Below are 55,820 nucleotides of genomic sequence, written 5' to 3'. Positions count from 1 at the left end.
CTTCAAGCAATTGCTTCAAAGCGTGGTCCAGGAATTGGTGATGCAAGTAAAATTTGCAGAAGCACGAACTCCAAAGCGTGTCTATTTACACGATCAACAGCTACGTTGCTGACACCCTGTACATTTACAGGGTTTTTTTAATAGGAGGAGCAAAATATGAGTATGGCAACCTATATAGGCTTCAATTTTCCAGTTGAAATACAGGATGACTATACAGAAAATGAAGTTGACATAAATTATTTTTTCTCGGTAAAAGAGAATCGCCAAATTGTACAGGCAAAGCATTTTACAACACCCTATGTATATGAAATCGAAACAAAGGGAGAGCCTATTTGGCAAATGCATAACGAAAATAAAGTGTATTCCCCCCATAACTATGAAAAAGCCAAAAGAACTTTTCACCATGTATGTGACTTTCTAAAAAAATTCCTTCCCAAAGGAGATTATTGCGAAATCTACATTTGCTGGATAGGAGAAGAAGGAGAGGAACATGAGAAAAAACTGGCACTTCTGTTAGACCAACTGTCAGTAGATGAGGTAGAAATAGTTGAGAAATGTTTGATGATGTTGAGCAACTAATACCTTCATAAAGTAAAAGATTGAAGCAATAAGCCTCAATCTTTTTTCTGTTTGCTAGGAAGCTGATAGCCCTCTAAGTCTGGAATAAATTCTTGTGGGTCAATTGATACATTCACTTCAAGCTTTTCTGGATGAACATAGCTTGTCAGCTCACCATTTTGGTCATATGTTTCACTTTTAACGAGAATGCCAGTATCTTTATCCACCCAAAAACGAAACGCTTCTGTCGTGCCTTTTAAATTTTCACTATTTGTCACCGTTTCATCCATTTTCCCAGCTAATACGATTGTATTATGACCTAACAACGCTTCATTTTGTTTTTCAATCTCCCAATGCTCCATATTTCTTAAATAACTAGCAGCTTTCTCATAAGCGAATAACGACATACTTGAACTTCCAAATGAAGGTCTTTCCCTCAATTTATTATATGAAATAGGCGGATATTTCAAGTCAATACTAAAAGCTTGCTCAGGAGTAACTACGTCTCGTTTTGATTTCTGTTTCGTTTCACTAACTGTATAAACTTTTTGTCCATAAAGTGTTGTATATTTTAACCAGCTCTTTCTGTTGTTATAAAAGTACTCCTGTGTATCGTTCTTGATGCCCGTCGTGTTATCATCTAGAGCGATTATTTTTTCATAGCCTCCAACTTCTTTTTTGGTACTTACTTTATAAGTAACACCCAATGTTCTAGTGGAACCGTCTTGAGAAATTTTATGTTCTTCAAATTTTCCAGCTGCTGAGTGAAAATAATCAATCGAATTTAATAATTTACTCACGACATCCTCTTTCGTCATATCCCCGTAAAATTCTTCTTGGATGGGGGGATGATAAAGAGTAGTTTCCATTATAGGTTCTTGTGAACGGTCTCCCTTATCAACTGGTTGTACTGTCAGCTCCGTGACCATAAAATAGCTAGCCCCTATAAGAAAAAAACCAATGACAGCTATAGGTAACAATTGATTGAAAATGGATTGAAATTGAGGCTGTTTCTTGTGACCTTTTCGAAGCCTTTGCCTTACTTTTTCTTTATGTTTCTCATTAAAATGAATGTCCTTGAATGCCGTGTCATCCAATGCCTTGCCTATATTTTTAAACATATCATTCATTTATCTTGCACCCTTCCATTGATTTTTTGAGCATAAGTCGAGCCCTATGAAGTCGAGACTTAATGGTTTGTAAACGCAAATCTAACAAATCAGCTATTTGGTTATAGGACAGCTCTTCATAATAATAGAAAATAATGAGTTCTCGGTATCTTATTGGTAGAGCAAGGATTTTTTCAGAAAGTAATTGTTTATCCTCCTGTCTGACTAATTCCAACTCAGGGGATTGACTAGTACTCTTAATTTTTGAGAAAAATTCTGTCAGAACAATATTTCTATAAGACCAGCTTTTTAATTTATCTTTACATAGATTGACAGTAATTCGATATAACCATGTTTTATAGGAAGATTCATTCCTGAAATTATCTAAATGCTCATAGCACTTTATAAACACTTCTTGCGCAATATCTTCCGAAAGCTGCTTGTGCTTCATATACGTAAAGGCAAGACGTGCTATGTCATCTCCATATGCCTTCATCAACCATTCAAGCCTCTCCTCCTTACTACATTCACTGCTAACTTCTATTGATGTTCTCACATGTTCAAGCATCCTCCACACCCTTTCAATTATTAGACGGAGTTGGTGCCATTTGGTTGTAATCAATTTACTATAATAACGAGTGATTTGTAATAGCAGTAAAAGAGAGTATGAGAGATTTTTGTGTTATTATTCAATAGTAAAATGCTAATAAATGGTGAAAAAGGGGAGTAGTATGCATACACAATTCGAATTTACGGTTTTTCCTCAATTGGAAACAGAACGTTTTATTTTACGAAAAGGGATAATGGATGATGGCCAAGATATTTTGAGACTTTATTCTAATGAAAATGTAGTGAAGTACCTGCCATTACCATTGTTTGCTTCCGTTGAAGATGCTATTGATGAAATCAATTGGTATGAGAAAATTTTTAAAGAACAAAAAGGCTTAAGATGGGTAATCGAGGAAATTCAGACCAACAAGGTGATTGGCACATGTGGCTATTTGAATTATGAAAAAGAGCATAATCGTATAGAAATTGGCTATGATTTAAACCCTGAGTATTGGGGGAAGGGTGTGATGCAAGAGGCTTTAAGTTCGATCATCCACTTTGCCTTTACATCCATGGGAATCAATAAAATCGAAGCAAAAATAGAGCCAGAAAACACAGCATCTATCAAACTATTGGAAAAATTGAACTTTTCTCAAGAGGGCCTTTTGAGACAACATGAATTTGAAAAGGGGAAGTATGTGGATCTCGCTATCTTTTCCCTATTGAAAAGTGAATTTTAGAAGGTTAGGAAAGTCGCACTCATCATGAGAGGTGGCTTTTTTTTTGCTATTACTGCGAGATACATAGAGAATCAGCCATGTTAAACGTAATTATTAAATGGAAAATATTATATAAATTAACTAGTGTAAGGTATTATTATAATAAATGGCTAACCTTCTAAAGAGGAGTGAGAGAGATGAAGCTCGTAAATGTTGTATTGACAGGACTATTGATAAGTGGATTGTTAATAGGTTGTACCGAGGAAGAAAAAACGAAAGGAGAACAGGCAAAAACAGAAGAAACAACAATCAAACAAGTAGCAGCAGTAAACCCTCGAAAAACTGGAATGATGTATCAACCCCTGAAGGCTTCAATAACTATGAGATTGAACCAACGTTGGAAGCATGGATTGCCTATCATGCCCAAGATATTAACAAAACAACAGACGTAGACGAATACTATCTAAGGGCAGATCGTCTCACGAAGGAAATGCTATATTTTAGGGTTCAAGGGGAAGACCTTCAGCTGTATGGGCTCACACACCAATTAGACGGGAGCAAGGTGGACGAACTCGAAAAACTTCTTTATACAGAGGCCAGAAAGGAGTAAAAGCTCAAAGTGAAATATTTATTAGCTATATTGAAGGGGGAATATTTTTGAATAATAAACAACTAATTCCTACAAATGAAATTAAAGAAGAGTTTGAGGCTATTTTATTAGAACATGCTAGTATTGCGCATTGTGAGATTAATTTAAAAAACGGCACGATTAAAAATATACAACGATTAGACACCCGCTATGACGAATTTGCTTTGGATATTTTGAATAATGAATTTTGTTTTAGTCTAAAAGAAAAAAATAACATAAACTTTCATAGAATTAATCTTGAAACATTTAATCAAATACATGCTATCACATTAAATTTAAATAATTATTTTTCTTCTGAAGAAATTAAGGATGAAAGCTATTATTCCAAGTTAATTTATCTTAATCCTCAATATTTCTTGTATTTTATTACGAAAAGAGAAATTAACTATGGACATCCCTTTTATCAATGTATTTTTTTAGTAAACACTTCAACAGGAGAGATAAAACGATTAAATCCATTACTTCCAAACGGAGATAATTTACTTAGATTAGATACTTCCAAAAACATCTATCTAAGCAATAATAATCACTTTTTACTGTTAAAAACCGGGAGAATCAGCCCCTATGAAAAACAATCAATGTATAAAAATGTAGATATTGAAAATCCTTATCATGACCACCTTGAATCTATTTACTTAATGGAGGTTACATTTTTAATTGATCAACAACATTTTAATAATGCAACATTGATATCTTTATTAAACTATTCAAGTGCTTCTGAAAAATTGCAATATGAGAACAATATTCTATCATACGTAGTATCTGATTTTACTAACAATACTAAAGAATTAGTAAAACATGATTTGTTAATAGGAGATATTTCAAAGTTTCAAGATGACCAATTAATACGAGATTATTTAAATTATGATTTTGAAATATTACCAAACTACTATCATTATATTTCAAAATTATCTAAACAAGATAAAGCTGATACGTTTAATCTAATTGACGATGAATTTTCGTTTAATGTAAAGCTTGATAAAATAAGCTGAGAGAATTTTAACTAGTTATAAGCATCTGTAATGGATTACATAGGAGGCAGAATAAACCACTCTCCGATGAAGTGACTGCATAGGATAGATACAATTATTTTCATTAGGAAGCTGTTTGGCATGGATTCGATTCTATCGAGATTCATGTCTTTTAATTTTGCTTCCATCCATGCTAAAAATATTACTCATAAACAAAAAAAGATTGAAGCCCATTAGCCTCAATCTTTTTATGGTCGCTTTCATTATTTTACGTTCGGATAAATCATTGTTGCTGGGTCTACATATTCATCGAACTGTTCTTCTGTAAGTAAGCCACTTGCGATGGCTGCTGCCTTTAAGGTCGTGCCTTCTTTGTGGGCCTGTTTTGCGATTTTTGCTGCGTTTTCATAGCCAATATATGGGTTTAATGCTGTTACAAGCATTAATGAATTTTGTAAATTATGATCGAGTACCTCTTTGTTTGGCTCAATGCCTACTGCACAATGGTCGTTAAATGATTTCATTGTATCTGCTAATAGGCGAGTTGATTGCAAGAAGTTGTAAATGATGACTGGTTTAAAGACGTTTAATTCAAAGTTACCTTGAGAAGCGGCGAAGGCAATCGTTGCGTCATTTCCAACTACTTGCGTGACAACCATTGTCATTGCTTCACTTTGGGTAGGGTTTACTTTACCTGGCATAATGGAAGAGCCTGGTTCGTTTTCTGGGATCGTAATTTCCCCAATACCTGAACGAGGGCCACTTGCTAGCCAGCGAACGTCATTGGCAATTTTCATTAAATCAGCTGCTAAAGCCTTTAATGCACCGTGTGCTACAACTGCTTCATCATGACTCGTTAGGGCATGGAATTTATTTGCAGCTGATGTAAATTGTTTGCCTGTTAGCTCACTAATTTCCTCAGCCACACGATCACCAAATTCAGGGTGAGCATTGATTCCTGTACCGACTGCTGTACCACCAATTGCAAGCTCCTTCATATAGTCAATATTTTGGATAATCATATGCTCTGATTTTGAGAGCATGGCTGCCCAACCGCTAATTTCTTGACCTAATGTGAGAGGTGTCGCGTCCTGTAAATGCGTACGACCAATTTTAATAATGTCCTTAAATTGAGCTGCTTTATCTTCCAAGGTTGCTTTTAGTAAACGTAGTCTTGGTAATAAATAATCTTCCACTTTTAAAACAGCCGCAATATGCAATGCTGTTGGGAATGTATCATTTGAGCTTTGTGATTTATTGACATCATCATTTGGATGAATACGGTCAGCTTTACCAGCATCCTCTAATAGTTGATTCGCACGGTGAGCAATGACTTCATTCACATTCATATTGGATTGTGTACCACTACCAGTTTGCCAAACCACAAGAGGAAATTGATCGTCCCATTGACCATTTAAAATTTCATCTGCAGCCTGCACGATGGCATTTGCTTTAATATCAGAAAGTTTGCCTAGTTTATTATTCGCAATCGCCGCACTTTTCTTTAGGATTGTCATAGCTTGCACAAGCTCAATTGGCATTTGTTCTGTACCAATTTGGAAATTTTCTTTACTGCGCTGTGTTTGCGCGCCCCAAATTTTATTAGCAGGTACTTTAATTTCACCCATAGTGTCTTTTTCAATACGATAATCCATGTCAAAACAGCTCCTTTAGTATGTAAAGTTCTCCTCATGTACAGATAAAAACGGATACTCTTAGTCTGATGTAAGAATATCCGTTTGATACATGCTTATTCAAAAAAGAGGGGGATTCTGAATGAAGCAATTTGGAGAAAGAAATAATCTATTGATAATGATAATTGTTATCAATTAAAAAGTCAACGGTTTTGCTTGAAGAAATTTAAAGTGAATGATTCGCAATTATTACCTATTTTATTCCCGAAAATTAAGGGAATAAACCATGTTTAAGTTGATTATCTCTTTTTCTTTCCAAGGTCTTTAAGAGGCTGCTTTTTAGGGATTTTTTCGAATAATATCTTCACATGAAAATTGTTGTCATCAACTTGAAGTACCTCCAACACCTTTGCCTTGCGCCCTTTAATGCGAATATCTTCTTCCACAGTAGGTAGCTTGACAAGCAATTGACTTAAAACGGACGTCTTGTTTTCGTAGTAATGCGTCACAAACATCGCGATTCTCCTTCTGACTTTTGATTGTTACTCAATTTATGAGCGTGGGATAATAGTTAGAACTTTGGAGATGGTGATCAAAGAATGAAGAACTACGAATAGATGCTTAAGATAATTAAAAATTGAAAGGGGTCTGTACAGTTTTTTAAAAATAAAGTATTTTGGTTCACTACATAGAAAATAGATAAAACTATGTGATAAGAGCTAATAAAATAATTGGGTGTAAAACATGTTTGACACCTTATTTGTCTTACATTAATATTATGGTGTAAAAGATCTTTTACAAGCCAGGAGCGGAGTGGTGTTAGAAATGGAAAATAAAATAAGAGTATATCGTGAAAAAAATAGCCTCTCACAAGGTAAATTAGCGGAGTTATGCAATGTGACAAGGCAGACCATTAATGCCATTGAAAATAATAAATATGATCCAAGTTTGGAATTGGCTTTTACTTTGTCCTATATTTTAAGTGCTCCTATAGAAGAATTATTTATTTTTACATATGGAAGGAATGAGAAAAAGTGACGATTACAAAAAAGGTAAGTTTAATCGGTTCTTTAGTTATTATTGTTTCTATTGGTAGTTATGGTGTATATGAATGGATAACGAAAGAAATGATTGATGCAGCGACAATTTTCTTTGTATTCTTAGGAATAGGTCTTTTATTTCAGTCCATTACTTGGGGAGAAATGAACGGAGTAAATGAAGGAAAAAAAGATGAGTTAGAAAAACATATCACACTTATTAGTTCAAAAATTAGTTACTATCTTTTACTGTTATTTATGGTTATTGTTTTAGTGATCTCAGAAAGAGTAACCGCTTTAAATGATATTAAGAATATTCCACTTGTTATTGTCATAGGACTTGCTTGGATTACTATGCCAATTACTGAGTTTGTGGTTTCTAAAAAATATAGTTAAATAAATTGATCTTTGTAAAGAAGGCTGATTTATTTTGATGAAATTTAATTTTAGATCAACTTACCTCGATAGATAGATTAAGAGGTGAGTTGATTTTTTTGTTGGATATTTATGTTAAAATAACTATGGAATTTTATGACAGTTTATTGTTATTAGACTACCATGACAAAAAAATTTAGAAAAAGGGGCGAGAAAGAAGAATGACGAATAATATCATCGAACAAGCGAAACGAGGGCTGGAGGTTTTTGCTATTGGAGGTTATCATACTAGCGGAAATTTTAGTAAGTATCGGGAGGAATACTATAAATATTTTGGAGATCCAGATGATGAAACGAGAAAATACGCTATAGCTGCATTTACTTGTATGCTGGGTACTTGGGAAACGGGTTCTCTTCAGATATTTCAGCCCATACAAGAGTGGGAGGAAAATAAAAAATGGAGCTCCAATCCATTAGACCAGAAGCGATTTTATCGTTTTAAAGATTATCTTTATGCACTGTTAGCACATCATGAGCAGATAGAGAAAGAATTCCCCTATATGTATGAAGATATTGTTTTATTTTTAATAAAAATAGAATTAAATCAAGGGATCAGATATGAGGAATGGTTTCCAGAGCATAACCCGAATTTGTTTCAGCGATTAAGAGAAGAAATTTTAATACCTAAACAACATTTGGTAGATAAAAGAAGTCATCGGAAATTCTTATTAAAAGAAATAGGTATTGAAGCTTTTTTCGAATCGGATCAATTTAGGTAATGAAAGTAATCCAAAAGTGGATGGAATCGCTCAGAAAGGGCTCCAAGGTGATCATCGGATGAGAGGCTACGTGCTTATTAGAGACAATCATTTAGCAAACCACTGCGAAATAAAATTGCAATGGAAAACACTACTGCCTGTTGCAGGGAAATCATTCACTTAATCAGTTAGTGAGGAGGTCAATGTCCACTTGTTTTATAAAAAAATCAAAAATATGACATGATATTACAGGTGGAAATTGCAACTTTCGACATGTTTTTTATTTATTTCTCGGGAAATATCTCATAGCGATTTGTGAAAATGGTAGGGACTTCGTCAGCTGTTTTAGGCTATTTATGTTTGGCAGGCTCGGGTGGATACATAAAAAGGTAACATTTCAATCAAACAGGTGGGTGGAATACGTTTCAGCTAGGGGGATGTTCGCTATAATAAGAGTGAGGAGGAAATGAAATGTATTTAAAATCATGTAAGGTGTTACAGGATACAATTCCAAATAAACAGGAGTATCCTTTTAATATTCCAAGCTTGCAGGATTTGCATGAGCTGGAGTTCCCAACGAATGTGACGTTCTTTGTTGGGGAAAATGGTTCGGGGAAATCAACATTACTGGAGGCGATTGCTGATCGCTGCGATTTCAATACGGCTGGTGGCGGTCGTCAAAATTTATATGAAGTACATAAGGCGGAATCTTCATTGGGGGAATATATCCGTTTGTCGTGGCTGCCGAAAATATCGAATGGGTTTTTCCTTCGATCAGAAACATTTTATCAATTTGCCAGTCATATTGATTTGATAGAAGATCCAAGGAGATATAACGCTTTTGGTGGGAAATCACTACATCATCAATCTCATGGTGAATCCTTTCTTGCGTTATTTATGAATCGTTTTAAGGGTAAAGCCATTTATTTATTGGATGAGCCTGAGGCGGCATTGTCACCAACGAGGCAGCTGAGCTTGCTGAAAATAATGAAGGACCTTGAGCATGAGGCACAATTTATTATTGCTACACACTCACCCATTTTGCTTGGCTATCCGAATGCAACGATTTATAGTTTTGATCAAGGAGAAATTGAATCCATTCGCTATGAGGATACCATTCACTACATCGTGACCAAACGTTTTTTGGATGCACCACAGTCGATATTAAGAGAGTTATTTGATGAGGAGAGGGAATCATGAATCAACGAAAAGGCTTAATCATGCGAGAAATTCGATTGGATGAAATGGCACAGTCCATTGATTTACTGAATTATGTCTTTCAAATGTCAATGTCCATTCACAAGGATCGTCGCTTTGTGAATGCGAAGAGTAGGCAATTTAATGAAGGGCATGCTATCGGGTGGTTTGATGGTTCACAGCTTGTATCGCAAATTTTAAGTTTGCCTTTTGAGGTGAATGTGCATGGCAAGATTTATGAAATGGGTGGCATCACAGCAGTTGGGACATACCCTGAATATTCAGGGCATGGCTTAATGGAGAGCTTGATCATTGAAAGTCTGCAAAGTATGCGAAATGAAGGACAGTATATATCCTATTTATTTCCATATTCTATTCCTTATTACCGCAAAAAGGGATGGGAAATTATGAGTGATATTGTGGAATTTCAAGTGAAGGATACACAGCTTCCTCATTATGCTGGGCTTAATGGGAAAATTCGCCGTGTTGATCCCAAGCATGAGGATGTGGTGGCTATCTACGCACGCTATGCGCAGAAAACGCATGGGGTAATGGTGCGCAATAGTATTGCCTGGAACGAGAAATTTCAGGAGGATTTCTGGGAGGAGAAATTTATAGATAGTGATGTGAACCTTCAGGCGGCGGTCTACTATGATGAAGAAGATGTGGCACAGGGCTACATGTTCTATCGCATTATGGAGGAAAATTATTACATCGATGAAATCGTCTATTTGCAGGAAGAGGCTCGAAAAGGTTTATGGAATTTCGTCTCGGCTCACAGCTCGATGGTCTACAATGTCTACGGGAAGACAACTGGAAATGAAGCGGTTGCCTTTCTATTGGAGGACAGTGAGATCATTCAAAAGGTATCGCCTTATTTCATGGCAAGAATCGTTGATGTCAAAGAATTTTTACTGCGCTATCCATTTATCGGTCAGAATTTCGAGCTTCAGCTAGCTGTCAGTGATCGCACTGTGGCGTGGAATAATGGTAGCTACATCATCAAAATGAAAGATGGAAACCTTTCTGTTCAGAAGGTAAGTGAGACGTTGAACGCGAATGCTGTGCATTTAACAGTGCAAACACTGGCAACTATGCTATTAGGCTACAAACGTCCAACCTATTTAGAAAGAATTGAACGATTACAGGGATGTGCAGAGGAAATTGCATTGCTCGAGGCGGTTTTACCAGTAGGTATCCCAACATTTATTGATTATTTTTAAGTGGTATGGTAAGAGCCATAACGTTGAAGGTTATGGCTGCCACGCTTCTTTTAACAGCTCGATGCCCAGCTTGATTTCTTCCAACGCTAATTTACTAAAGCCTAATTGCAGCATTGGTTCCTCATTTTTTTGATGGATAAAAAAGGGGCTTGTCGGATAAACCTTCACACCGTAAGTCGCCGCCTGTTGGATCAGCTGCTGCTCGGAAAGCGGAGACTTTATCTTCACTAATACATAGAGTCCTGATTGCTCGCCTAACACGGTTATTTGCTGACCGAAATGTCGTTGTAGCTCCTGTACAAGGTGCTGCATTTTTTGTTTATAGGTCAAACGCATTCGTTTAATATGGCGTGACCATTCTCCCTGCGCCATAAATTGGGCCATTGTGCGTTGATGGAGGGACGAAGCATTTTGTTCAAATTGAGCAAAACGCTCTTTATAGGGCTGAACAAGTGCATTTGGTAGCACCATATAGCTTAAACGCACACCTGGTAAAAACGATTTGGAGAAGGTGCCGAGATAGATTACCCTTGATGAGTCGATGGAAGCAAGGGCAGGAAATGGCTGTTGCGTATAGCGAAACTCTCCATCATAATCATCCTCTAGAATATAACCATCGACTTGTTGAGCCCATTGTATTAAGGTCTGTCGCTGCTGAATAGACATGGACACACCGTATGGGAAATGATGTGACGGGGTGACATACATTAAGCGTGATTGACAGTTTTGGAGTATGTCAAGTTGAGCTCCTGTTTCCATTACAGGGAGTGGCTCTATTTCGAAGTGATGTAACTGGAAGGCTTCCCGTGCACCATCATAGCCAGGGTCTTCCAAAAGAATGCTTGGGAAAGATTCTTTTAGTAAAAAGCCAAGATACAAGAGCATTTGCTGTGTGCTACTACCAATAACGATATTGTCACTCGTTGTATAAACCCCTCTTGCTTGCAATAAATACGGCACAAGCTGCTCCTTTAGCACTGATTCTCCAAACAGTTCTCCATATTCGTAACAGGTTGATTCCTGTAATACTTGATTGGCAATTTGGCGCCATGTTTTCATAGGAAAATGTTGCTGATCGACAGCCCCAGCGCGAAAATCTACAAGATAGGATGCAGCCTTCTTTTTTGGCTGTGTTATAGGGGACTGTTCCTGCTCCTTTAGAAAAACCTGCTCTAGCGCATTGACGAAATAGCCTTTTCGTCCCTCCCCACGTATGTATCCTTCTGCCACAAGCTGTTCATAAGCGGTTAATGTAGTATTACGACTGACCTGTAAAGTTTCTGCAAGTTTTCGTATGGAGGGCAAGGAATCATCTGTTTGAAGTGTACCTTGCGTAATAAGTACTTTAATTTGCTGGTACACTTGCTTATACTTTGCCTCTTTTTCTGTTAATAGAAAGATTAAATCGTCCATAAGGCACCACCTTGACATGTTAAAATGTTTGGAACTGTTTCTTTTGAAATGTCAGATTATTTACTACCATCATACTAGAAGGACAATCAAAAGGAAATGGAGATTAAAATATGAAAATTTGTATGGTGACACAGCAAACGATGGGAGACGTAGTCCCATTATTTAATGCCTATCGTGAATTTTATGGACAATCATCTGATTTACAGCAAGCTGAGCAGTTTATACAGGAGCGAGTAATGGGAGCAGAGTCTATTATTTTCCTGGCATATTTGGAGGAGGAGCCAGTTGGATTTGCACAATTGTTTCCAGTCTTTTCATCCGTCGCTATGAAAAAAGCGTTTCTCTTAAATGATTTATTTGTGGCGAAACAAGCCAGAAAACAAGGTGTAGCACAGGCGTTGATGGAGCAATGCTATATCTATTGTCAGCAGGAAGATGCTCGTTACATGATGCTTGAAACCGCTAGAGATAATGTCCAAGCACAGAAGCTCTATGAAAAAATGGGCATGACGATTGATGACACTGTTTATTATTACAGTATTTATTGGTGATTTTTTTCGATGTGATGGGTGTTGGTGGAGAGCCCGCTCAATACCACTATAAATCTAAGTTTCAGCCCCCACCATTGATTGTGACTATGGTGGGGGCTTTGTGGTTAGGCGTGGCTCATCCATCCTGCGAAGAGACCTGAGGAGAAAAAGCGGGTAATATTTTGAAAGCCCGCTTCACTTAATAGCTGTTGGATTTCTTGATCGGAGAGGAAGGAAATATTCATGATGCCCTTGCCCATGCTATCTACCTTTTCTTTTGTATAGCCGGCCTCTAAAAAGTAGCTTTGCCATATTTTGATGCGATCTTGTAGCTCGTCACTTTCTCGTTCTCCGTAGGCACAAGCGAGGACAAAGGGCTTTCCAGGTTTTAATTGCTTGTGAATATTTTGCAGTAGATGGAGTTTCTCCTGTCGATCTTCAATAAAATGAAGAACGAGGATACAGCTTGCCGCATCGAATTTCGGTGTTGATTGGGGTAAGCGCTCAATTGTTCCTTGTAGTAGCTGAACGCGACTTTCAATATCCAGTTGCACGGCTTTATGCTGTGCAATTTGGAGCATTTCCTCAGATGGATCAACCCCAGTGAACATCCATTTAGGGTTTGTTGGTCCCCATGCAGAAAGCTCGTTGCCCCCACCAGCTCCTACAACAAGCAGGGATGCTTCTTGTTCTCCTAAATGCATGCGGAAATAGGCTTGTGTCACGGCAAATAATGTGTCATAGGCAGGCACTGAAATTCTTGTGCTGTGCTCATATGTTCGTGCCTTTTCTAATAAATGTGTAGATAATGTACGCATTGTGATAGCCTCCAGTGTTTTATCGTCTCTATTACAGACCTTTAATATCTGTAATAGAGTATAAATGAAAATAACTGAAAAGACAAAGGAGAAGCCCTTTGACATCGTTTTTTTATTGTAAAACATTTAATAATTAACAATAAAGATAAATAATTTAATGTTTATCGTTAAATAACTATTGAAAAAAATGGCACTTTCTTCTATGCTTGTAGTAAACAGGAGGGGAAATAAGATGATGAATAGTTTAATCAGTGCCATTTTGCAAGTGATGTTATTTTCAGTGATTCCGTTTATTTGGTGGCTTTGTACAGCGAGAAAAAAACAGCCCTTTTTAACGTGGATAGGATTGCAAAAGCCTATTATTGTGCACAAGGGAAGGTATGCTATGTACATTGTACTTTCTACTTTCACGATGTTAATACCGAGCTTTGCGCTAGTCTTTTTCTATATTGATCGCTCCTTGCTAGCGGCGAATCAATTCGCGGGACTTGGAGCTGCTGCCGTCATTCCAGCACTTTTCTACGCTATTATTCAAACAGGTTTATCAGAGGAGCTATTATTTCGCGGCTTTTTATTAAAGAGATTGATGAAGATTTTTGATTTTCAAGGAGCAAATCTCTTGCAAAGTATTGTTTTTGGCTGTGTTCATGGGGCCATGCTATGGTCGGTGCTTCCGCTTCATGTAATCTTATTAGTTGTGCTTACTACAGCGCTTGCTGGCTATGTGATGGGCTGGGTGAACGAACGAATTGCTGGAGGTTCCATTGTCACTAGCTGGAGTATCCATAGTATTGTAAATTTCATAGCGGCGTGCTTGTATATGTTTAAATTTTGACTTATTTGCATTTCTTTGCTGTCACTTGCATAATAGGGCAGAGAAGATTTTTTCGTGAAGGGACGTGCAAGCATGACAGAGTGGCCTAAGGGAGTAGCAAAACCAGCAATTCGCGCATTACATGCAGCGGGCTATACAGAATTGAAGCAGCTAGAAAGAGTTGAGCTTTCTACATTAGCTCATCTTCATGGAATGGGTCCAAAAGCTTTAGCAGCGATTGAGGCGGCACTAAAGGAAAGTAGGGAACCTCGTGAATAAGCTGACATTGTTTTTACTGGCGATGGTTGTCTATTATATCCTTGTTGTAGTCGTTATTAGCAAGCTGTTTATTATTCCTATTATGAAAGTGATGGCTCTTATCTTTTTTATAGGGGCAGGCTATATCTTTTCTCGTAAAATGCGTAGGAAATTACAGTAGGAGGTAATATGAAAATTGTTAAATTAACATTCTTTTATTTAGCTATTATTTTATTGGCATTGACGCTGTCCTTAGCGGGTGTTCGTCTATCCATCTCTCTTGGGATATTTGCATTAATTGCGGTAGGAATGATTTATCGCCATATACATATTTTATATCGCACAAACAATATGGAGCAGGTGGATAAATGGGTTAAAAATCACCGAAAAGAGCCTATATTTGCTGCTCTCTATGCATCAGCTTACGGGACAAAAGAGGAACAGATTCAGGCAATCGATGTCATCATCCATCATTATAAGCAGCCAGCCATTAAGTACAATTACCTCTTTATTAAGGCCATTATGGAGGAGAATCTTGGTGCTGCTAAAGTAGCCGCAAGACAAATTGATAAGGAGCCTTTAACTAGCTATGCACTATGCTATATTGCTGCGCTGGAAGGTCGAGCGGCCGATATGAGAAGTGATAAACTAACACAGCCGTGGATGCAACCTGCAATTGAAGCGGTCTATGCCTGTACAATAAAGGATCAGGCTAATTTCCGCCAATTCGCGGATGCCAGCATCCAGCAAGCACGTGGCATACAGAAATACGGTTTAATACATAATTTTAAGCAAATGGAAGATGAATTGGTAAAGGCATAATGGAAGGGCTACTTGATAACAGTATCAGGTAGCCTGATTTTGTGTCAGAAATCATAAATTAATTCAATGAGGTGAAAATGTTTGTCTAAAATGGATCATATGATGCAGATTTTATGGATGTTGAATTCAGGTAGGAAAATTACCGCGAAAGAAATCGCTGAAAAATTAGAGATTAATATTAGATCCGTTTACCGCTATATTAACTCACTTTCTGCCAGTGGTGTGCCGATTATAGCTGAAACAGGTCATCATGGAGGATATACCCTGTTGAATAATTTTATTAAAAGTCCTCTTATTTTTGATGTTGATGAGAAAGCGGCATTACTTCATGCTTCTATTTTTGCAAAAGAAGCTGGCTATTTTTTAGATGAGGCATTAAACAGTGCAACAGCAAAGCTTACCATGTATTCAAATCAAGAGCAAGAAAAAATGATTCAACAGCATTTACAAGGTTTCGAGATAATCGGTCCTGATGAATCCTCCTTGGAGCCACTGTTAAAAAAATTAGAAGAGAGTATAGTAAAGGGAACATCTATAGAAATGGAATACCATACTAATAATGAAGAGCAATCTAAGTCTAGGGTGGTTAATCCATATGGTTTGGTTTATTGGAAACAAAACTGGTATGTCGTTGCATTTTGTCATGTAAGAAATGAAATCCGTACTTTTAAAGTAGGCCGAATTAGTAGTCTGCATCAAACAGGCATTCCCTTCCAACGGCCACAATCTTTCTCTGCAAGTGATTTTTTTATGAAAAGCCTTTTTCCTCAAGCCGAAGATAAACAGAACCTTGTGCCCTTCATCATTTGTGGAAAGTCAAGTGCTGTGGATGCGATCAGTCAGCATTGGTTTTTAAAGTATCACCTCCAAGAACGCACCAATAAGAACGCTATATTTTTAGTAGATGAGGAAGCATTACATACCTATGTACCCTATTTACTTTTTTCCTATGGAAAATCAATCCAAGTAGTAGAACCCATAAGTCTAAAGCAAAAGATAATTGACGTTTTATATGAGCTCATCCATTTTTATGAAAATGAAAACTTTACTGACGGAGAATGTCAGTAAAGTTTTTTTATACTAAGCATAGTTTCAATAAAAGGAGTGTTGTTTATTATGCAGACAAGAAAAGTGTATCTTTATGTATTTGATACGATGGCAGATTGGGAGATAGGGTATTTAATGGCCGAATTAAATACAGGTAGATATTTTAAAAAGGGGTTAGAGTCTTTAGAGGTGATGACAGTAGGGATTGATAGAAGTCCAGTTACGACGATGGGTGGCATCACCATACTTCCAACAATGACCGTTGCTGAATGTCACTTGAATAGCATGGATGTCTTGATTCTCCCAGGAGGCAATACATGGCTAGAATCTATTCATGACCCTGTATTGAATAAAGTCTCAAAAGCGTTGAATGAAGATGTTTTCGTAGCTGCAATTTGCGGTGCAACGTTTGGTCTTGCAAAGGTTGGTTTGCTTGATACAAGACAACATACGAGCAACGATCTCGAATACTTGAAGATGCTTTGTCCACATTATATGGGGGATGAACATTTTAAACAGAAGCCAGCCGTAACTGAAGGGAATTTAGTAACGGCATCTGGCATTGCACCATTGGATTTTGCCTACCATGTTTTGAGGCTGCTCAATGTTTTTACACCTGAAACATTACATGCTTGGTATAAGCTTTATGAGACGCAGGAGAAAAAATATTTTTATGAATTAATGACATCCATTGAATCATAATTAGTCTAAGAAGAGCATGTTCATTGTTAGAACATGCTCTCTTTTTTTACATTAACTTTTTTTAGCCAACAAAATGCCTCGCACAATCCCTATCATAAAGATACCAAATAACAGCAGTAAAAATAGGTAAGCATGCCATTGTTGTAAAATACGTTCACGACCTAGAGCTACCGTCAGGTCATTGAATAGGGAGTAGGTAAAATACAATAGAATACTATTTTTGATGAGACAAAACGTAAGGATGCCATTCTGTCGCTGTTTATGGGAGAACGGTGCTTTATTTTTACGCATCACAGGATAAGCTGCCTTTATCTCTAAATAGTGTAAAAGTAGAAAGAGCATAAGAGCGACAAAGGGTAAATAAAAAATAGCAATTTTCGGACCGAATTGGGCATGTTCACTCGTGAAGCTTTGCAAGACAGGAATCATGGCAGGGAGCTTGCCGTATTGAATAAGTGTCGCCGTAATGCCAGCTAGAAAAATAGTCGCCACAATAACCGTTAACTGGTGACAAAAGCGTGGTGTAGGTGTTTTTTGTTGTATATGCATCCTTGCTCCTCATTTCCATCATCATTGATAATAACAATCTGTTATACTGTATCATAGAATGATTGCTTTTTGTGTGAGAGAAAGAAGGATATTATGGAATACTTGTTGTTTTTACTTATTGGCATCATTGGGAATGTCATTGGGACGTTAGTTGGGGGTGGTGGCTTAATTACCTTGCCAACGATGATGCTAATGGGTGTACCCGTCCATTCGGCTATTGGCGCAAATAAAGTGTCCAATATGGTGAGTGCTTTTTCAAGCTTTTATACAATTTATCAACGTAAGGAATTAGCATGGAACGAAATGCGTTCGGTGTTACTTGTCTCTTTAATCGGGGGTACATTGGGGGGACTTTTCGCTTCATTCATGAGTAGTCAATCATTAACGTTCATTGCTATTATTTTACTTGGCTTTGCGCTTGTCATGTCCTTTATGGGTGGAGCTGATTTTGGCGATAAGGAACGTTTTACGATGAATCGAAAAAACGGTCCTATCCTTCTTGGAGTTGGCTTTTATGACGGTATGTTTGGTCCGGGCAGTAGTACATTGGCGCTTTATACATATGCACATGAGAAGATTTCCTATATTAAAGCCGTGGGGCTATCACGGGTAGGGGTATTTGCCATGTGCTCAGGTGCAGCGATTACCTATATTGCTACAGGGAAAATTGAATGGCCGTTAACGCTTATTTTAATGATTGGCTCGACGATCGGGGCACAAATTGGGCTTGTGCTAGCCAGAAAAGTGAAGGCACATCAGGTAAAGCTTTTACTGCGTATTGTAACGATTGTGCTGATCATACAGCTTGTTTATGATTTCATCCATCAGCTTTAGGAGGTGATTGTCCTGTTTGAAATTTCACCCTATCCAACCTTTTCGTGGTCGCTATCACGTCATAAAACATTGACAAGCTGTGCTCGCAAATACGGCTATGAATATTACTTTTCACATAACGGGTGGCTCAGTTACAATGTTGAGCCATATCATCAACAGGTGTATCGCTTAAAAAAGCTGCAATCGATGCCTATTTTATTTGGGCAAATTGTCCATCGATATATTGAGCAGGCCATTAATGATTATTTACAAACAGGAAAAGCTCCAACTGTAGAGGAGCTAATTCAATTGGGGCGCGGACAGCTGAATGCAGCCTTTATTGACTCCACTCGTCGTCTTGAATTTTGGAGGCAAAAACCAAATAAGTATTATATGATGCAGGAAATCTATTACCATGGCACCCTTTCTCCTGAGCTGGTGCAAGACTATAAAGAACGTTTACGACTTGTCTTTAATCATTTTTTGATGAGTGAAACATTCCAGCAAATCACCACACAAAAAGGCTCTCTCCGTATCGGAGAACCAGAGCAATTCCGCTCCATGAAAATAGACGATGTCCAGGTATTTGTTGTTATGGACTTTCATTATTATGATGAACTGAGGGATAAATGGATTATTGTTGACTGGAAGACCGGTGGAGAATCTGATGATGACCGTCAGCAATTAGCCCTCTACGCGTACTATGTTCAGCAAAAATACCGTGTGTCTCTAGCGCAAATCGAGGTCTATAATGAATATTTATTAACAGGCAAGCGCAAGAAATATAGTTTTACAGACATCGATATGGAGAACATTTTGTATACGTTTCAGCGCAGTGTTTTAGAAATGAAAAAGTATCAGGCTGATATTTTTTCCAACGAGCCTATAGACCTCGAGGACTTTGAACAAACACTAGAAAAATGGCATTGTCGTGGCTGTAATTTTAGGGAGCTATGTGCATCAAGGTGAAAAAGAAGCGAGTGCTAATATAGCCTCTCGCTTCTTTTTAAGTGATTTTCGTAAAGTGAGCTTTTGTGCTTTTTTTAATAAAGTAAAGAAAAATTAATTGCACAAGTAAAACGATTAGAAACATGATGCCCAAAATAATGAATGACACCATTTTCACCTCAGGTGTTTGCACAATCCCTGCACCATCAACATTTCTTGCCCCAATAATTACGGCGATGCCAGAAAAGATCAATAACCATACAATATTTACAGCCCACCAGAATATTTTCATACCTAATATGAACACCTCTTTCTTCTTGTAATTCCCTCGCGTTTCTTAATTATAACGATTTACCTTAAATTTGGAAATGTCCGATAGTCGGTGCTACATCTCAGCCTACAGACGGATTGACTATTTTAAAAATAGAAGTTTTTCACAGGCTTCATTTCTTGTTTAGGGTATATATGGTAAATTTGGTATGTGCATATTATGGATTACCTTAGAAAGGAGGCAGCATATGGTTAACAATAAAAAGGCGTTTATCGGGTCAATCGTTATGTTGGGTATTTGTATGTGTCTGTTTTTTCCTTATCCTTACAATGAAGCAAGTATGGCACATACTACATTCATGTCAATTCCGATCGAAACACAAGATGGATACGTGTTACTTGGCATCTTTGGCTCGATTTTATTTTTAATTGCTATGATTTTACTACTTAGGAGTATCAACAAATATCATTTTCGAACATTTGTTATTGTAGTATTACTTTATTCATTTTTACCTCATTTGCTTATCGTGGCGTATCAAGAAACCTTTGCTAGTGGCATTATGGCCATTTCATACAAAGGGGAAGGAGAATGTCGTTTTGATATGGTGGAAAAAGACTTCATGAATGGGGAATGTACCATTGTCTTACATAATCGAAGCAATGAAGCTGTGTCCTTTGATTTACAATTTATCGATACGAATTTTTTTAAAGGCGATAAGCGGATGAATTCACTGATGAATATAGCAGGGCCATATCATGTGACCATCGAGGCCAATCGTGAAAAAGCTATTCATCTAAAGGAATTACTCCATTTAACAAATGTTCCTAATCATATAGAGGGAGGTGGCTCCTCCAAGGTGCATGTTCAATTAATAGACGGTGACAAGGAAAGAACTTTATAAATAGTCCATGCGTGGAAAATTTGTTGCGTCTTATAATAGTTTCAACATTGTATTTGCTTTTGTGGTAAACTTGTATTAAATTATAGTAAGCTATGAATTGATCTTGAGAGAGGAGGCAAAAAGTCATGGAAACGATTTTCAGAAGAACGGCGATTGAGGTAAAGACATTTTTACAATTAGATGATTTAGGCTCAAAGGGACCAGTCTGTGGTTTTTTAAGAAAACAGCATAGTGAAAGTAGTAACCGGAAGCTTTTTGCTTTTGTCAGCCATGTGTGAAAAATGACTTTTTAACCATACTAAGTAATTGGTAGACGCCGGTTTATGGCGTCTTTTTTGTTGCGATAAAACGGAGAGAGGGTGAGTGAATTGCTAAAAAAACTAAGACAATTAAGGAATGTTGCAGTGTTCCAAGCGCTTCTAATTTAGAAAAATAATTAGAAGCGAGGAATTTTACTATGAAAAAACAACTAATTTTTACTTCATCATTTCTTTATCTATTTCTAAGTAATTTTTTTATTTTTATAGGATTTGAAATGCTATTGCCTATTTTACCAGCCTATTTATTAACCATAAACGCTAATCCGATGCAAGTAGGCTTGGTGACGACGGTATTTACACTAGGTGCCATTACGATAAGACCTTTTGTAGGGTACTATTTAATGGATCATAAGCGGAAAAAACTAGCGATTGTGGCAAGTATAGCCTTACTCATAATTACAATGCTGTATCCATTGCTTAACACGATTTGGATTTTCCTATTACTCCGACTTTTCCATGGAACAGCGTGGGGTGTATCCACGACAGCCAATAGTACAATGGCTGTAGATAGTATCCCTAAAGCTCGATTAGGAGAGGGAATGGGCTATTTCTCGGTATCCACAACCGTGGGAGCGATTGTTGCACCAAGTCTCGGTATCCTTATTTACAGTACCTTTTCTTTTCACACGCTGATTTGGTCGTCAGCCTTCCTAAGCCTATTTGCGATCATAATGCTTTCCTTTGTGCATGCAACGACACCTATTCAAAATGACAAGCAGCCATTTCGGTTTATGGAAGCGATATTTGAAAAAGAAGTAAGGTTTCAAGCAGTATTGACTGTTGTGACGACGCTTGGTTTTGGCGCTATTATTACATTCTTAGTTCTTTTTGGTGAACAAAAGGGATTAAAGCATATTTTTCTATTCTTTCTTATCAACGCAATTGTTTCCACGTTAATACGTCCTTTTACAGGGAAATGGTTTGATAAGCATGGACCATGGTCGATCATTATTGTGTCAGCGATTTTCGGTTTTCTATCTTTAATCGTGTTATCCTATACTACAAATAATTTCACATTGATTATCGCCGCGATTTTATTTGGTGCAGGCTATGGCACCGTTATGCCGTGCCTACAAACCTGGGCTGTTCAAAAAGTAAGTGAAGCCAAAAGTGGTGCAGCCAATGCCACTTTTCTTTCCAGTTTTGATGTTGGAGTAGGTATGAGCGCATTTATCTTAGGAATTTTAGCTGAATGGATAAGTATAGAAATGATTTTCCGACTTGTTAGCCTTAGCTTTCTTCTTGTCGCTCTGTTAGTCTATCGGGATTACATTCTTAATAAGAAAACAAACCATTAATATAGGAAGAAGGACCAGTCTCAAGTGTCTGGTCCTTTTTTCTTTGACTTATATAATGCAAGGGTAAACTATTTTTCCCAAAGCTCAATCAGTCGACCTTCTGGATCTTTAATCCAAATAAACTTTCCAAATTCGGTACACTTTAGAGGTTTTGCGAGGGGGACATCAAGATGTTCAAGATGCTTTATCATCTCGTTTACATCATGAACTTGGAAATTTAACATCACTTGCTGTTCTGCTGGAAAATAATTGTCCTGTTCAGTGAAAAAAGAAAAGATCGTTTCATTGCCTTCTTGGGGTTTAATGATTGTCCCATTCCAATCGTTTATTTCTAGCATCAAGGTTTCGCTATACCACTTTTTTACAGAAGCTAGATTCTTTGTTCGCCAAAATATACCTCCAAAGCCTTTTATCATCGTCTCGATCTCCTGTCTGTTTACCGTTTCCTCATCTTTTCCATTACTATAGCATGACAAGATGGCCATAAGAAAGAGACAATGCCATTTTGGATGGCCTCTAGCTATTATTCGGTAATCGTTTCTGCAAATGTTTTACGGCCAGGGCTTACTTTATTAATATGAATATCGATTTTACTAATGGAATCTTTGCTTAAAGGAATTTTGCCATCCTTCTCTAATCTCTTCCAAGCCTTTACATTACTACGATAGAGATATTCGGACAGACGAAAGACATCCGCATCCATTTTTAGTCCTTCCTCAAAGGTAGTTAGGATTTCTTCCTTGACGGCTTTTTCTACTTTTTTTCTTACCTGATTGGGTGTTAGCCTCCCTTTAAAACCATTTAAAATCGTATCGAATTTTAAATTTACCTCAAACTTTACGTCATTACCATTCACAATTGGCTTGACTTTGACATCTAGCTTTTTAATATCGACGGTTAAGTAATCACTTTTTTCATTATTTTCTAATTCGACGGTAATTTCTCCTTGCTTTGTTTCATCATTCATCCACTCGATTCCACGTGCCGATTTGCCTTTAATATAGCCTTTAAAACTATCCTTTGAAAGAATACCGACACCAGCAAAAACGGTTTCTGTTTTGGAGCCATCCATTGTTTCCCAGTTTTCGTTGACGGTTACGTAAGGAATTTTCATTTCGTGATTGGGCTCATTTAAGCCAATGACGAGCTGTCTTAAATTAACAGGCTCTACAAATGACTCCTGCTTCGCTGTGTTTTTAGGATTACTCAATTTGGCGGCAGTTGGTGATTTCTCTAACAATGGAGAAACTAATAAAACATCCTCGATAGGATCTTGGGTACAGTAAACCCAAATATGATATCTTGTCTCTCGAAAGCGTAAAAAAGTATCAATAACCGCAATCGCATGTTCATCTTTCATAGCACTCTCTGAGAAGAGAAGAAAGGTCATATGTCCCCAAAATACTTCTTGGTCCATTGAACGATACAATTTGTAAATGGCTTCTTCTATTGTCTTACCCTTCGCTTGACCAATTTCGGTAGGCGCTGCATTAGGGTTAGCTGATTCTGTTTTCGCTACGTTAGCAAAGTTGATAATTTGTAAGTATGCTGTATATTCATTATCCTTGTAGTCAACCCCCACACCTTGTACGTAATACATGCGTTGCGGCTCTGTTACATCCCAACAGCCTGATAGCAGTAGTGTAGTCGTCAGCATTAAAATAACAATCGCAATTTGTTTTTGGCTCATATATCTCCCTACTTTTTGAAGTTCGTGTATATTAGTTTGTACAAGAACGCAAGGTATTATAAGTAGAGACCATTTGTATGTAGGAAAGTGCTGCTCTCGTCAAAATGACGTAGAGACAGCACTAATGATTTTAGTGGAAATATTTTTGGACGCGTTCAACGACCTCGTTTGCCGATAGTCCATTCGCATCAATCACAGGACCTTCCATAACTGGATCACTAATTCCCATGACATCGCGATCCTGACCTGTAATAATACAAGCATCACATTTTTTCGCATCCTCTTCATTGCGAAGCTGGATGACTTCAAAGCCTTGTGCTTTTAAAGCATCTTCGATATTCGTTAATGATTGTTCCACACCAATAATTCTAGACATTTCTTGTCCACCTCCTACAAATAATGTGCCATTTCAGGTTGCTCATTATTCATACTATTTTTTAGTGGGGAGAGATAATTTCTAGAGATCCGTGCGTAATAGGGGTTGTGTACTACATCTAAAAGAACCGCCAAAGCTTCGAGAAATCGTAAAATCAACATATTCTACGGTGATACCTCTCTTCGCTAGTTGCTCGCCAATCCATGTAAATTCTTTGTCTGTAATATAGACTTCTTCATTAATAGGTAAGCCGTTAGTAGCAAGTTTTGCGGCATCCTCTAGGGAAACGTGAATTTTATCCCAATCTTTTAGCTGTTTGGGAATACCATCAATGAGTGCTTCCTCGCAGACAATCATTAGACCCTCTCTAACGAGGCTAAGCGCACAGTCGAGATGAAGAATGGTTGGATGAAGCGGCACTTCGACCACCGTATAATCAAAGTTACTCGCTAAATTACGCAGCCACTGCACACCATTTTTATTGGAGGCTAGTCCTGAATTCCCGACAAAAATCGTTTTATCTAACACTAACACATCGCCGCCCTCTAAGAACGGGCCAGCTTCAGAATCTAAACCATCTGCCATATCAGGCTTTGGAATGGAGACATAGAAACATTGATTTTCATTTGCTTCCTGTGCTAAAAGATTACGTACGGGCAAAACTTCGTTGCGTCTATGTGGGAATCGAAGGGAGCCCTCGATTAAAAAATGGCCGATAGTGAAAAAGGGATCGCGAACGAAGAAATTGCTATAGCCATCTTCTTTTCCTACTTTTTTTTCATAGTCTGTTAAACGTCTTGGTACTTGTACTTCTACCCCGTATTTTTCTAATACTTTTTTTAAATTTGCTCGTTCCAATTCCCATTGCTGCTGTCTTTCTGGAAAGACATCTTTAAAATTTTTACCGAGTGTATCTACGCTTGCATAAAGTGCTAGTGTTTCTTCTGTTAAAAATTCATCATCTGTTGGAGCCTCCTTAGCTGGAAAAGCAAATTCCGATTGCGCCATGACAACTCGTTTTAAAGGAGCAAACTCACTTTTTACAAAAATATTCGTCATCTTACTGCCTCCTGTTGTATGATTTAGAAAAAGTAGTGAAAATTTTTCCTGTGATGTTCCTTATCGTAAGATATATAGTTACTATATAGTCAAGGATGGGCTGTAAGGTGGTGAAATGATGGGCATTGCAGAAGTGTTGACCATTGTCTTTGTCGTATTAAAGCTAACAGATGTCATTACATGGTCGTGGTGGCTGGTATTATTACCAGCGATTCTTTCATTTAGTCTCTATGCCATTATTGGGCTGGTGAAGCTTGGGATGGTATTGATTGCTATGGTAGCAGTGAAAAGGCGGGAAAAGAAAGCAGAATTATGAAATCATAGTAGCCAAATTACTAGTAATCAGAACAACCAGGTTCTTCTTTTGTTTCGCATAGTCATGTAGGATCGTATTGGAGATTAGAGCATGAAAAAGGTGAGGTTAGTCCAATTAGGTCCACCCTCACCATTTTATTATTTGCTTAATTCATAAGTTTTCACAGCTGGAGGAACAAAGCTTTCACATTTATCTAATAGTGCTGCTGCGTCCTCATCAACAATAAGTGCCTCGCGATATTGTGCTTTTAAAAATTGTTCATTTTGCATATGGTCAAAGAATGATATTAATAAATCAAAATAGTTTTCCATATTGAAAATAGCACAAGGTTTTTGAAGCAGCCCGATTTGATTCCACGTAAATACTTCAAAAAATTCCTCTAATGTTCCAGGTCCACCAGGAAGGGCAATAAAGCCATCTGCTAATTCCATCATTTTACTTTTACGTTCATGCATTGTCTTTACAACAATCAGCTCTGTCAGCTGTTGATGCGCAATTTCACGTTCTTCTAATAATGTCGGAATCACCCCAATGACCTTGCCGCCTTCTTCTAGCACTGTATTCGCTACTGTTGCCATGATGCCTACAGAAGCACCACCATAAATAAGAGTAATTTGTCTTTTGGCTAATTCTTTTCCTAGTAAAATCGCTCCTTGACGATAAGCATCGGAAGCGCCTAGACTGGATCCGCAAAATACGGCAATACTTTTCATAGCTGATTTCCTCCATATCTGATCGAATTCTTTTATAGTATAATTTATTTTGAAGAGGAAGGAAATGGAGGAAACTGAATTGGAACTAAATGAATTTCAACGCTGGGTAAAGGATTACTATGAAGCACGTGGCTGGTCAGAGCTTAATATTTTTACACGTATTGGCTTCTTGGCAGAAGAAACAGGTGAGGTAGCCAGGGCGATTCGAGCAATCGAGATTGGTAGAGATCGACCAGATGAAAAAACACCATCCTTTGAAGAAAATAAGCAGGAGCTAATTGAAGAGCTAGGGGATGTCTTAGGAAATCTTATCGTGATTGCCAATCAGTACAATATTCCATTAGAAGAAATATTTGCAGCTCATCAAGACAAGCTGATAAAGCGTTACCAGGAATAGGAGGAGCGAGATGGAATATCAAGTAGAGGTTTTACGGGGACAGCATGAGGATTTTACAAATTTTTTAAGCGAAAAAATTCGTGCCTATAATAATGAGCAATCTCCTTATCATCGCGAAAGTAGAAAGAAGGGTGCGGTTCTTCCTTTACAGTTAATCGTCACAGATCAACAGCAGCAATGGATAGGTGGTATAACAGCTGAAGTCTACTGGGGATGGATAGAAATACATAAATTTTGGTTTAGTAAAGAATATCGTGGAAAGGGAATTGGCACAAAACTCTTAGCACAGGTAGAGTTAGTAGCCAAGGACATGGGGGCAACAAAAGCTCTACTGACAACCTACGAGTTTCAAGCGCGTACCTTTTATGAGGCACATGGCTATCAAGTAGTGGGGGAAATTAAAGATTATCCACCAGGCAGTAGCTACTATACGATGGTGAAAGTGCTACATTAAGAATAGACTGTCTAAGGAGATAGACAGCCTGTTTTAATTGACATCGCCCAAATAGATTGTTGTTTGTTGTTCTCGTATAAATTTCTGTAATGGTTGGGTAATCGCTTTGGGGTAAATTCTATATGTATGAAGCTTTTCAATCGGTATCCATTGTGTCCCAATTTGAAGACTATCAGGATTCGTTGGTTGACAAGTTTGCGCATTTAGCTGACAGAGGAAATAATATTCTACCTGATGTACATCAGCGTCAAAGGCGGCATGCTCATGATTTTGTCCGATGTATTCACGGATAAATAACAGCTCTCCAATGTGAACGGAGGAGCCAATTTCCTCCAGGCATTCCCTTTGCAACGTCTTGTGAAAGGTCTCTCCATGCTCCTGTCCACCACCTGGACAAAGGTAAAAGTAGCCCTCTATATCTTGATTTTTTGTTAGCAATAGTTTCCCATCCACGATGATGATGGCTTTGACAGAATTTCTAATCATGGACTTCTCCTTTTAATTGTTATTTTTCGTGATCATGACTAAAACGCTTCATGAATGTCTACCTTAGTAAAAAGGGGAGATGAAGCGTGTATTCAATGTCCAATTTTAAATTACTTGTCGAAAAACAGACCGAAATTGATACCATTTATCAGAAATGTAATGATTTAATTCAATCAACTGTTACACCAAAGCTAGATGCAGAGGTCGAGCAGTTTTTAATGCTAGTTGAACAGCATTTGACACAGCAAGGCTTTACCATTACGAATACATCAACAGGGTTAATCGCCAATTATCAAGAGGCTGTCATTAATGTAGATAAACATTCAAAGCATTTGGAAGAATGCTTTTTTATCAATTTAAATAGTTATGCTGAGGATCAAGTCTCTATTGTACTCGATATCTCACCAACGATGCTACCGAAAATTTCAAACCAGCTCGATGGCTACACAGATATTATAGAGCAAATGACGGATAAGCTAAAGCAAGCAAAAAGTCTAGAGAAAGCCTGTACGAATCCCAAATTTCTTTATAAAACGCAAAGCAACAAAGTTTTTCATACCCCTCAGGAAGTGTTGGATTATTATTTTCAAGGATAGGAGAAGCAGCTAGAAAAAACTAGTAGGTGTATAAAAAATGGAAAATTGATGTTGAGGACTGACCTCAACAGTATAGACAAATAAAAAAATACACCTTCGATTGAATATGGGGTTAAAAATTAAATTTCAATTAGGAGGTGATTTTTCTAAGAGTAAAAGGTTTTAAATGAATTAAATGATCCCTATTGCGAAATATATATATAAAGGATGATGATTCAATTACAAATCACCATCCTTTTTAGCGTATTAAATAAGTAAAACATACTTAATCTGTAAATAAACCATTCCTTAATCCGTTTCAAAGGGCTTTTCTTTATACTTGGAAACATCATAACGCCCAATTACTTGATAATTAGACGTTTCATCGTCAGCCTTGAATTTATTGAAATCAGCTACATCCAGAGCATCTGTCATCATCTTCAATAAATATTGTGGTTCCGGAGCTTCTTCTACTGCTGCAAGAACTAGTGCATTTCGTAAATATCCTGCATACTGTGAGAGCAATTGAGCATTGAAGTCTAGCCTATTTGCTTCAGCAAAAAGCTTCATGAAAATCGATACCGTTCGTGTATTTCCTTCTCGGAAAGGATGAACACGCCAAAGTTATGTCATAAATGAAGAAAAGTCCTCAACAAGGAGAGGATTAGAATACTTCCATTGCTTAGATTTAGACCAACTGAAAATAGTTTTTAAATCAGATACAATGTGATCTTTATCACTATAAGCAACAGATAATCCGCTTAAAACATGTTCGCTTTTATAAATATTGACTGTGCGGAATTCTCCTGCCCATAAATATAGTTCATGAAAAAGGAAGTGATGAATCTTTTGAAGACTTTTATATTTTTGGAAGTCAATCTCATGCGTGATAGAAGAAATATCTATAATCCCAGCGATTAACAGTTGTGCTTCAACGTCAATCAATTGTTGTTCATCTCGAATATTTAATTTGTTGATTAAGACATTTGTATTAGGATAAATATATGGGTCCATAAACTACTGTGAAGCCCTTGTATATTTTTCAACAATCGCTTGTTTCAATTGGCTGGATGATACTTGACCATTTTCATATTGGTTTAAGAGGTTCTGTGTAAATGCGCTCGGTTTTCCACCGTCAATGGCAGCCATACCAACTGCGAATTGCACTTGCTTTTTACGTTCTAAGGATGAATTTTCTTTCATAAATAACACCCCTCACTTTAATGGTATATCTATTATATCAGTTTTATGCATCAGGAGATAGTTAGATCACTGCACGATGCCTACTGACATAGTTCAATCTTTGTCATTAAGTATTTACACTTTGAGTGAGAAAATTCAATAGGTGCCAGTGGGGAAAATTTAGAGCTAGGCTATCCTATAATCAAAGTGGGTGAAATTTTACGAAGAGTAAAATTTCACCCACTTTTTCTATTCGGAGGAGAGGTTTTGTTCTAGTCTTTCATCTATCTAAAAGCGATAGCGATTGGAAGCCCGCTTTCTTCCATTATCGAATAAACTTTCTCCCGCAAAGCCACATTATCAAGGATAGACCTAAGAAATAAAGTGGCATTGTCAGTAAAGAACCGTTATGCAGTAAGCTCATACCAGATGTGATGGCACTGACGAGTAAGTAATAGCCGAGACTAAAGATAGCGCCTGCTGTGCCAATCACATCCTGAAAATCTACTAACGCTAAACTTAAGCAATTAGGAAGTGCGATGCCAGAGCCTAGCAGTGTGATAAAAATAGTAATCAGCATACCAATGGCCATCTTGCTCGCGTGCAATGGCAGGGTACAAACGATGGTTAAAAGCAAAGTGCCACCAAGCATTACCAAACAGCCAACATGGATGATTTTTTGTGGCGAATGGCTAATGACGAGTCGCTTTGAAATCATAGCCCCTATTATGGAAGCAAGGGCAACGATAATGCCAAGAAATCCGTACAGGCCAGGTGACAGCTGGAAATGTTCGATGAATATAAAGGGTGCTTCGGCATAGTAGCTAAATAGAACACCATTAATACCTCCTATTAGTAGCCCATAGACAAGCACGATGGGTGAAGCAAAAATGCGTTTGACGACAGGCCAAATCGCTGTTCTTTGTCTTGTTGCAGGATTGGTTGTTTCTGGAAGTCTGCAATAAGCATAGATAAACAACAGGATACTCATGATGACAAGGACAAAAAACACGGCTCGAAAGCCTAGTGCTTGATCCACCCAACCACCAATTAACGGCCCTATAGCTGGGGTAAAGGCAATGACGGCTGAAATTTGAGCAAACATAGCATGGCGTTGACTTCCGGTCACACTTTCACGCAAAATGGTTTGCGTAATAATGGAGCCAGTTGCAGCGCCGAATGCTTGTAGCAATCGACTTGCTAATAGAAAAGGGATTGTCTCTGCGTAAAAGCAGAGTAGGCTACCTATTCCATAAAAAATTAAACCACCTAGCATGGCAGGTCTACGGCCAATAAAATCAGAAATCCATCCCCAGCAGAAAACGCCGAACGCAAAGCCCATAAAATAGATGCTTAATGTTAATTGGACAGAGCTATTGGCTACATCAAGTGCAGCGGCAATATCCGGAAGTGATGGTGTGTATATTGTTTCACTAATTTGTGGAAAAGCCACAAGAACAATCATTAATAATAAAGATGGTACTGCCTGTTTTTTCAACATATTGCCCTCCTACAAGCAAAATTCTACTTTGTTAGTTTCAAGTAGATTGCGTAGCTAGGGAAACGGCGGGACCATTATAAGAATACGTTCATAGGATGTCATGTTGAAATCACCTTTATATGCTTGAAGTAGGAGTGCATAGTCTAGCAACTATTATAGGCTATTTTACAATAATTATATAGTAATAATTGCTAAAGCTAAGAGATATTGCTTGTATATGGAAGGGGGATTTTGTAAAATGGAACATATGTTCTTTTGAGAGGGTGTATCTAATTGAATTTTGAGCTAACTTTATTTACTTCTAGTGATATTCAGGGATTAATCGAGCTATCAGCTTCCGTTGGATGGGATTACGATGCCTACGAAATTGAAACGATTATGGCAGCAGGTAGAATAGTTGGACATAAAAATATGGAAGGAAAAATTGTTTCCTGTGCAGCTATTATTCCCTACGACACAAATGTAGCTTCCATTGGCATGGTAATTGTGCATGAGCAATGCAGAGGTTTTGGCTTAGGTAGAATTGTTACACAAGCCTGTATCGATAGTGTTTCAGCGGAAACAGCAATTATGCTGGTAGCTACAAAAGAAGGTGAACCTTTATATCAAAAAATGGGCTTCACGACTGTTGAGCATGTACATAAATATTTTGCAGACAAATATGTTGAGACGACAAGCGAAGCCGATTTTTTAGGCACCATCAAAGAATTTCAAGAACAGGATTTTGAACAGCTTGCCCAACTTGACGCAGCAGCCTTTGGGGGTAGTAGAAGAATCTTTTTGCGTAAAAGAATACAGCAGTCACAGCGCTGTGTTGTTGTCAAAAATCAAGACAACCAAATGATTGGCTATGGCTTAACAATCGCGGGGCCAATTTATCTACTTTTAGGGCCAATCGTCGCACCAAGTAAAGAAATAGCGCATCATATTATCAATGAATTGGCTAAGGGCTATCAGGGGAAATTACGTATCGACTGTCCATCTGTTCAACAGGAGCTTGGTCCAATTTTACAACAAAGTGGTTTTACGATGGCTGCCACACCACTGTCATGATCCGTAATGCCAAAAAAATACCTACAAGAAATCAAACATTATTTGCTCTAGCAGCACAAGCTTTCGGGTAATCAAACGTGCAAGCCTACTTTGGGGTTTGCACGTTTGTATTGTCAAAAAAGGATTTTGAAGGAAGAGTAGAGAATGATATGGATGGTAGAGGAGGGGAACAGCATGTTTCCAGAATTAGAAACAGCAAGACTTAGGTTAAGAGAACTCACAGAGGAGGATGTTCCTGCGATTTTTCGTTGCTTTTCCAATGAGGCTTTAACACGCTATTATGGGCAGGAGCCTTTTACTGACACACAGCAGGCTGAGCAGTTAATTAAGCAATTTGCTAAAAATTTTGAGGAAAAGCGTGGGATTCGTTGGGGAATTGAACGAAAAGATTCGAATGAAGTGATTGGTACAGTTGGCTTCCATTTATGGTCGACGGCACATCAACGAGCGGAAATTGGCTATGAAATTCATCCTGATTACTGGCGGCAGGGTTATACAAAAGAAGCTGTACAGAAAGTAATTGCATATGGTTTTGGGGATATGAACTTAAACCGGATTGGAGCCGTTGTTTTTTTAGAGAATGAGGCATCTTCCAAGCTTTTAATTCAGCTTGGATTCCAACAGGAGGGCATATTGAGGGACTATATGTATCAAAAGGGACAAGCACATGATACATTTATCTATTCTTTGTTAAAAAAAGAAGAATAACGTAGCTTTAGCGCATTTATAGAATAATCATTTACTTGGAAATGGATAATAAATAATAATTTAGATGGAGTTTTGAGGCTGCTTTTTTCGGTTATAGTTCTTATATGAACAACAATTCATAAGTTCGTGTAAAAAAGTAACAGATAAGGGGCTGGGTGTTATGGAGCAATATAGCACAGCTTATTTTCAAAAGCTAGATTTACTGTCAAGCTTATACGCGGGACAGGCTGCTTTAAAGGATTCCCTTCCAACAGAGAAGGTCAAGCGAATGGAGCGCTATCAACAAATTGAAGCGGCGATTACAAAACTAAATAACGAAATTAGAATAATTGAACGGACCATATTAAAGTCCTCCCATCCTACTAGAAATAGTTAATGGTAGCTCAACCCATGCATATCCCAGCATGGGCTTTTCGTTTGATAAGGTAAGCTTATGTATTTTTATAATAATTATAGATTTTTCTTATGGGTGATCTACTAGTACACTAAAATAAAAGGGGAGGGTGAAGAGAATGGGGATTGATTTCCATAATCAGCAACATCGTACGTCTTATACAACTAGACAGGCAGATAGCTCATGGAAGGCAGCGTTAGCGAAACATATTCCTTTTCATAGTATGGGAAGGGCAGTAGATATCGGCTGTGGCGGAGGGATTTATGCCAAGGCACTTGTCGATATGGGGGTGGCATCTGTAACAGGTGTAGACTTTTCACTAGCCATGCTAGACGGAGCGAAAGAAAATTGTCGAGCATATCCGCAAATCACATTTGTGCAAGGAAATGCTTTCAATACAGGGCTTGCAGGGGATACTTTTGATATCGTGCTTGAAAGAGCCTTAATTCATCATATACAAGATGTCAAAGCATGCTTTCAAGAGGCATTTCGGCTTTTACAGCAAGGCGGTTATTTTATCGTACAGGATCGCACCCCAGAGGATTGCTTACTTCCAGGGGATGCTCATCATATAAGGGGCTATTTCTTTGAAAGTTTTCCTTCGCTTATTCAAAAGGAAGTAGAGCGCAGACACACTAGTCAGTTGGTGACAGAAAGCTTACAAGAAGTAGGCTTTCAAGAAATTAGTGAGCTCAAACTATGGGAGACGAGACAGGTCTATGCCAATAAGGAGCAATTATTGGCTGATTTACAAGGTAGAGTGGGGCGTAGTCTATTGCATGAATTGAATGACAACCAATTATCGACCCTTCTTGAACATATAAGGAATGCAATTACCACTGAAGGTTCCATCATTGAAAAGGATCGATGGACGATTTGGATCGCCAAGAAAAAATAATAACCACCTTCTGGAGAGGATCAACCCTCTCCATTTTTATTCGATTGCAGCATCAAAATCTTACTCCGCTTTCTCAGAGCTATCCGTCAATTTACAGGATCTATCCGCCACTTTTAACTTTCTATCCATCACTTTAGGATTGCTATCCACTACTTTGCACATTTTATCCGCTTTCCCAGAGAAAACCCTTATAGCATCACTATAAGGGATTATTTAGCAAGTGCTAGCAAAAATTCATCGCGGTCTGCTTCTTCCTGCATTTTACTATCGACAAGCATTGCACCTGATTGAACACTTGTGATGTCGTTGTCTACCAGAAACTGTACATTGACCTTGGCTACTTCATTGTTCACCGTGCAATCACCCTCAAACTCTACAACATCCTGTCCCTTTTGTGTTTCAAAATAGACCCAATATGGATTTTCACAGGCAGAGGCAAAGGCACTCTCCAAAGTTTTTGCGCTATTTTCATAGGAATAGTTTTTTACGTATGTAATATATTCATTGTCTGTAATATCCTTTTGTGGACCATAGAAGTACCAAAATACCGCTAAGATACCGATTGGCACAATCCACAGTATATTTCTCTTACTTAATTTCCCCATGTGTTATATCCCCCTTTATGTGAATATTTTAACATCTTCTTTTGCATTTTTGCTAGCTTACGATAATATTTTCTATTGAAGGCTGCGATTCTGTTCACAGCGTGAGCTTTGAATTCAGGTGGCAGTTATGATAACGTTAGTTGATAGATTTGTTTCGATGTCGCCAAATGGCTTGGTGAAGGAGGTTTTTACATGCATAAAAGAAGACGTGGTGTGCTGCTAGTTCTTGTGCTGATGTTAATGGGTCTAGCCTTTTTTATCGGCATGAAAATGAGGCCAGTCACACTACCGACTAGAAATCCTGAGACAACGCCCGTTCAAGAGGATGCGTCCGAACAGGAAGGTGGTTCAGACAATATAGAGGTCCTCATTCAGGATATTGCTCAATTCGCACGAGAAGGAAAAGTACCTGATGTGCCATTTGCAGCAGGAGATACAGAACAACAAGTGGTTCGTGAGCAATGGGGAGAACCGCAGCAGGTCACGGAATCCGCCAATGGACAATATGAGGATTATGAGGATGTGACGATTGGTTATCGAGGTTCACAGGCCTTCGATATCCGTTCATCGAAAGAGAATATTAAAAGCATTCGTTTAGCAGATATTAAAAATAAGTTGGGTGAACCTGATGAAGTTCGTTACTATCAGGATCCTTCAACCGATCAAATTATTCTTGTCTACCAAGTAAATGCCAGCTATCAATTAAAGTGGATTTTACCGAAACCGATTGACAGTGATGCCAATCCTACTGTTCATCATATTTCGGTCTATACGGAACTGAAGCCACAAGCGCCAGATACGGTGGAACAAATGACATTGGACGAGAAAATCGGTCAAATGATGTTTGCAGGTGTTTCAGGTACGACGCTTCAGCAGGAGACAATAAGCCTTATTCAAAAGGCTAAAGTAGGTGGTTTAATTCTTTATGGCAATAATCTTGAAACACCCCAGCAAACGGTCACATTGATGAATGACCTAATGGCTGCCAATTCGAATAATCAGCTACCACTTTTCCTTGGCACCGACCAAGAGGGTGGGAAAGTAGTCAGATTACCAGGCGCTTTAAAAAATTTCCCAACGAACCAAAAAATTGGGGACATTAACCAATCCAAGTTTTCATTTGAAGTAGGCCAATTATTAGGGGAGCAATTAAAGGCATTTGGCTTCAATCTGGACTTTGCGCCTGTATTAGATGTCAATAGTAATCCGAATAATCCAATTATCGGGGATCGTTCGTTTTCCAATGATCCAGCTATTGTCAGCAAATTGGGCATTCAAACAATGAAGGGTCTGGCGTCGGAGCAGGTTATTCCTGTCGTGAAGCATTTCCCTGGGCATGGTGACACATCTGTGGATTCCCACTTAGAATTGCCAAAGGTGACAAAAAGCTTGAACGATTTGAATAGGCTAGAGCTTGTCCCATTTAAAGAGGCCATTAACAATGGTGCAGATGTCGTCATGGTCGCACATATTTTATTGCCAAAGATCGATCCCCAGTATCCTTCCTCCATGTCGAAGGAAATTATCACAGGTATACTAAGAAAGCAACTGGGCTTTGACGGTGTTGTGATGACTGATGATATGACGATGAAGGCCATCACGAATCATTATGCGATCGGGCAAGCAGCTGTCGATTCAATCAAGGCTGGTAGTGATATTATTTTAATCGCTCATGAATATGCCAATATTACAGATGCGATAGAAGCGGTGAAGGTAGCCGTCAGCAATGGGGAAATAACAGAGGAACGCATCAATGAAAGTGTCCAAAGAATCCTAAAACTAAAAGAAAAATATCAGCTTGTCAATCAGCCCGTGCCAGCAGTTGATATCAACAAGCTTAATACGGACATCGAAAAAGTTTTAAATACGTATATGAAATAAACGCAAAAAGGGACATACAGCTACCAGTGTATGTTCCTTTTTGTGAATGATGGATAGGGTGAGAACGTGGATAAGGAATTCAAATTAGCTAGTCAATTATTACTGTTACTAGATTCTGAACAAAGATGGTTTACTTTAGGGGAGGTTGAAAAAAGCTTACATATTTCAGATAAGACCATACGGAAGCTCGTAGAAGAGATCAATCGGCAATTACCAGCAACAATGACGATTGACGTATCTAGAGGAAAGGGAATTTTTCTACAACGAGATGGGCGAAGTACAACCGTTAGTGAAGTGCTTTCGAGCATGTTCAGGCAAACCATCTTCTATCGCTTCATGCACTTATTGTTTATCAATGGGCAACCTTATTCGATGGAGGAGCTAGCAGAGGCGATGTTTATGAGCACTTCCTCGTTGAAGAAGCTGATTACGCAACTAAATAATCATGATTTGAAGCCGTATAAGCTACGCATTACATACTCGACGCCCGCCGTAAAGGGAAATGAATTGAATATCCGCTATTTTTATTGGAAATTATATGGTGATGCCTATGAGTATACAGGATGGCCATTTACCAATAGTGACTTTGATTTTATCAATCAATGCATCACGCAAATAGAGCATGAGCAAAACATTGTTTATTTTATTAACTCCAAAAGGAAATTATCCTTTTTAGTGGCAATTGTCTTGGAAAGAGCCAGAAAGGGGAACTATGTCAAAATTACGGAGGATAATTACGCCTGGGAAAGAGGAATGTTCTATTTGCTGGTAAAAGACTTTGCACAGGCATTGGAAGAAAAATTCTCGATTGAATTACCAAAGAGTGAGTTGTTTTTTATGCAATCTCTATTTAGTCTAAGCCAATATCATTATTATGAAGGATCAGACATGACGCCAATGAAGGAAATCGAATTATATAAAAATAAAGAAATTGATCAAATGGCGCAGCAGTTGTTCACCTTATTGGCAAAGGCTTACCCTCATCTACATATGAATGAGCGGTTTAGCTTGGAGGTATATGAGTTTTTAGACAAGCTTTTAATCGATAATGCCATCCCTGAATGGCTGATGATTTCAAAAAGTAATTTAACAAACTATGTTCAAATTGAATGTCAGCAAATTTACCAAGATATGCAGGTCTGTATGCAAACATGGAAAAAAGCGTACCCTTCTATCCTGTATAATGACTTTCATTTAACCAAGCTTACCTTGCTTGTTCGTTCAGGGCTACGTTATAAAAGTAAACGAGCCTTCTTGGTTATTGGAGAGGAATTTTCAATTCGCCATTATATCGCCAATTTAATCAAGAATGAAATTGGGGACCAGCTGATTATTAATACCTCTATTATGAAGGGATTAACGGATGAGATGGTACAGCAGCATCACATTGATTTTGTCATAAGTAATTTTCCCGTTGCCTTGACGACAGTGCCGGTTGTTATTATATCTACGATTCCTACCAAAAGGGACTTAGATAATATTCGTCAAGAATTACTTCGGTAATTTGGTCAATTATTTCCCGTACACAACGTAACAAAATGGTCTAGTTTGTCAGGATTATTAAACCTTATACTCATAGTAGTTTCTGAACAGATTTCTTGTAAAAGAAGTAGTTTTGGAAATGGCTGTGGGTATTTTTTATGGGTAAATGAAAACGGTTACCTAATTGGATTGGAGATAAATGACAAGTTTTTGGAGGAATGAAAATGAGTAGACATTTAGGAGCAAAAAAGGGAGAAATAGCTGAGCGTGTCTTGCTGCCTGGAGACCCTTTACGTGCAAGATTTGTAGCAGAGCATTTTTTAGAGAATGTCTATTGCTATAACGAAGTAAGAGGAATGTATGGGTATACAGGAACGTTCAAAGGTGTACCGATTTCCGTGCAGGGGACGGGCATGGGGAATCCATCGATGAGTATTTACGGTACTGAATTGGTCAACGATTATGGCGTGAAAAAATTGATTCGTATTGGCACATGTGGCGCGATGCAAAAGGACATTCAAATCCGTGATATCATTCTAGCCCAAGCAGTGTCTTCAGACAGCAATTTGACGGAGAAAATTTTCTACGGCAATAATTACGCACCAATTGCGGATTTTTCCTTATTAATGAAAGCGTTTCAACGAGCGCAAGGGAAAAAAGGCAATGTGTTTGTTGGCAATATTTATAATTCAGATGAATTTTATCGTGAAACATTAGACAGGCTTCATAAGTTTATGGAATTCGGTGTTTTAGGGGTAGAAATGGAAAGCACCGCCCTCTATACGTTAGCCGCAAAATATGGGGTAAAGGCATTGTCTATTTTGACGGTAGGTAGTCAACTATTAACAAATGAAAGCTTAACGCACGAGGAAAGTGAAAAATCCTTTTTTGATATGGTGGACATTGCTCTTCATACAATCATCGATGCGTAAGGGATTGCATGGGATGGGAAGAAAAAGTATTTGAAAACATTGTTCGTTACGGAGGGGACAACATGCATTATATTATTTCGATAGTAGGTCTACTACTCGTGCTATTTTTAGCATGGCTTGCAAGTAATAATAAGAAAAATATTAAATATCGCCCAATCATTGTGATGATTGTTATCCAGCTTGTTTTAGGGTTTCTATTACTGAAGACAGGTATTGGGGAATTTTTAATTAAAGGATTTGCTGATAGCTTTGCAAAACTACTTGAATATGCCAATGAGGGCACAAATTTTGTATTTGGTGGGATGGCGAATGAGGGTGCACATACATTTTTCCTCTATGTTTTAATGCCAATCGTATTTATGTCAGCCATCATCGGCATATTGCAACATTATAAAATTCTACCGTTTATGATTAAATATATAGGTTTCGTATTAAGTAAAATCAATGGCATGGGAAAACTAGAATCCTATAATGCGGTTGCAGCGGCAATCGTAGGGCAAAATGAAGTATTCATTTCAGTGAAAAATCAAATCGGCTTTTTACCAAAGCATCGGCTTTATACCTTATGTGCTTCTGCGATGTCAACGGTATCGATGTCCATTGTGGGCTCTTATATGACGATGCTAGAGCCAAAGTATGTAGTGGCAGCTCTCATATTAAACTTGTTTGGTGGTTTTATCGTGGCCTCAATCATTAACCCGTATGAAGTACAAGCGGAGGAAGATATAATCGAAGTGCAGGAAGGTGAAAAGCAAACGTTTTTTGAAATGCTAGGCGAATACATTATGGACGGTTTTAAGGTAGCCATCATCGTCGGGGTTATGTTAGTAGGCTTTGTTGGGTTAATTGCCCTCATTAATGGTGTGTTTAATGGCATTTTCGGTATCACATTCCAAGGTTTCCTAGGCTATGTCTTTGCCCCAATTGCGTTTGTCATGGGTGTACCTTGGCATGAAGCTGTGAATGCAGGGAGTATCATGGCGACAAAGCTTGTGGCAAATGAATTCGTTGCCATGCTGGACTTCGTTAAAATCCAAGATAGCTTCAGTGAGCGTACAGCAGCGATTGTCTCTGTATTCCTCATATCCTTTGCTAACTTTGGCTCAATTGGTACCATTGTAGGTGCTGTAAAAGGGTTAAATGAAAAGCAAGGCAATGTAGTGGCACGCTTTGGATTAAAATTGCTATACGGTGCCTCACTTGTAAGTGTTCTATCAGCCATCATTATTGGGATTGTATTTTAATTAGAAGAAATTAAAGGGCATATTTTAGGCGTATCAATCCCTAAAATATGCTTTTTTTTGATCTTTTGTCAGGTGAGAAACATTGTAACTTTCTTCCATGATTTTCGTTTGATAGATTAAGGGGTTTAATTGTACCTATAGTAAAAATTCATAAGGGGAGGGATAAGAATGAAAACTTTCTATCATTGTTTAATCATGTGGATACCTTTTATAGTGCTGTTTGCCTTAGCTGGATTTGGCTTAGAAGTTTTAGAAGGAAGAAAAATCAGGACATCAGAATATATGACGGGATTTCGTGATTTAGGCGTTGGTTATATGTTCTTAATGAGCTCTTTTGCTTTTATTCTCTATCCGATTTCGTTTTTACCGCTAACATTTATTGTGAGTCGTTTTATGAAAAATTGGCTGTTCAAAGTGGTTACCTTCACTTTATTTGGTGGGGCAATAGGGGCTTTTTCTTTCGTAATCATTTATGATTCGCGATTTATAGAAGAATATAATTTAAGTATTATCAATTCGATGCTTATTTTTGGTATTGCGAGTTTACTCTATGCTTTAGTAGAAAATGCGGTGAAGAAAAATATAAAATTTGTTTAACGAATGAATGTGTCTTTTTTTATCTAGCGGCATATGGAAAATTATTTCTACTCATTTCAGTCTAATTACCGATAGCATATTAACGGATTATCCTTTATGGTTAATAGGTCGTAAAAGACACTATCAGGAATATCCTGCAAATATTGAAATGATAGGTGGAAAACAATGAATTATCGAGTTTTATTATATTACCATTACACGAAGATTGAAGACCCAGAGACGTTTTCAGCAACGCACTTAGAAATGTGTAAAGAAATCGGTTTAAAAGGTCGTATTTTAGTAGCCAATGAGGGCATCAATGGGACTGTTTCGGGGACGATTGAGCAAACAGAGCAATATATGGCAAACATGCAAGCAGACCCATTATTCGAAGGCATTGTCTTTAAAATTGATGCGGCAGAAGGACATGCATTCAAAAAAATGCACGTTCGCCCACGTCCTGAGTTAGTCAACTTAGGCCTAGAAGAAGACGTCAACCCACATGAATTAACAGGTCGCTACCTGTCACCAGAACAATTCCTTGCTGAAATGCAAGATGAAAATACAGTAGTATTAGATGTGCGTAACACGTATGAATACGATGTCGGCCATTTTCGTGGCGCGATTCGACCAGAGGTAAAAAATTTCCGTGATACACCAGAATGGGTCCGTGCAAACCGTGAGCTATTCGAAGGGAAAAATGTTTTAACATATTGCACGGGTGGTATTCGTTGTGAGAAGTTTTCGGGTTGGATGAAACGTGAAGGCTTTGGCGATGTCGGTCAATTACATGGTGGTGTAGCAACATATGGAAAAGATCCTGTGGCGAAAGGTCAATTATGGGATGGTCAAATGTACGTTTTCGATGAGCGTTTAACGGTGCCAATCAATCAAGTAGAGCATGTGATTGTCGGTCGTGATCACTATGACGGTGAACCTTGTGAACGCTACATTAACTGTGCAAATCCTGAATGTAACAAGCAAATCATCGCATCTGAAGAAAATGAAGCAAAGCATTTAGGTGGCTGTACAATCGAATGTACAAAGCATGCGCGCAATCGCTACATCGTGCGTCACAATTTAACAGAAGAGCAAGTAGCTCAAGCAATTGAGGCGTTAATTTAAACAAACAAAGCGTTATTAAATATCTTTCATAACCTACTTTATAGAGGTTCTTCAAACACTCAATGTAAGTGTTCAAACTATCCATTTCAACATTGGACTAGTCTGCTCGCTTATATAGGGTGTTTTTTCTTTTGTAAGGAAAATGTAAATGACTCCATCATTGGTGGAAGGGCAGAAGAAATCTGATGCTGTTTAAAGTAAATGTTCAGAGGGTATTCAACAAAATGTAACAGTGTAAGCACACAAAGTGTTTGTCACGAATTAATCAAAATAGGAGATGATAGCTGATGGGAAACCCACATCTAACCGATCCACGTAAAAAATTTCATACCGAAAAATTCCCAAATCAGGAACAGAACACGCCAGCGCTACAGCGTGGAATGATCCCCAAACCTGACTGCGGAGAAGAATCATATAAAGGATACAATCGTCTAGGAGGGCGCAATGCCTTAATTACAGGAGGCGATTCTGGGATTGGCCGTGCTGCCGCTATTGCCTATGCACGTGAAGGAGCCAATGTAGCCATACAATTCTTCCCTGGTGAAGAGGAAGATGCCAACGTCGTTAAAGAATTAATTGAAAAAGCAGGAAGAAAAGCATTACTGCTACCGTATGACTTGCGAGAAGATAACGCGGCCACAGAGATTGTTACAAAAACCATAGAAGCCTTTGGCGGATTGGACATTCTTGTATTAAATGCTGCGCAACAGATCGCACAGCCATCCCTAAGTGACTTAACAATTAAACAAGTGCAAGACACTTTCAAAGTAAACATCATCAGCATGTTCGAGACCGTAAAAGCTGCTGAAGAACATTTGGAACCAGGAAGTGCAATTATCACCACCACATCGGTTCAATCTTTCGATCCATCCTCATCTTTAATGGATTATGCCGCGACAAAAGGTGCAATAAGCAACTTTATGGTATCCCTATCCTCGTACTTTGCTTCTAAAGGTGTCCGTGTCAATGGTGTTGCACCTGGCCCGATTTGGACGCCGCTTCAGCTAGATAACGGGAAATTAGAAGGAGAGATTCCTGAGTTTGGTCAAAATACGCCTCTCGGCCGTGCGGGACAGCCAGTAGAGCTTGCACCCGTTTATGTTCTTCTGGCCTCGGATGAAGGAAGTTATATCACGGGTCAGATTTATGGAGTGACAGGTGGTAAGCCGATAGACTTATAAACTTACTAAAACCACTCTCGACATTAGTGATGTTCTACTGTTTATGTTAGATAAACAGCTTAAGATTGATAATGAAACGAATTAAATGCTATGCCCCCTATAGTTAGTAGTTTGTCTCTAACTTAAGGGGGCATCTGCTTTTCCGTCACCAATTGGAATCCTCGTTTATAAGTAGGAGCGCTTAGCAGGCCATGAACCTTGTAGTTTACGAAGTTGAACAATTTGTCCTGTATGGTAAGCGTCGTGCAAAAGGATATTTAGATATTGTTGCCAAACTGGAAGAGCGGGACTAGGTTGATCTAATGCCTCTTCTTGCAAGGATGCTAATGAAGATTGTAGGGCATCATGTACGTGAAGGGTTCGATTCACTGTTTCTTGCCAAGCATCTTCATCATGAGCACCGCCTTGGACAAACGTTTCATCATTATTTTGTGGAGCAACAAATGTCTCATCTTTATGTAAGCGAGAAAGTAAGCGCTCTTTAAAGATTAATAAATGGGTTACATTTTCCCAAATCGTATTAGCAGCATTTCCTTCTGGTTGCCAACTAGCTTGTGCAGCAGTGAGATTCTTTAATGCTTCTGATAACGGTGGGTACCATTCCTCTTCGTAAAACACCTGATTGACTCCATTTTGCAAGAGCTCTTTTTTACTCATTTGGATAACCTCCTTTTTGTAACGCTCAAAACATTCCTTACTATTAATTTATCAAATTTTCCGAAAATAGTACATAGTAATAGAATTTTGTTGTTCTTTACTCGACATTGCCATTTCATCTAACTAAAAATCAAATTGTAAAGTTTGCTTGACATACGTAGTGATGTAAAGTAAACTTTACTTAACATTAAATGTATAGTTTGCTTTACATTTATAAAGGAGGCATTATGAAAAACAGAATTCGAGAATTACGAAAATTTAAGAAGATTACGCAGGAAGAGTTGTCGAAACAAGTTGGCGTTTCACGGCAATCGATCATTGCTATTGAATCAGGCAAATTCAATCCATCCTTAGAGCTTGCCTACAATATTTCCAAAGCGTTCAATAGTACAATTGAAGAAGTGTTTATATTTGAAGAGGGGAGAATGAATGATGGAGATTAATATCTGGGGTATGATTGGATTGTATGGGGGAGTGATTGGTGGACTCCTTGGATGGTGGTTCGGGCGACAGAAAGCTAGAAAAAACAGAGGTTTAGACGAGCTGTACTATCATATTTGGCAAAAGGCGAGATCCTATTCATGGTATGTGACATTAGGAGCGCTGTATGTTTTCTTTACGTTACTCACTTTTGGAATTGAATTAAGCACTGCTATGGTTTTAGGTATCCTTTTATTAACACACGTAGCGAGTTGGGGAATCATTGGGATTATTTTGACCATCAATATGTCCAGTGCAGCCCCGTTACAGCCTTCACGTGTGAAGGTGGGCCTATTCGTCTTCATTACGTCCATTATTGTATTCACGATCATCTCGATCCTGACGACAAACTGGCTGTTTTTATTATTTAGTATTCCACCTAATTTAATTGCACTTATTACTGCACTTACGCCGAATCGAAATGATTCCGAGATAACCTACTAGTATAATATCGTACCGTTTTTTCCCCTATAGATATGGTGGTCTATAGGGGTATTTTTTTATATATGACATTAAAAGCATCTAAATGGAAAAATGGTTTTGACTAAGTTACAAAATTTAGGAGGTGTTTACTTGCATACAAACTATGTTCTATATAATATTGTTCCTTTCGGATTTTTAGTGTTGTTGGTCTATATTTTAATAGATGTATTTCTTGATTACTTTAGAAAAGAAATCAAGCGTAATCAAAGACGTGTTCCTCTATACAGCTTTTTCTTCTATTTACTATGTTTACTTCAAATTAAAGTAGGGGGAATAACACTTTTACCTTTAAATCCAGCAGACAATAGTAGTCGTTTTATTAGAGCTAATGATTGGTTTGGAATTTTTGATCGTATCCACTTCAATATGTATTTGTGGACTTATTCAGCTATAGTTTATAATTTTTTATTATTACTTCCTTTAGGGATATTTTTATTCGTTCTTTTCCATTTTAAAAATAGAAATAAAGCCATTTTTATAGTGATATTGTGTTGTTTAGGTACAGAGCTTTTGTGTCTTCTCTTAGGGGCGTTTAGTTTAGTTCCTAGGAACCTTAGTTCTGTAGATGCTATCTACTTGTTATGTAATATGCTTGGTGGAATCATTGGTATATTAATAATGAAAATATTTACGCATATACAAATGAAGCGAAAAGATAGAGTTTATCATGGTAGTTTTAATGGAATAATAGTTTTCGGCAATTGGGCGCGTTTATTTATCAACGTGTCTTTTTCTTTTAAGGGCAATATTATTGAATAATACAGTTATTTGAAACCTTTCCTACAATTTACCGTTAAGTATTGTTAAACAGCTATACAAATAGAATGGGGGATTCGTTATGATGGGTTGGCTTAATATTGGCAGTCTCTTACTAGGACTAATCGCTTGGATACTTCCAGTTATTTATCTAATGGGAAATAAAAAACATGAACAATCTAATTGGGGTATCCTTTCCGTTCTCAGCATCAGTGCCTGTGCTATTTCAATTAGTTTTCAGATGTTCTATCATTATCATTTAGTAAAAATTGAGGATTGGGCGGCACTTATGGACACAACACGTGCAGTCGTAATAGCCACAGCAGTTCTTCTCATTTTTACATTGCTATTAAATGGCCTTACTTTTATTGTATATCAAAAGAACAAAAAGTAGGATATTCGTTGCCTGTTCGTATGATTGAAATATATTTTTGGTTTTCAGAGAGTGTAATGAAGAGAATGGTAATTTTTGGGCCTTTTACAATCGGGCGCTTTATTTAGCGAAAATCTACTATTTCTCTTGAGATGGCTAGAACAAAGGCTATGAAAAGAAGTAGTATCAATTATTTTTACGAACAGAAAGTTACCGGTCGATGAGAGGTGCATGTAAAACGATTGAGAATTCATCTTGGAGCTATGTACCGAAAAGATCATACACCCGTAATCATGTACGAGAGTATCGTCAAATGACCGTACTTCTTAAGGTAAGTAATGTGAATTGCTTATAAATTAAAGGTGGTAACACGAGTTGAATCGTCCTTTTGGTTAATCCAAAAGGGCGTTTTTTTTATTCCTTTTTTCAACAAGTATTTGAAAATCTAAACGTATGAGGAGTAAGCATTATGAAAGATAATCATCAAGATTCACAACTAAAGCGGGAATTAAGTACGCGTCACATGCAATTAATTGCACTTGGCGGATCCATTGGGTCGGTTTATTTTATGACTCTAGTTCAACCACTCAAATGGCAGAGCAGGCAAAGTGAGGGATAGGTTCTAAAAAGGCGGTTAAAACATGAAAAGTAGCGGATACAACGTGAAAAGTGATGGATAGAGTAGGCAAAGTGAGGGATAGGGCCATCTATTTTGCTCCTTTTCATTTAAGGGTCATATTGTTGAGTAAAGCAATACATCTTACATTTGCGTGTTTATCTTAACATTGGGTCCAATTGTTGAATAACATTCTTTTAAGTAAAGTTTCCAAACAAAGCTTCTGGCACTTTAAGTTTCAGCATTTTAATACATGATATACTTAAACGCACTTGAATTAACACAAGGTATATTGTTATCTTTGTAGAATCTAATTATTATAATAAATTGCGGTGAAATTCAATTCTATAAAGGGAGTGTAAAGGTGGACCTACTACTTTGGGTAACTATTGGTTTCATAATAATTGGATTTGTTGTGCTCGCTTCTATGAAAAAAGATATGGAAAGTAAGGTCGCTTTTATAAAATTGAATCTGGAAGAAGAGGGAAATTCATCAAAAGCAAGATCTGTAGTTTGGTGGATATGGAGTACCACTGCTTGGGGGATCGTAAGTCTGTTTCTTGTTGTTTGGTGTGTCCATCATTACTTTGGGTAACTTTTTGGCTTCAAATGAGTAAAAACAGGTACTGCACATTTCTAAATGAAATATTGTAGCAAAATATATTAAAAGCAAAGGGTGGGCATTTTGAAAATAATCGAGACGGAACGATTATACCTTAGAGCGTTAAAAATGGACGATCATCATGAATTATCAAAAGTGCTTTCCGACCCTGAATCTATGCAATATTACCCTCATCCCTTTAATCAAGAAGAGGTTAAAAATTGGATCAGATGGAATGAGAAAAATTATAAGCAATATAATCACGGACTATGGGCAGTTGTTTTAAAAGAAGGAGATCTATTTATCGGTGATTGTGGAATAACCATGCAGAACATTGACGGTGTATGGTTACCTGAAATCGGTTTTCACATTATTAAAGCGTATTGGAATAAGGGGTATGCGACAGAAGCGGCATCTGCTTGTAAGGAATATGCATGGAATGTTCTGGGCAATTCTGAAATATTTTCATACACGACCTTAAAAAATATCCCGTCCCAAAAAGTTGCGGAAAAAATCGGGATGGAAAATTATAAGATTTTTGAGAAGAATGGTGAACAACAAATCGTTCAAGTTGCCTACAAAAGTTTATGAATAGTTAGTAACTCATTTTTTAGTCCAGAAAAGGGCGCGTTAATATAGGAACGTGTCTTTTTCTTTAAAGAGTTGAATAGCATTCTTTTTGGGAATTAGATATTTATTTTATAGAAGGAATGTTATAAGGGAGATTGAATGAAGAAATATATAAAAGGTTTAGTGCCTTGCATTTATTTGATGTTGTCGTTCTTTGTACTATCTGGCTGCAATGCTCAAAAAAGTGGTAATACTTATTATTTATTATTGATGGGTGAAAGTGAAAGCTGGAATCTAACTGGGTATGAAATTGTTATAACACCAGAAGACTTTAAAGCAGGATTTGGGACCTTAAAAATGAAAAACGTCAATACGTATAAGACAGATTTCTTCCACTTTGAAACGCATGTGGTTATCGAGAATGATGATTCAGTCGTTCATACTGATTCAGTTACTGGTGAGACGAATATAGCAGAATATACAACTGGTGCTATTGCAGGGCCATACATCAATAAAAATGGTGACTTTATTACACTGAAAGATATACATGAGATTTATGTGGTCGTTGATTGGTGGGATACTAGTAAGAACGAAAGTATAAAAGAAAGAATAGATTTATTTAACAAATCGGAAAAAGAACAGTCCTTCTTGAACGAACTATAGGTAAAGTTGAATAACGATCTTCTCGGACGCTTTTCTGAAATAATAGGAAGCGTCTTTCTTCATGAAAAGGGCAATTATCAGTAAGCCCATCTAATACATAGGTACTGTGGCATCATCTAGAAGTGCATTGCATACTACTGCAATCTTGATAAAAAGGCTACTCTAAAATATTTCCAGGAGATTGAACAATTTTTTAGAAAACGAGCGTCTAAGTAGTAGGATTGAAACGAGGTGAGTTGTTGTTGGAACAAATCGTAGAACAATATGGTGAATATTTGTATCATCTTAGCTATTTATATATGAAGGATTTTCAGCTTGCAGAGGAGATTACACAGGACGTACTCATGAAGTACTTATTACATAAAGACGATTTTAGAAAAGATGCTTCATTGAAAACGTATTTAACCCGTATCGCTATTAATTGCTGTCACGATGAACTACGTAAACAAAAGAGAAAATCATTTATTTCAAAGCTTTTACCACTAGGTAGAACTGAACCCTCTGTAGAGCAAACATATATAGCAACTGAAGATTTTGCAACTTTAAAGCAAATTGTCTTTGCCTTACCACTTCATTATAGGGAAGTCATTGTACTGTTTTATTATGAAGAATTTGATGTTTCTGAGATTGCTAGTTTATTAAATGTCTCACAAAACACCGTTCGTACAAGGATTCGTCGAGCGAGAGAATTGTTGAAAACAAATCCGGAACTGGAGGCAATATTTTATGAAGGAATTTAAAGACAAGCTAAAAGAAGAATTGCGACATGATGCCCCATTTACAAATGACATCAAGCAACGTATATTGCAAAAGAAACCCATGAAAAGAAAGTTGAACTGGCAGGTTGTCTCCGTATCTATTGCAGCTTTTTTCATGATTGGGTTCATGCTATTCGTTGAATTTTCTCAAAAGAATAACCTACAAAACGCAAGTCAGCAAAATGAGCTATTACCAATTGTCGATGATGTTTCCTCTCTAGACATCATTGAGCCGAACTATGCCCATCTACTTGGGAAACAATGGATGCTGCATTTTTTGCCAATGATTATCGATAAGGAAGCCCCCATTACGTATGGAGATTATGTTGCTTTTTATGGAACGGATGGGCTTGTCGTTTCAACTGTATTAGGATTAGGGAATGATCATGTAACAATGAAGCAAGGGCAAATTTTAGTAGAGAATACCCCATTAAAAGTTCATGGATTAAATGAGCAAATAAAAAAAGAGGATATCAATGACCCAATGAAAAATCCTTACTTTTTTCATAATTTTGGAACAAGACCAGCGCCATTCAATGACAAATCGATTTCTGCGAAAGAAAAAGAAATGGTTGTTTATGACAGTGACGAAGGTCATACGATTATGAAAATTAGTGAGGGGCAATTAGTCGGTAAGGTCGTAGGCTTCCAAAATTTTGAGCTAACATTTGAATTGACTGAAGAGGAGCAGCAAGTTTTTAATGCCTTTAAAACGGATTATAATATTGAAAAGTTAAAAAATATGACACCCCAAGCGATTACTAAAATGTTTTTAATGAGTGATATTGAAAAAGATTTTAAAACATATGAAGCATTGTTCACAACAAATAGGAACGATGAAACTGAAAGTGTTCGAAGATATTATGAGAAATCGAAAATCGTACGACAGGCGTTGTTTACAAAGGAAATAAATCGCCTTATTATCGCAAACCTCTTTGCTGGGCTAGAACATGCGGAATTTGAGCAACAAACAGATACAACAGGAGTTATAAAATTTATCTCACTTGATGGACCAAGAGAGCTAGGTATGGAGAAAAATGCCCAAGGAATTTGGCAGCCAGCCTTTAGCAGGGGGATTTATTAGCTTTTTAGAAAGGATATCAATTCTAGTTGATAATTTTCATCAGTATCCTTATCTAACAATCGGACGCGTTTATTTCGAAACGCGTCTTCTTTTAATGGGTCGTGTAGATTGAATAAAGAGCAGAATAGTTTAACGATATAGGTGGATTTTTATGGTAAAATATTTAGTGGAATGTATTTTTGGGGAGAATAGTGACTTTTAAGAAAAGGAGTGTTCAAAGTTGAAAAAAGTGTTCTCAGGAATTTTTCTTGGGTTGATTCTAATCATGACTTCGTCACCGGCATATGCAGCCGATTTTCAAATAAAAGTTGACGGTGTTACAATTGCATCTGATGTAAATCCAGAAGTTAAAAGTAATCGGACAATGGTTCCTTTACGTGTAATTAGTGAAAATTTAGGGGTAAATGTTGTATGGACGGATGCCCAAATCACCCTTACTAAAAACGATATACAGGTAACACTAAAACTTAATCGTAATCAAGTGGTGAAAAACGGTAAAACAGAAACGCTTGATGTAAAGCCATATATGAAGAATAATCGTACTTTTGTTCCGATGCGTTTTCTTGCCGAAACATTTGGCAGCAATATCGCTTACAAAAGCGGTACAGTAACGGTTGAGACACAGCCTCTCTTTATTGATGGTATAAAAGTAAAAGCATTGCAATACGAATATCATATGACATTAGGCGGAGTCGTACAGCAAATTAATGGGAATGGTTATAACGAAGCTATTTATAATACTTTTATAAAAAATAATGGAAGTAAAATTGAAGCACCTACTTATAATCCATGGGATTCTCATCCCATTCCAGTAGGAGACTATGATAAAAATGCGCAATTTGATTTTTTAGACCAAGACTCGAACAGTATCAAACGGTTTGATATTTATTTTTCCACGGGGGACTTGGGCGGAGTTTTGGTGCATGATACTACTGCAAATCATTGGTATGTCTACAGTGATACCGCAAGACTGGGAATACTTCAATTAATTGATACAGCCTCGTTGAACGGCTTTGTGACGGTTATGAGTAATACAGTTCCTTAAGGTGGATGATAGTGTTTTACTATTGTTTTAACGGACTTACTTTAATAAGGAGTAGAGCCTTTTTCTACTTAAACAACATTGCAACTTTGTTTGTACCATTACGCAGGTTTATATTTTCATGTTGTCAGAAGAAATGAGGTAATTTATTTGGATGAATGGAAGAAAGTTGTACTTAGTTTACTCGAAATCATTGTAATTCTATCGATTGGTTTACTTTTCACAACTTATATTTTAAGACCTATATACGAGAATTTTGGAATTCAATTTACAGGTGACGTATGGGTAAACTGGTTTGGATTATCGTATATTTTATTCGTCTTATACTCGTTGATTGTCGGTATTTTTATTTTTCAGGAAAGTAATATCTTTAAACAGCGACGTACATCCGTACTCTTTTGGCTCATTTTTATTGGTTCAATTTATGTAGTTTTTATTCCTTTTATAAAAGGTGAAAATCCATTCTAAGACTTCTATATAGTTCATTATTTCAACAATCCCAAAATCTATTACCGACACAAAGTAGGATAAAAATCAAAAACTGCATCCATTTAGATGCAGTTTTATTTTTTTCTAATCAGGGTTTCACCAAGTGGGATTCCAACCACAACAACCAAAACCGTTAAAATTAACAGTGCTCTAAAAATAAAATATGCAGCTTCATCAAACATCGTATCCCTCCTTCTTTTTTACAATACCTACCTCATACTCCGAAAAAATTATGGTTGTGTTTTTATAGTTTACGTCATTACAAGGTACGTATGCAGTTTTTAAAAAATTTGTGGTCTTCAGACATTTCTTTAGTAAGGAATGCATCATGCTTCCTCTAAAGGGTCGCTTTAATCCTTTAGAAAATGGAAGAATATAACCTTGTATTGATGCTATACAAGATCTTCAATCATTATTTGCTAAAGAATGAGCTAAAGGTTAATAATCCTTTACCCGAGATAATAAATAGTAAACGATACATAAGTAAATTTAATGGAGGTTATGATGATGAGGGTAGCGAAGAAGATAGCCAAGATAGCAGGAATCCTTCTAGTTATACTGACCTTGTTTATGGGGATTGGATACGCTATTCTTGTGATTAATCCCTTAGGAAATAAACCAGGCAAGCCAGTTGCGGATATTGAAGACAAGGTGGAGATTTGGGGAGAAGAAGTGGCAGGTAATCATTCAGAAAGTAAGCTAGACGATATGAATATTAAGGGCAATCCTAACAGACTTTTGGCGACATTCAAATTTTCCACTGGCATTGTGGGAGAAGACTATAAAGACAATGAAGCGGTCATTGATACCTTTACCTATATCCATGAAATTGAAGGGGGCTATGAAAAATCAACCTATGAAGATGAGCCCTATCTGATTCCTTATACGGTAGCGAACAGTGACAGTGCCGTCATTATTATGCCAGGTGGTGGTTATGGCTTTAAGGAAATGGATGGAGGAACAGCAGAAGGAAAGGAAGTAGCTGCATCATTAAATAAAGCAGGTATTAATGCATTCGTTCTCCACTATCGTTCCAATCCCTATGAGTGGCCTATTCCACAGCTAGATGTTCAGCGTGCGGTCCGTTATCTACGTTACCATGCCAATGATTATGGTCTCCATCCAGATCGAATTGGTTTAATAGGTTTTAGTGCTGGAGGCTATCAAACGGGTAGCTTTATTAACCTTATTCAGGGAGAAAAACTGTTTCCTGCTAGTTATCAGCCTGATGCCATTGATGCTGTTGATGATCAAGTGGCATCCGCTGCTATGATTTACCCTGCATTGACGTATCGCTATAATGTGCCCATGCTCTTTGCTTCTTTTAATGATGAAGCTGTCAGAAATCCAGAAAAACGTGAAGAGCTCTTGCAGCAGACAGATTTATCTACGCATTTCAGAACAGCTCATATACCTCAGTTTATAGCTTATGGGACAAAGGATTTAGCAATCGGGGTAAAAGGTCCACAGGAATATATCCAATCTGCACGAAACGCAGACGCGGATGTGACTGTGATAGTAGCAGAGGACCAGAATCATGGCTTTAAGCAGGAATACTATATGCAAGCGTATCTTGAATGGGTAAAGAAAATTTTTGATTCTTTATAATTAGCTATAAAAGTGGTCAAAGATTTTAGTAAGTGCTATTTTATATGGTTTAAAGTAAAAATGAAGAGAAATAGGAATGACAAAAAAGGGTTCAAAGCAGCCTTAAAGGGTGCTTTTTTACGTCTCTTTTGACTATTACTACGTTTCTCTACTGAAAATGTCGGATTTGATAATGATGTTCTACCTACAATTACAGGAGAAATTGTTGAAATCGAAAATGGAAGATCTTTTGTGGAAAGCACAACGAAAAAATCACCAGATGGGAAACCAGGTGTGATTTGGTTTTCAACAGATGTTGTTACATTTTTAAAAGTGGGATAAAATGTTTCAGTTTGGATAAAGGCAAAAGAGCAAAGTTATTTAGAACAAGCGAGGGCGGATTAAATCGAAATTAATGATGAAAATTGATGGAGTAAATCAACAATTAGATATTCAACAATCGGGGCAGATTGTTGAGTAATACACCACAAATAAATTAGTATGAGTGTTAACATATAGATATATTTGTAGAATGTTCGTTTAATTTTACTGAACAGTTAAGTTCATCAATTTTTTTACAAGTCATTTAAAATAGGAGATTAAAATGGATATTGTATTAAAGAAAATGTCAGAAAACGAATTTACAATTTATTTCGAAGATAAGGTAGAGAGATATAGCAAAGTTCAATCAGAAAATGTACATGAGGTAAGTAGCGAAGATCCTCTTTCAAAAGCACGTAAACAGTTATACAATCTACTTCCTCAAGGAATAGAAACCTCTAATCATCATTTATATAATATATATGAAGGTGATTCGTTAATTGGATTTGTTTGGATAAAGGTTGAACAGGAAAAGAAAAGCGCATTTCTTTATGAAATTTTTATTTTTGAAGAATACAGAGGTAAAGGTTTCGGGACTAGAGTGATGAAAAATGTTGAGGAGTGGTTAGAACGGAAAGGGATTTATTACTTTAAACTTCATGTTTTTGGAAGTAATAAAGGGGCTAGAAAACTATATGAGGAACTCGGATTTGATATAACGGGAATAAATATGCTCAAAACTATCAACTGACATTTAGTAATTTGTCATATTGAAGTAACGAGGGCTTAAAGTTGAATCACAATCTTCTACAATTGAGCGCATTTCTTTAATAAGGAATGTGTCTTTTTTCAAGTAAGGGCAATTTTATTGAACAACCCTTTTTCTTAAAAATGGTATTTATGTTAATAATTAGGGTGATTAATTGAATAATAATGAGGTGATAGGGTATGGATTTAAAATTTTAATAAAATCAGATATTAAATTCAAAAAAATTTGTGAAAGTTTTTGAAGAATCATAGAGTTCTATTTCCATCCTTATGGAGAAGATCATGCTCTAATTTTAGAAGGAGAATTGACTTATGATATTTCATTTAAAGAACAAATAGTTGTTAATAAAAATAGCCTTGTTTTTGGATGGACAAATTATGTATATGGTTATCATAATTTAAATGATATGCCTTTGCATATTTTGGTTTTTGCTACTACTGAAAATATTTTTCAGTATACAACCAAAGTAAACTTCCAATACAAGCAAATACAGGTTTTAGAAAAATTGAAAAGCCAGATGAACTGGGACAACTGACTACACAAAGAATAGCTTTTTCTTCTATCCAACCAAAGGATTTTACAGATACTCTCATGATTGAACTTGATAGTTAAAACATAGGACATGGTCAGTGTAGGAATAATGACAGTAATAATAAAATTTATGTAACATTTAAATTGTCAGTGTATTATAGAAGTGTTAATAAAAAATCTATGTGTATGATTTCAAATCTTATATTAAGTTGAAGAAGCTTACTTCACAATAGGGCGCTTTTCCGTAATAAGGATCAACGCTCATTTTCATTAAAGGGCTATTATTGGAGTAATGAGTATTGCAAAAATGGATAAAATTAGAAATAATTTAATGAAACATTCATCAATTGGGGGAGCTAATATGCGTTATTTTAAAAGCTACTACTTGTTTATAGTTATTACATTGTTGTTAACAGGATGTGTAGGAGTAGAAACAGAAAAATCTCCATCAAATTCGAAATTAACTATTGAGTCCTACAACATGAGTGAAAAGGAAACCTTATTAATTAGTAAAACAGGTGTAGAGCAAATTAAATTTTTCAAGTTGAATGGCACTTTGAAAGAAGATGATGATTTACAATTTTCGGTGGAAGTTTTTGAAAACGGTAAGTTTAAAGAGGAGTTACTAAAGACTTGGGGTGAACTCGAAACAAAATATAATGACAGCCTTATTTCTTTTGGAATTATTGACAATAGAGACGAAGATCATTCTTTAAAACTTTTAAATGGAATACCTTCTGGGCTTGCTACAACGTTTTATTCAAATAACATGACTACATCATCTTTTGGTTTGCTAATCGATAGAAAAATGACTTTAGAAAAAAATAAACCTATTTATTTAACAGCATGGCTAGGTACTACTAAAAACGAACTGCGTTCTGGCAGTGGCACAACTGGGGAACTGCCACAGGGTATTGAAGAAGCTGAGC

At 37.3% G+C, this 55,820-nt stretch carries 72 protein-coding genes and 1 other annotated feature (1 of these 73 cut by a window edge); of the genes, 52 read left to right on the top strand and 20 right to left on the bottom strand.

What is annotated here, in order from left to right:
- The first annotated feature begins 156 nt into the window (after positions 1–156).
- A complete protein-coding gene (locus tag QH639_RS13080; RefSeq protein WP_281114626.1) occupies positions 157–579 on the top strand; it encodes a hypothetical protein in 423 nt (140 codons plus the stop codon).
- A gap of 35 nt (positions 580–614) precedes the next feature.
- Here QH639_RS13080 and QH639_RS13075 read toward each other — a convergent pair whose 3' ends face one another.
- The gene (locus tag QH639_RS13075; RefSeq protein WP_281114625.1) at positions 615–1,688 is read right to left on the bottom strand and encodes a hypothetical protein; all 1,074 of its coding nucleotides are present in this window, start codon (positions 1,686–1,688) and stop codon (positions 615–617) included.
- Positions 1,681–2,235 (bottom strand): sigma-70 family RNA polymerase sigma factor, encoded by a 555-nt coding sequence (locus tag QH639_RS13070; RefSeq protein ID WP_237900410.1) that lies wholly within the window; start codon positions 2,233–2,235, stop codon positions 1,681–1,683. The genes QH639_RS13075 and QH639_RS13070 overlap by 8 nt, the downstream gene beginning before the upstream one ends.
- A 163-nt stretch (positions 2,236–2,398) precedes the next feature.
- Between QH639_RS13070 and QH639_RS13065 the strand changes: the two genes are divergently transcribed.
- The 3 genes from QH639_RS13065 to QH639_RS13055 all read left to right on the top strand — a co-directional run bounded on the left by QH639_RS13065 (position 2,399) and on the right by QH639_RS13055 (position 4,576).
- A complete protein-coding gene (locus QH639_RS13065) occupies positions 2,399–2,956 on the top strand; it encodes a GNAT family N-acetyltransferase (RefSeq protein WP_281114624.1) in 558 nt (185 codons plus the stop codon).
- 176 nt (positions 2,957–3,132) lie between these two features.
- Complete coding sequence (locus QH639_RS13060; protein WP_237900414.1) at positions 3,133–3,387, top strand: hypothetical protein; 255 nt, start codon at positions 3,133–3,135, stop codon at positions 3,385–3,387.
- Positions 3,388–3,592: 205 nt separating this feature from the next.
- The gene (locus tag QH639_RS13055; protein ID WP_281114623.1) at positions 3,593–4,576 is read left to right on the top strand and encodes a hypothetical protein; all 984 of its coding nucleotides are present in this window, start codon (positions 3,593–3,595) and stop codon (positions 4,574–4,576) included.
- A gap of 242 nt (positions 4,577–4,818) precedes the next feature.
- Here QH639_RS13055 and fumC read toward each other — a convergent pair whose 3' ends face one another.
- Both fumC and QH639_RS13045 read right to left on the bottom strand, forming a co-directional pair.
- On the bottom strand, positions 4,819–6,210 hold the full coding sequence (gene fumC / locus QH639_RS13050) for a class II fumarate hydratase (protein WP_131519885.1): 1,392 nt from the start codon (positions 6,208–6,210) through the stop codon (positions 4,819–4,821).
- Between the two features lie 278 nt (positions 6,211–6,488).
- Positions 6,489–6,704: a hypothetical protein gene (locus QH639_RS13045; RefSeq protein ID WP_054550939.1), complete on the bottom strand. Its 216-nt coding sequence runs from the start codon at positions 6,702–6,704 to the stop codon at positions 6,489–6,491.
- A 310-nt stretch (positions 6,705–7,014) separates the two neighbouring features.
- On the opposite strand from QH639_RS13045, the gene QH639_RS13040 reads away from it, so the two are divergent.
- The 5 genes from QH639_RS13040 (at position 7,015) to QH639_RS13020 (ending at position 10,779) form a co-directional block, all read left to right on the top strand.
- Positions 7,015–7,227, top strand: a complete 213-nt coding sequence (locus QH639_RS13040) for a helix-turn-helix transcriptional regulator (RefSeq protein ID WP_039884758.1) — start codon at positions 7,015–7,017, stop codon at positions 7,225–7,227.
- A complete protein-coding gene (locus QH639_RS13035) occupies positions 7,224–7,622 on the top strand; it encodes a hypothetical protein (protein WP_131519886.1) in 399 nt (132 codons plus the stop codon). Before QH639_RS13040 ends, QH639_RS13035 begins: the two co-directional genes overlap by 4 nt.
- 200 nt (positions 7,623–7,822) lie before the next feature.
- Positions 7,823–8,380, top strand: a complete 558-nt coding sequence (locus QH639_RS13030) for a hypothetical protein (RefSeq protein ID WP_281114622.1) — start codon at positions 7,823–7,825, stop codon at positions 8,378–8,380.
- 450 nt (positions 8,381–8,830) lie between these two features.
- Complete coding sequence (locus QH639_RS13025) at positions 8,831–9,559, top strand: AAA family ATPase (RefSeq protein ID WP_036081249.1); 729 nt, start codon at positions 8,831–8,833, stop codon at positions 9,557–9,559.
- Entirely contained in the window at positions 9,556–10,779 is a 1,224-nt protein-coding gene (locus tag QH639_RS13020; protein ID WP_131519888.1) for a GNAT family N-acetyltransferase, read from the top strand. The genes QH639_RS13025 and QH639_RS13020 overlap by 4 nt, the downstream gene beginning before the upstream one ends.
- Positions 10,780–10,809: 30 nt before the next feature.
- Here QH639_RS13020 and pdxR read toward each other — a convergent pair whose 3' ends face one another.
- On the bottom strand, positions 10,810–12,192 hold the full coding sequence (gene pdxR / locus QH639_RS13015; protein WP_281114621.1) for a MocR-like pyridoxine biosynthesis transcription factor PdxR: 1,383 nt from the start codon (positions 12,190–12,192) through the stop codon (positions 10,810–10,812).
- A gap of 110 nt (positions 12,193–12,302) precedes the next feature.
- On the opposite strand from pdxR, the gene QH639_RS13010 reads away from it, so the two are divergent.
- Complete coding sequence (locus QH639_RS13010; RefSeq protein ID WP_281114620.1) at positions 12,303–12,743, top strand: GNAT family N-acetyltransferase; 441 nt, start codon at positions 12,303–12,305, stop codon at positions 12,741–12,743.
- 104 nt (positions 12,744–12,847) lie between these two features.
- Here the strand turns inward: QH639_RS13010 and QH639_RS13005 are convergent, their stop codons facing one another.
- The gene (locus QH639_RS13005) at positions 12,848–13,540 is read right to left on the bottom strand and encodes a class I SAM-dependent methyltransferase (protein ID WP_237900423.1); all 693 of its coding nucleotides are present in this window, start codon (positions 13,538–13,540) and stop codon (positions 12,848–12,850) included.
- 232 nt (positions 13,541–13,772) lie between these two features.
- Here QH639_RS13005 and QH639_RS13000 point away from each other — a divergent pair, with 232 nt between their 5' ends.
- From QH639_RS13000 to QH639_RS12975, 6 genes are all read left to right on the top strand, one after another.
- Positions 13,773–14,375: a CPBP family intramembrane glutamic endopeptidase gene (locus tag QH639_RS13000; RefSeq protein WP_237900425.1), complete on the top strand. Its 603-nt coding sequence runs from the start codon at positions 13,773–13,775 to the stop codon at positions 14,373–14,375.
- A 72-nt stretch (positions 14,376–14,447) separates the two neighbouring features.
- Positions 14,448–14,633 (top strand): helix-hairpin-helix domain-containing protein, encoded by a 186-nt coding sequence (locus QH639_RS12995; protein ID WP_202341883.1) that lies wholly within the window; start codon positions 14,448–14,450, stop codon positions 14,631–14,633.
- On the top strand, positions 14,626–14,793 hold the full coding sequence (locus QH639_RS12990; protein WP_016993359.1) for a hypothetical protein: 168 nt from the start codon (positions 14,626–14,628) through the stop codon (positions 14,791–14,793). The genes QH639_RS12995 and QH639_RS12990 overlap by 8 nt, the downstream gene beginning before the upstream one ends.
- An 8-nt stretch (positions 14,794–14,801) precedes the next feature.
- Positions 14,802–15,434, top strand: coding sequence for a hypothetical protein (locus tag QH639_RS12985; protein WP_131519892.1), 633 nt, complete (start codon positions 14,802–14,804; stop codon positions 15,432–15,434).
- Between the two features lie 81 nt (positions 15,435–15,515).
- On the top strand, positions 15,516–16,502 hold the full coding sequence (locus QH639_RS12980) for a helix-turn-helix transcriptional regulator (RefSeq protein WP_237900429.1): 987 nt from the start codon (positions 15,516–15,518) through the stop codon (positions 16,500–16,502).
- A 48-nt stretch (positions 16,503–16,550) separates the two neighbouring features.
- On the top strand, positions 16,551–17,183 hold the full coding sequence (locus tag QH639_RS12975; RefSeq protein ID WP_237900431.1) for a type 1 glutamine amidotransferase family protein: 633 nt from the start codon (positions 16,551–16,553) through the stop codon (positions 17,181–17,183).
- 51 nt (positions 17,184–17,234) lie between these two features.
- Here QH639_RS12975 and QH639_RS12970 read toward each other — a convergent pair whose 3' ends face one another.
- Positions 17,235–17,732 (bottom strand): DUF1648 domain-containing protein, encoded by a 498-nt coding sequence (locus QH639_RS12970; RefSeq protein ID WP_237900433.1) that lies wholly within the window; start codon positions 17,730–17,732, stop codon positions 17,235–17,237.
- A 93-nt stretch (positions 17,733–17,825) separates the two neighbouring features.
- Between QH639_RS12970 and QH639_RS12965 the strand changes: the two genes are divergently transcribed.
- Positions 17,826–18,566 carry a sulfite exporter TauE/SafE family protein gene (locus QH639_RS12965; RefSeq protein ID WP_004228897.1) on the top strand — a complete coding sequence of 247 codons (741 nt, stop codon included), beginning with the start codon at positions 17,826–17,828 and terminating at the stop codon, positions 18,564–18,566.
- Between the two features lie 3 nt (positions 18,567–18,569).
- Positions 18,570–19,514 (top strand): PD-(D/E)XK nuclease family protein, encoded by a 945-nt coding sequence (locus QH639_RS12960; protein ID WP_281114619.1) that lies wholly within the window; start codon positions 18,570–18,572, stop codon positions 19,512–19,514.
- A 37-nt stretch (positions 19,515–19,551) separates the two neighbouring features.
- Here QH639_RS12960 and QH639_RS12955 read toward each other — a convergent pair whose 3' ends face one another.
- Positions 19,552–19,785: a DUF3923 family protein gene (locus tag QH639_RS12955; RefSeq protein ID WP_237900436.1), complete on the bottom strand. Its 234-nt coding sequence runs from the start codon at positions 19,783–19,785 to the stop codon at positions 19,552–19,554.
- 226 nt (positions 19,786–20,011) lie between these two features.
- On the opposite strand from QH639_RS12955, the gene QH639_RS12950 reads away from it, so the two are divergent.
- The 3 genes from QH639_RS12950 to QH639_RS12940 all read left to right on the top strand — a co-directional run bounded on the left by QH639_RS12950 (position 20,012) and on the right by QH639_RS12940 (position 22,283).
- Positions 20,012–20,665, top strand: a complete 654-nt coding sequence (locus QH639_RS12950; RefSeq protein ID WP_281114618.1) for a hypothetical protein — start codon at positions 20,012–20,014, stop codon at positions 20,663–20,665.
- Between the two features lie 125 nt (positions 20,666–20,790).
- Positions 20,791–20,943, top strand: a complete 153-nt coding sequence (locus tag QH639_RS12945) for a hypothetical protein (protein WP_167444836.1) — start codon at positions 20,791–20,793, stop codon at positions 20,941–20,943.
- Positions 20,944–21,122: 179 nt separating this feature from the next.
- Positions 21,123–22,283 (top strand): MFS transporter, encoded by a 1,161-nt coding sequence (locus QH639_RS12940; protein ID WP_281114617.1) that lies wholly within the window; start codon positions 21,123–21,125, stop codon positions 22,281–22,283.
- A 68-nt stretch (positions 22,284–22,351) separates the two neighbouring features.
- Here QH639_RS12940 and QH639_RS12935 read toward each other — a convergent pair whose 3' ends face one another.
- The 4 genes from QH639_RS12935 to QH639_RS12920 all read right to left on the bottom strand — a co-directional run bounded on the left by QH639_RS12935 (position 22,352) and on the right by QH639_RS12920 (position 25,408).
- Positions 22,352–22,699, bottom strand: a complete 348-nt coding sequence (locus tag QH639_RS12935) for a VOC family protein (RefSeq protein ID WP_281114616.1) — start codon at positions 22,697–22,699, stop codon at positions 22,352–22,354.
- A gap of 107 nt (positions 22,700–22,806) precedes the next feature.
- Positions 22,807–23,973 carry a Ger(x)C family spore germination protein gene (locus QH639_RS12930; protein ID WP_048390553.1) on the bottom strand — a complete coding sequence of 389 codons (1,167 nt, stop codon included), beginning with the start codon at positions 23,971–23,973 and terminating at the stop codon, positions 22,807–22,809.
- 130 nt (positions 23,974–24,103) lie between these two features.
- Positions 24,104–24,349: a YkuS family protein gene (locus QH639_RS12925; protein WP_004228871.1), complete on the bottom strand. Its 246-nt coding sequence runs from the start codon at positions 24,347–24,349 to the stop codon at positions 24,104–24,106.
- Positions 24,350–24,430: 81 nt separating this feature from the next.
- The gene (locus tag QH639_RS12920) at positions 24,431–25,408 is read right to left on the bottom strand and encodes a dimethylarginine dimethylaminohydrolase family protein (RefSeq protein ID WP_237900443.1); all 978 of its coding nucleotides are present in this window, start codon (positions 25,406–25,408) and stop codon (positions 24,431–24,433) included.
- Between the two features lie 115 nt (positions 25,409–25,523).
- On the opposite strand from QH639_RS12920, the gene QH639_RS12915 reads away from it, so the two are divergent.
- Positions 25,524–25,724: a transmembrane Fragile-X-F protein gene (locus QH639_RS12915; RefSeq protein ID WP_281114615.1), complete on the top strand. Its 201-nt coding sequence runs from the start codon at positions 25,524–25,526 to the stop codon at positions 25,722–25,724.
- A gap of 137 nt (positions 25,725–25,861) precedes the next feature.
- On the opposite strand, the gene QH639_RS12910 is transcribed toward QH639_RS12915, so the two are convergent.
- On the bottom strand, positions 25,862–26,437 hold the full coding sequence (locus tag QH639_RS12910; RefSeq protein ID WP_066037501.1) for an LOG family protein: 576 nt from the start codon (positions 26,435–26,437) through the stop codon (positions 25,862–25,864).
- Between the two features lie 79 nt (positions 26,438–26,516).
- On the opposite strand from QH639_RS12910, the gene QH639_RS12905 reads away from it, so the two are divergent.
- Positions 26,517–26,834, top strand: a complete 318-nt coding sequence (locus tag QH639_RS12905; protein ID WP_237900948.1) for a MazG-like family protein — start codon at positions 26,517–26,519, stop codon at positions 26,832–26,834.
- Positions 26,835–26,844: 10 nt separating this feature from the next.
- Positions 26,845–27,288, top strand: coding sequence for a GNAT family N-acetyltransferase (locus QH639_RS12900; RefSeq protein ID WP_281114614.1), 444 nt, complete (start codon positions 26,845–26,847; stop codon positions 27,286–27,288).
- Between the two features lie 33 nt (positions 27,289–27,321).
- Here the strand turns inward: QH639_RS12900 and QH639_RS12895 are convergent, their stop codons facing one another.
- Positions 27,322–27,774 carry an NUDIX domain-containing protein gene (locus QH639_RS12895; protein WP_281114613.1) on the bottom strand — a complete coding sequence of 151 codons (453 nt, stop codon included), beginning with the start codon at positions 27,772–27,774 and terminating at the stop codon, positions 27,322–27,324.
- Between the two features lie 95 nt (positions 27,775–27,869).
- Between QH639_RS12895 and QH639_RS12890 the strand changes: the two genes are divergently transcribed.
- Complete coding sequence (locus tag QH639_RS12890) at positions 27,870–28,370, top strand: hypothetical protein (protein WP_227744841.1); 501 nt, start codon at positions 27,870–27,872, stop codon at positions 28,368–28,370.
- 288 nt (positions 28,371–28,658) lie between these two features.
- Here QH639_RS12890 and QH639_RS12885 read toward each other — a convergent pair whose 3' ends face one another.
- The 4 genes from QH639_RS12885 to QH639_RS12870 all read right to left on the bottom strand — a co-directional run bounded on the left by QH639_RS12885 (position 28,659) and on the right by QH639_RS12870 (position 31,029).
- Positions 28,659–28,919: a hypothetical protein gene (locus tag QH639_RS12885; RefSeq protein ID WP_237900450.1), complete on the bottom strand. Its 261-nt coding sequence runs from the start codon at positions 28,917–28,919 to the stop codon at positions 28,659–28,661.
- A 54-nt stretch (positions 28,920–28,973) separates the two neighbouring features.
- Entirely contained in the window at positions 28,974–29,363 is a 390-nt protein-coding gene (locus QH639_RS12880; RefSeq protein ID WP_281114612.1) for a hypothetical protein, read from the bottom strand.
- A gap of 3 nt (positions 29,364–29,366) precedes the next feature.
- The gene (locus QH639_RS12875; RefSeq protein WP_048390572.1) at positions 29,367–29,552 is read right to left on the bottom strand and encodes an antitoxin VbhA family protein; all 186 of its coding nucleotides are present in this window, start codon (positions 29,550–29,552) and stop codon (positions 29,367–29,369) included.
- Positions 29,553–29,856: 304 nt separating this feature from the next.
- Positions 29,857–31,029, bottom strand: coding sequence for a multidrug effflux MFS transporter (locus tag QH639_RS12870; protein WP_281116198.1), 1,173 nt, complete (start codon positions 31,027–31,029; stop codon positions 29,857–29,859).
- A gap of 276 nt (positions 31,030–31,305) precedes the next feature.
- Between QH639_RS12870 and QH639_RS12865 the strand changes: the two genes are divergently transcribed.
- From QH639_RS12865 to QH639_RS12850, 4 genes are all read left to right on the top strand, one after another.
- Positions 31,306–32,085, top strand: coding sequence for a GNAT family N-acetyltransferase (locus tag QH639_RS12865; RefSeq protein ID WP_281114611.1), 780 nt, complete (start codon positions 31,306–31,308; stop codon positions 32,083–32,085).
- Positions 32,086–32,259: 174 nt separating this feature from the next.
- On the top strand, positions 32,260–32,793 hold the full coding sequence (locus QH639_RS12860) for a GNAT family N-acetyltransferase (protein WP_281114610.1): 534 nt from the start codon (positions 32,260–32,262) through the stop codon (positions 32,791–32,793).
- A gap of 160 nt (positions 32,794–32,953) precedes the next feature.
- Positions 32,954–33,169, top strand: coding sequence for a hypothetical protein (locus QH639_RS12855; RefSeq protein WP_054548789.1), 216 nt, complete (start codon positions 32,954–32,956; stop codon positions 33,167–33,169).
- A 136-nt stretch (positions 33,170–33,305) separates the two neighbouring features.
- Positions 33,306–34,085 (top strand): class I SAM-dependent methyltransferase, encoded by a 780-nt coding sequence (locus QH639_RS12850; RefSeq protein WP_281116169.1) that lies wholly within the window; start codon positions 33,306–33,308, stop codon positions 34,083–34,085.
- A gap of 209 nt (positions 34,086–34,294) precedes the next feature.
- Here the strand turns inward: QH639_RS12850 and QH639_RS12845 are convergent, their stop codons facing one another.
- Complete coding sequence (locus tag QH639_RS12845) at positions 34,295–34,690, bottom strand: hypothetical protein (RefSeq protein WP_048390581.1); 396 nt, start codon at positions 34,688–34,690, stop codon at positions 34,295–34,297.
- Positions 34,691–34,882: 192 nt separating this feature from the next.
- Here QH639_RS12845 and nagZ point away from each other — a divergent pair, with 192 nt between their 5' ends.
- From nagZ to QH639_RS12810, 7 genes are all read left to right on the top strand, one after another.
- Positions 34,883–36,571 carry a beta-N-acetylhexosaminidase gene (gene nagZ / locus QH639_RS12840; RefSeq protein WP_281116168.1) on the top strand — a complete coding sequence of 563 codons (1,689 nt, stop codon included), beginning with the start codon at positions 34,883–34,885 and terminating at the stop codon, positions 36,569–36,571.
- 66 nt (positions 36,572–36,637) lie between these two features.
- Complete coding sequence (locus QH639_RS12835; RefSeq protein WP_281116167.1) at positions 36,638–38,074, top strand: AcpB/EbpR/MafR family transcriptional regulator; 1,437 nt, start codon at positions 36,638–36,640, stop codon at positions 38,072–38,074.
- Positions 38,075–38,277: 203 nt separating this feature from the next.
- On the top strand, positions 38,278–38,985 hold the full coding sequence (gene deoD / locus QH639_RS12830; RefSeq protein ID WP_054548784.1) for a purine-nucleoside phosphorylase: 708 nt from the start codon (positions 38,278–38,280) through the stop codon (positions 38,983–38,985).
- 62 nt (positions 38,986–39,047) lie between these two features.
- Positions 39,048–40,229 carry a NupC/NupG family nucleoside CNT transporter gene (locus tag QH639_RS12825; RefSeq protein ID WP_281116166.1) on the top strand — a complete coding sequence of 394 codons (1,182 nt, stop codon included), beginning with the start codon at positions 39,048–39,050 and terminating at the stop codon, positions 40,227–40,229.
- A gap of 168 nt (positions 40,230–40,397) precedes the next feature.
- Positions 40,398–40,826 (top strand): hypothetical protein, encoded by a 429-nt coding sequence (locus QH639_RS12820; protein ID WP_237900466.1) that lies wholly within the window; start codon positions 40,398–40,400, stop codon positions 40,824–40,826.
- 165 nt (positions 40,827–40,991) lie between these two features.
- Positions 40,992–41,930: an oxygen-dependent tRNA uridine(34) hydroxylase TrhO gene (gene trhO / locus QH639_RS12815; RefSeq protein ID WP_115674027.1), complete on the top strand. Its 939-nt coding sequence runs from the start codon at positions 40,992–40,994 to the stop codon at positions 41,928–41,930.
- Between the two features lie 287 nt (positions 41,931–42,217).
- Positions 42,218–43,111, top strand: a complete 894-nt coding sequence (locus QH639_RS12810; RefSeq protein ID WP_131519909.1) for an SDR family oxidoreductase — start codon at positions 42,218–42,220, stop codon at positions 43,109–43,111.
- 165 nt (positions 43,112–43,276) lie between these two features.
- On the opposite strand, the gene QH639_RS12805 is transcribed toward QH639_RS12810, so the two are convergent.
- Positions 43,277–43,768 carry a DinB family protein gene (locus QH639_RS12805; RefSeq protein ID WP_281116165.1) on the bottom strand — a complete coding sequence of 164 codons (492 nt, stop codon included), beginning with the start codon at positions 43,766–43,768 and terminating at the stop codon, positions 43,277–43,279.
- Positions 43,769–43,995: 227 nt separating this feature from the next.
- On the opposite strand from QH639_RS12805, the gene QH639_RS12800 reads away from it, so the two are divergent.
- From QH639_RS12800 to QH639_RS12725, 16 genes are all read left to right on the top strand, one after another.
- Entirely contained in the window at positions 43,996–44,211 is a 216-nt protein-coding gene (locus QH639_RS12800) for a helix-turn-helix transcriptional regulator (RefSeq protein ID WP_281116164.1), read from the top strand.
- Positions 44,198–44,692, top strand: coding sequence for a hypothetical protein (locus tag QH639_RS12795; RefSeq protein WP_281116163.1), 495 nt, complete (start codon positions 44,198–44,200; stop codon positions 44,690–44,692). Before QH639_RS12800 ends, QH639_RS12795 begins: the two co-directional genes overlap by 14 nt.
- 129 nt (positions 44,693–44,821) lie before the next feature.
- On the top strand, positions 44,822–45,490 hold the full coding sequence (locus QH639_RS12790) for a VanZ family protein (RefSeq protein ID WP_281116162.1): 669 nt from the start codon (positions 44,822–44,824) through the stop codon (positions 45,488–45,490).
- Positions 45,491–45,569: 79 nt separating this feature from the next.
- Positions 45,570–45,881 (top strand): hypothetical protein, encoded by a 312-nt coding sequence (locus tag QH639_RS12785; RefSeq protein WP_237900475.1) that lies wholly within the window; start codon positions 45,570–45,572, stop codon positions 45,879–45,881.
- 140 nt (positions 45,882–46,021) lie between these two features.
- Positions 46,022–46,251, top strand: a binding site (T-box leader).
- Between the two features lie 78 nt (positions 46,252–46,329).
- Positions 46,330–46,479, top strand: a complete 150-nt coding sequence (locus tag QH639_RS12780) for a hypothetical protein (RefSeq protein WP_281116161.1) — start codon at positions 46,330–46,332, stop codon at positions 46,477–46,479.
- A gap of 361 nt (positions 46,480–46,840) precedes the next feature.
- Positions 46,841–47,071, top strand: coding sequence for a hypothetical protein (locus QH639_RS12775; protein ID WP_259418981.1), 231 nt, complete (start codon positions 46,841–46,843; stop codon positions 47,069–47,071).
- 90 nt (positions 47,072–47,161) lie between these two features.
- Positions 47,162–47,668: a GNAT family N-acetyltransferase gene (locus tag QH639_RS12770; RefSeq protein ID WP_348638177.1), complete on the top strand. Its 507-nt coding sequence runs from the start codon at positions 47,162–47,164 to the stop codon at positions 47,666–47,668.
- A 138-nt stretch (positions 47,669–47,806) separates the two neighbouring features.
- Positions 47,807–48,310 carry a hypothetical protein gene (locus QH639_RS12765; protein WP_237900481.1) on the top strand — a complete coding sequence of 168 codons (504 nt, stop codon included), beginning with the start codon at positions 47,807–47,809 and terminating at the stop codon, positions 48,308–48,310.
- Between the two features lie 242 nt (positions 48,311–48,552).
- Positions 48,553–49,050, top strand: a complete 498-nt coding sequence (locus QH639_RS12760; protein ID WP_016994968.1) for an RNA polymerase sigma factor — start codon at positions 48,553–48,555, stop codon at positions 49,048–49,050.
- On the top strand, positions 49,037–50,152 hold the full coding sequence (locus QH639_RS12755; protein WP_237900483.1) for a hypothetical protein: 1,116 nt from the start codon (positions 49,037–49,039) through the stop codon (positions 50,150–50,152). The genes QH639_RS12760 and QH639_RS12755 overlap by 14 nt, the downstream gene beginning before the upstream one ends.
- 220 nt (positions 50,153–50,372) lie before the next feature.
- Positions 50,373–51,197 carry a copper amine oxidase N-terminal domain-containing protein gene (locus tag QH639_RS12750; protein ID WP_281116159.1) on the top strand — a complete coding sequence of 275 codons (825 nt, stop codon included), beginning with the start codon at positions 50,373–50,375 and terminating at the stop codon, positions 51,195–51,197.
- A gap of 147 nt (positions 51,198–51,344) precedes the next feature.
- The gene (locus tag QH639_RS12745) at positions 51,345–51,662 is read left to right on the top strand and encodes a hypothetical protein (RefSeq protein WP_237900487.1); all 318 of its coding nucleotides are present in this window, start codon (positions 51,345–51,347) and stop codon (positions 51,660–51,662) included.
- 522 nt (positions 51,663–52,184) lie between these two features.
- Positions 52,185–53,291, top strand: a complete 1,107-nt coding sequence (locus QH639_RS12740) for an alpha/beta hydrolase (RefSeq protein ID WP_281116158.1) — start codon at positions 52,185–52,187, stop codon at positions 53,289–53,291.
- Between the two features lie 583 nt (positions 53,292–53,874).
- The gene (locus tag QH639_RS12735) at positions 53,875–54,342 is read left to right on the top strand and encodes a GNAT family N-acetyltransferase (protein WP_281116157.1); all 468 of its coding nucleotides are present in this window, start codon (positions 53,875–53,877) and stop codon (positions 54,340–54,342) included.
- Positions 54,343–54,664: 322 nt separating this feature from the next.
- The gene (locus tag QH639_RS12730; RefSeq protein ID WP_281116156.1) at positions 54,665–54,895 is read left to right on the top strand and encodes a hypothetical protein; all 231 of its coding nucleotides are present in this window, start codon (positions 54,665–54,667) and stop codon (positions 54,893–54,895) included.
- A gap of 288 nt (positions 54,896–55,183) precedes the next feature.
- Positions 55,184–55,820, top strand: partial view of a hypothetical protein gene (locus QH639_RS12725; RefSeq protein WP_281116155.1) — the 5' portion only. Its footprint extends 47 nt past the window's final position; the window shows 637 of its 684 coding nt (coding positions 1–637); it begins with the start codon at positions 55,184–55,186; the stop codon falls past the right edge of the window.

Source organism: Lysinibacillus sp. 1 U-2021 (genome assembly GCF_029916965.1).
Taxonomy (GTDB): Bacteria; Bacillota; Bacilli; order Bacillales_A; family Planococcaceae; genus Lysinibacillus; species Lysinibacillus capsici.
Note: the sequence above shows the minus strand (reverse complement) of the source record. Positions and strands in the feature narration are given on the sequence as shown.

Bases quoted from the DNA above. Each gene is read 5' to 3' on its own strand.
- QH639_RS12740 (WP_281116158.1), top strand. From the start codon at position 52,185: ATGATGATGAGGGTAGCGAAGAAGATAGCCAAGATAGCAGGAATCCTT.
- QH639_RS12940 (WP_281114617.1), top strand. From the start codon at position 21,123: ATGAAAAAACAACTAATTTTTACTTCATCATTTCTTTATCTATTTCTA.
- QH639_RS13065 (WP_281114624.1), top strand. From the start codon at position 2,399: ATGCATACACAATTCGAATTTACGGTTTTTCCTCAATTGGAAACAGAA.
- QH639_RS12985 (WP_131519892.1), top strand. From the start codon at position 14,802: ATGAAAATTGTTAAATTAACATTCTTTTATTTAGCTATTATTTTATTG.
- QH639_RS12965 (WP_004228897.1), top strand. From the start codon at position 17,826: ATGGAATACTTGTTGTTTTTACTTATTGGCATCATTGGGAATGTCATT.
- QH639_RS12895 (WP_281114613.1), bottom strand. From the start codon at position 27,774: ATGATTAGAAATTCTGTCAAAGCCATCATCATCGTGGATGGGAAACTA.
- QH639_RS12795 (WP_281116163.1), top strand. From the start codon at position 44,198: ATGATGGAGATTAATATCTGGGGTATGATTGGATTGTATGGGGGAGTG.
- QH639_RS13045 (WP_054550939.1), bottom strand. From the start codon at position 6,704: ATGTTTGTGACGCATTACTACGAAAACAAGACGTCCGTTTTAAGTCAA.
- QH639_RS12995 (WP_202341883.1), top strand. From the start codon at position 14,448: ATGACAGAGTGGCCTAAGGGAGTAGCAAAACCAGCAATTCGCGCATTA.
- QH639_RS13040 (WP_039884758.1), top strand. From the start codon at position 7,015: ATGGAAAATAAAATAAGAGTATATCGTGAAAAAAATAGCCTCTCACAA.
- QH639_RS12910 (WP_066037501.1), bottom strand. From the start codon at position 26,437: ATGAAAAGTATTGCCGTATTTTGCGGATCCAGTCTAGGCGCTTCCGAT.
- QH639_RS13070 (WP_237900410.1), bottom strand. From the start codon at position 2,235: ATGCTTGAACATGTGAGAACATCAATAGAAGTTAGCAGTGAATGTAGT.
- QH639_RS13075 (WP_281114625.1), bottom strand. From the start codon at position 1,688: ATGAATGATATGTTTAAAAATATAGGCAAGGCATTGGATGACACGGCA.
- QH639_RS13000 (WP_237900425.1), top strand. From the start codon at position 13,773: ATGATGAATAGTTTAATCAGTGCCATTTTGCAAGTGATGTTATTTTCA.
- QH639_RS13080 (WP_281114626.1), top strand. From the start codon at position 157: ATGAGTATGGCAACCTATATAGGCTTCAATTTTCCAGTTGAAATACAG.
- fumC (WP_131519885.1), bottom strand. From the start codon at position 6,210: ATGGATTATCGTATTGAAAAAGACACTATGGGTGAAATTAAAGTACCT.
- QH639_RS12975 (WP_237900431.1), top strand. From the start codon at position 16,551: ATGCAGACAAGAAAAGTGTATCTTTATGTATTTGATACGATGGCAGAT.
- QH639_RS12930 (WP_048390553.1), bottom strand. From the start codon at position 23,973: ATGAGCCAAAAACAAATTGCGATTGTTATTTTAATGCTGACGACTACA.
- QH639_RS12785 (WP_237900475.1), top strand. From the start codon at position 45,570: ATGATGGGTTGGCTTAATATTGGCAGTCTCTTACTAGGACTAATCGCT.
- QH639_RS12935 (WP_281114616.1), bottom strand. From the start codon at position 22,699: ATGATAAAAGGCTTTGGAGGTATATTTTGGCGAACAAAGAATCTAGCT.
- QH639_RS13030 (WP_281114622.1), top strand. From the start codon at position 7,823: ATGACGAATAATATCATCGAACAAGCGAAACGAGGGCTGGAGGTTTTT.
- pdxR (WP_281114621.1), bottom strand. From the start codon at position 12,192: ATGGACGATTTAATCTTTCTATTAACAGAAAAAGAGGCAAAGTATAAG.
- QH639_RS12820 (WP_237900466.1), top strand. From the start codon at position 40,398: ATGAAAACTTTCTATCATTGTTTAATCATGTGGATACCTTTTATAGTG.
- QH639_RS12875 (WP_048390572.1), bottom strand. From the start codon at position 29,552: ATGAAAGAAAATTCATCCTTAGAACGTAAAAAGCAAGTGCAATTCGCA.
- nagZ (WP_281116168.1), top strand. From the start codon at position 34,883: ATGCATAAAAGAAGACGTGGTGTGCTGCTAGTTCTTGTGCTGATGTTA.
- QH639_RS12860 (WP_281114610.1), top strand. From the start codon at position 32,260: ATGTTTCCAGAATTAGAAACAGCAAGACTTAGGTTAAGAGAACTCACA.
- QH639_RS12950 (WP_281114618.1), top strand. From the start codon at position 20,012: ATGGTTAACAATAAAAAGGCGTTTATCGGGTCAATCGTTATGTTGGGT.
- QH639_RS12955 (WP_237900436.1), bottom strand. From the start codon at position 19,785: ATGAAAATATTCTGGTGGGCTGTAAATATTGTATGGTTATTGATCTTT.
- deoD (WP_054548784.1), top strand. From the start codon at position 38,278: ATGAGTAGACATTTAGGAGCAAAAAAGGGAGAAATAGCTGAGCGTGTC.
- QH639_RS13060 (WP_237900414.1), top strand. From the start codon at position 3,133: ATGAAGCTCGTAAATGTTGTATTGACAGGACTATTGATAAGTGGATTG.
- QH639_RS12765 (WP_237900481.1), top strand. From the start codon at position 47,807: ATGAAGAAATATATAAAAGGTTTAGTGCCTTGCATTTATTTGATGTTG.
- QH639_RS12885 (WP_237900450.1), bottom strand. From the start codon at position 28,919: ATGAAGCTTTTTGCTGAAGCAAATAGGCTAGACTTCAATGCTCAATTG.
- QH639_RS12845 (WP_048390581.1), bottom strand. From the start codon at position 34,690: ATGGGGAAATTAAGTAAGAGAAATATACTGTGGATTGTGCCAATCGGT.
- QH639_RS12900 (WP_281114614.1), top strand. From the start codon at position 26,845: ATGGAATATCAAGTAGAGGTTTTACGGGGACAGCATGAGGATTTTACA.
- QH639_RS12810 (WP_131519909.1), top strand. From the start codon at position 42,218: ATGGGAAACCCACATCTAACCGATCCACGTAAAAAATTTCATACCGAA.
- QH639_RS12855 (WP_054548789.1), top strand. From the start codon at position 32,954: ATGGAGCAATATAGCACAGCTTATTTTCAAAAGCTAGATTTACTGTCA.
- QH639_RS12780 (WP_281116161.1), top strand. From the start codon at position 46,330: ATGAAAGATAATCATCAAGATTCACAACTAAAGCGGGAATTAAGTACG.
- QH639_RS12970 (WP_237900433.1), bottom strand. From the start codon at position 17,732: ATGCATATACAACAAAAAACACCTACACCACGCTTTTGTCACCAGTTA.
- QH639_RS12920 (WP_237900443.1), bottom strand. From the start codon at position 25,408: ATGACGAATATTTTTGTAAAAAGTGAGTTTGCTCCTTTAAAACGAGTT.
- QH639_RS12755 (WP_237900483.1), top strand. From the start codon at position 49,037: ATGAAGGAATTTAAAGACAAGCTAAAAGAAGAATTGCGACATGATGCC.
- QH639_RS13010 (WP_281114620.1), top strand. From the start codon at position 12,303: ATGAAAATTTGTATGGTGACACAGCAAACGATGGGAGACGTAGTCCCA.
- QH639_RS12945 (WP_167444836.1), top strand. From the start codon at position 20,791: ATGGAAACGATTTTCAGAAGAACGGCGATTGAGGTAAAGACATTTTTA.
- QH639_RS13025 (WP_036081249.1), top strand. From the start codon at position 8,831: ATGTATTTAAAATCATGTAAGGTGTTACAGGATACAATTCCAAATAAA.
- QH639_RS12800 (WP_281116164.1), top strand. From the start codon at position 43,996: ATGAAAAACAGAATTCGAGAATTACGAAAATTTAAGAAGATTACGCAG.
- QH639_RS12880 (WP_281114612.1), bottom strand. From the start codon at position 29,363: ATGGACCCATATATTTATCCTAATACAAATGTCTTAATCAACAAATTA.
- QH639_RS12850 (WP_281116169.1), top strand. From the start codon at position 33,306: ATGGGGATTGATTTCCATAATCAGCAACATCGTACGTCTTATACAACT.
- trhO (WP_115674027.1), top strand. From the start codon at position 40,992: ATGAATTATCGAGTTTTATTATATTACCATTACACGAAGATTGAAGAC.
- QH639_RS13020 (WP_131519888.1), top strand. From the start codon at position 9,556: ATGAATCAACGAAAAGGCTTAATCATGCGAGAAATTCGATTGGATGAA.
- QH639_RS12735 (WP_281116157.1), top strand. From the start codon at position 53,875: ATGGATATTGTATTAAAGAAAATGTCAGAAAACGAATTTACAATTTAT.
- QH639_RS12805 (WP_281116165.1), bottom strand. From the start codon at position 43,768: ATGAGTAAAAAAGAGCTCTTGCAAAATGGAGTCAATCAGGTGTTTTAC.
- QH639_RS12915 (WP_281114615.1), top strand. From the start codon at position 25,524: ATGATGGGCATTGCAGAAGTGTTGACCATTGTCTTTGTCGTATTAAAG.
- QH639_RS12825 (WP_281116166.1), top strand. From the start codon at position 39,048: ATGCATTATATTATTTCGATAGTAGGTCTACTACTCGTGCTATTTTTA.
- QH639_RS13005 (WP_237900423.1), bottom strand. From the start codon at position 13,540: ATGCGTACATTATCTACACATTTATTAGAAAAGGCACGAACATATGAG.
- QH639_RS12890 (WP_227744841.1), top strand. From the start codon at position 27,870: ATGTCCAATTTTAAATTACTTGTCGAAAAACAGACCGAAATTGATACC.
- QH639_RS12925 (WP_004228871.1), bottom strand. From the start codon at position 24,349: ATGTCTAGAATTATTGGTGTGGAACAATCATTAACGAATATCGAAGAT.